The 57,671-nt window shown below is 71.9% G+C and carries 40 protein-coding genes and 8 pseudogenes (1 of these 48 only partly in view); 23 read left to right on the top strand and 25 right to left on the bottom strand.

Features of this window, described 5'->3' with window-relative positions; translation table 11 throughout:
* On the bottom strand, positions 1–462 hold the start of the coding sequence (locus tag ABZ117_RS16200; RefSeq protein ID WP_356821214.1) for a sugar ABC transporter ATP-binding protein. It extends 1,035 nt beyond the left edge of the window; 462 of the gene's 1,497 nt are visible here — the first part of the coding sequence; it begins with the start codon at positions 460–462; its stop codon lies beyond the left edge, outside the window.
* A gap of 189 nt (positions 463–651) precedes the next feature.
* Between ABZ117_RS16200 and ABZ117_RS16195 the strand changes: the two genes are divergently transcribed.
* The 7 genes and pseudogenes from ABZ117_RS16195 to ABZ117_RS16165 all read left to right on the top strand — a co-directional run bounded on the left by ABZ117_RS16195 (position 652) and on the right by ABZ117_RS16165 (position 10,395).
* A complete protein-coding gene (locus ABZ117_RS16195) occupies positions 652–3,840 on the top strand; it encodes an alpha-L-rhamnosidase (RefSeq protein WP_356821212.1) in 3,189 nt (1,062 codons plus the stop codon).
* Between the two features lie 27 nt (positions 3,841–3,867).
* Positions 3,868–5,058 carry an L-rhamnose isomerase gene (rhaI, locus tag ABZ117_RS16190; RefSeq protein WP_356821210.1) on the top strand — a complete coding sequence of 397 codons (1,191 nt, stop codon included), beginning with the start codon at positions 3,868–3,870 and terminating at the stop codon, positions 5,056–5,058.
* A complete protein-coding gene (locus tag ABZ117_RS16185) occupies positions 5,055–7,091 on the top strand; it encodes a bifunctional aldolase/short-chain dehydrogenase (RefSeq protein WP_356821209.1) in 2,037 nt (678 codons plus the stop codon). The genes rhaI and ABZ117_RS16185 overlap by 4 nt, the downstream gene beginning before the upstream one ends.
* Positions 7,092–7,144: 53 nt before the next feature.
* Positions 7,145–8,548 carry a rhamnulokinase family protein gene (locus ABZ117_RS16180; RefSeq protein WP_356821278.1) on the top strand — a complete coding sequence of 468 codons (1,404 nt, stop codon included), beginning with the start codon at positions 7,145–7,147 and terminating at the stop codon, positions 8,546–8,548.
* A gap of 210 nt (positions 8,549–8,758) precedes the next feature.
* Positions 8,759–8,950, top strand: a pseudogene (locus tag ABZ117_RS16175) (arginine repressor); the annotation flags it as partial.
* Positions 8,951–9,047: 97 nt separating this feature from the next.
* Entirely contained in the window at positions 9,048–9,635 is a 588-nt protein-coding gene (locus tag ABZ117_RS16170) for an RNA polymerase sigma factor (RefSeq protein WP_356821207.1), read from the top strand.
* Positions 9,625–10,395 carry a zf-HC2 domain-containing protein gene (locus ABZ117_RS16165; protein WP_356821205.1) on the top strand — a complete coding sequence of 257 codons (771 nt, stop codon included), beginning with the start codon at positions 9,625–9,627 and terminating at the stop codon, positions 10,393–10,395. The genes ABZ117_RS16170 and ABZ117_RS16165 overlap by 11 nt, the downstream gene beginning before the upstream one ends.
* A gap of 34 nt (positions 10,396–10,429) precedes the next feature.
* Here ABZ117_RS16165 and ABZ117_RS16160 read toward each other — a convergent pair whose 3' ends face one another.
* The 4 genes and pseudogenes from ABZ117_RS16160 to ABZ117_RS16145 all read right to left on the bottom strand — a co-directional run.
* On the bottom strand, positions 10,430–11,374 hold the full coding sequence (locus ABZ117_RS16160; RefSeq protein WP_356821204.1) for a serine/threonine-protein kinase: 945 nt from the start codon (positions 11,372–11,374) through the stop codon (positions 10,430–10,432).
* Complete coding sequence (locus ABZ117_RS16155) at positions 11,371–13,206, bottom strand: ABC transporter ATP-binding protein (RefSeq protein ID WP_356821202.1); 1,836 nt, start codon at positions 13,204–13,206, stop codon at positions 11,371–11,373. The genes ABZ117_RS16160 and ABZ117_RS16155 overlap by 4 nt, the downstream gene beginning before the upstream one ends.
* An 86-nt stretch (positions 13,207–13,292) precedes the next feature.
* Positions 13,293–13,469: a hypothetical protein gene (locus tag ABZ117_RS16150; RefSeq protein WP_356821200.1), complete on the bottom strand. Its 177-nt coding sequence runs from the start codon at positions 13,467–13,469 to the stop codon at positions 13,293–13,295.
* 93 nt (positions 13,470–13,562) lie between these two features.
* Positions 13,563–14,093: pseudogene (locus ABZ117_RS16145) on the bottom strand (FAD:protein FMN transferase); the annotation flags it as partial.
* A gap of 160 nt (positions 14,094–14,253) precedes the next feature.
* Between ABZ117_RS16145 and ABZ117_RS16140 the strand changes: the two are divergent.
* Entirely contained in the window at positions 14,254–14,556 is a 303-nt protein-coding gene (locus tag ABZ117_RS16140) for a hypothetical protein (protein ID WP_356821199.1), read from the top strand.
* Positions 14,557–14,575: 19 nt separating this feature from the next.
* Complete coding sequence (locus tag ABZ117_RS16135; RefSeq protein WP_356821197.1) at positions 14,576–15,304, top strand: NAD(P)H-binding protein; 729 nt, start codon at positions 14,576–14,578, stop codon at positions 15,302–15,304.
* A gap of 525 nt (positions 15,305–15,829) precedes the next feature.
* Here ABZ117_RS16135 and ABZ117_RS16130 read toward each other — a convergent pair.
* The gene (locus tag ABZ117_RS16130) at positions 15,830–16,369 is read right to left on the bottom strand and encodes a DUF6817 domain-containing protein (RefSeq protein WP_356821195.1); all 540 of its coding nucleotides are present in this window, start codon (positions 16,367–16,369) and stop codon (positions 15,830–15,832) included.
* A 1,172-nt stretch (positions 16,370–17,541) separates the two neighbouring features.
* On the opposite strand from ABZ117_RS16130, the gene rph reads away from it, so the two are divergent.
* The 3 genes from rph to ABZ117_RS16115 all read left to right on the top strand — a co-directional run bounded on the left by rph (position 17,542) and on the right by ABZ117_RS16115 (position 22,280).
* Positions 17,542–20,139: a rifamycin-inactivating phosphotransferase gene (gene rph / locus ABZ117_RS16125; protein WP_356821194.1), complete on the top strand. Its 2,598-nt coding sequence runs from the start codon at positions 17,542–17,544 to the stop codon at positions 20,137–20,139.
* 231 nt (positions 20,140–20,370) lie between these two features.
* Positions 20,371–21,384, top strand: a complete 1,014-nt coding sequence (locus ABZ117_RS16120; protein ID WP_356821192.1) for an SPFH domain-containing protein — start codon at positions 20,371–20,373, stop codon at positions 21,382–21,384.
* Positions 21,381–22,280, top strand: coding sequence for a hypothetical protein (locus tag ABZ117_RS16115; protein ID WP_356821190.1), 900 nt, complete (start codon positions 21,381–21,383; stop codon positions 22,278–22,280). Before ABZ117_RS16120 ends, ABZ117_RS16115 begins: the two co-directional genes overlap by 4 nt.
* 814 nt (positions 22,281–23,094) lie before the next feature.
* On the opposite strand, the gene ABZ117_RS16110 is transcribed toward ABZ117_RS16115, so the two are convergent.
* The 8 genes and pseudogenes from ABZ117_RS16110 to ABZ117_RS16075 form a co-directional block, all read right to left on the bottom strand.
* Entirely contained in the window at positions 23,095–23,700 is a 606-nt protein-coding gene (locus tag ABZ117_RS16110; protein WP_356821189.1) for a dihydrofolate reductase family protein, read from the bottom strand.
* 549 nt (positions 23,701–24,249) lie between these two features.
* Entirely contained in the window at positions 24,250–27,201 is a 2,952-nt protein-coding gene (locus ABZ117_RS16105) for a condensation domain-containing protein (RefSeq protein ID WP_356821187.1), read from the bottom strand.
* Complete coding sequence (locus tag ABZ117_RS16100; RefSeq protein WP_356821186.1) at positions 27,191–29,074, bottom strand: non-ribosomal peptide synthetase; 1,884 nt, start codon at positions 29,072–29,074, stop codon at positions 27,191–27,193. The genes ABZ117_RS16105 and ABZ117_RS16100 overlap by 11 nt, the downstream gene beginning before the upstream one ends.
* A gap of 1 nt (position 29,075) precedes the next feature.
* Positions 29,076–31,016 carry a non-ribosomal peptide synthetase gene (locus tag ABZ117_RS16095; protein WP_356821184.1) on the bottom strand — a complete coding sequence of 647 codons (1,941 nt, stop codon included), beginning with the start codon at positions 31,014–31,016 and terminating at the stop codon, positions 29,076–29,078.
* On the bottom strand, positions 31,016–34,168 hold the full coding sequence (locus tag ABZ117_RS16090; RefSeq protein WP_356821182.1) for an amino acid adenylation domain-containing protein: 3,153 nt from the start codon (positions 34,166–34,168) through the stop codon (positions 31,016–31,018). The genes ABZ117_RS16095 and ABZ117_RS16090 overlap by 1 nt, the downstream gene beginning before the upstream one ends.
* Before the next feature lie 225 nt (positions 34,169–34,393).
* Positions 34,394–35,695 carry a condensation domain-containing protein gene (locus ABZ117_RS16085; RefSeq protein WP_356821180.1) on the bottom strand — a complete coding sequence of 434 codons (1,302 nt, stop codon included), beginning with the start codon at positions 35,693–35,695 and terminating at the stop codon, positions 34,394–34,396.
* Between the two features lie 298 nt (positions 35,696–35,993).
* Entirely contained in the window at positions 35,994–37,334 is a 1,341-nt protein-coding gene (locus tag ABZ117_RS16080; protein ID WP_356821178.1) for an MFS transporter, read from the bottom strand.
* 305 nt (positions 37,335–37,639) lie between these two features.
* Positions 37,640–38,108, bottom strand: a pseudogene (locus tag ABZ117_RS16075) (TetR/AcrR family transcriptional regulator); the annotation flags it as partial.
* 73 nt (positions 38,109–38,181) lie between these two features.
* Between ABZ117_RS16075 and ABZ117_RS16070 the strand changes: the two are divergent.
* From ABZ117_RS16070 to ABZ117_RS16060, 3 genes are all read left to right on the top strand, one after another.
* The gene (locus ABZ117_RS16070; RefSeq protein ID WP_356821176.1) at positions 38,182–38,439 is read left to right on the top strand and encodes a hypothetical protein; all 258 of its coding nucleotides are present in this window, start codon (positions 38,182–38,184) and stop codon (positions 38,437–38,439) included.
* A gap of 600 nt (positions 38,440–39,039) precedes the next feature.
* Positions 39,040–39,225, top strand: a complete 186-nt coding sequence (locus tag ABZ117_RS16065) for a hypothetical protein (protein ID WP_356821175.1) — start codon at positions 39,040–39,042, stop codon at positions 39,223–39,225.
* Between the two features lie 524 nt (positions 39,226–39,749).
* Complete coding sequence (locus ABZ117_RS16060; RefSeq protein ID WP_356821173.1) at positions 39,750–40,385, top strand: PASTA domain-containing protein; 636 nt, start codon at positions 39,750–39,752, stop codon at positions 40,383–40,385.
* 716 nt (positions 40,386–41,101) lie between these two features.
* Here ABZ117_RS16060 and ABZ117_RS16055 read toward each other — a convergent pair.
* From ABZ117_RS16055 to ABZ117_RS16040, 4 genes are all read right to left on the bottom strand, one after another.
* Complete coding sequence (locus tag ABZ117_RS16055; protein WP_356821171.1) at positions 41,102–41,398, bottom strand: hypothetical protein; 297 nt, start codon at positions 41,396–41,398, stop codon at positions 41,102–41,104.
* A 19-nt stretch (positions 41,399–41,417) separates the two neighbouring features.
* Entirely contained in the window at positions 41,418–41,819 is a 402-nt protein-coding gene (locus tag ABZ117_RS16050; protein WP_356821169.1) for a hypothetical protein, read from the bottom strand.
* Positions 41,820–41,991: 172 nt separating this feature from the next.
* On the bottom strand, positions 41,992–42,195 hold the full coding sequence (locus ABZ117_RS16045; RefSeq protein ID WP_356821167.1) for a hypothetical protein: 204 nt from the start codon (positions 42,193–42,195) through the stop codon (positions 41,992–41,994).
* Positions 42,196–42,519: 324 nt separating this feature from the next.
* Positions 42,520–42,798: a hypothetical protein gene (locus ABZ117_RS16040; protein WP_356821165.1), complete on the bottom strand. Its 279-nt coding sequence runs from the start codon at positions 42,796–42,798 to the stop codon at positions 42,520–42,522.
* A gap of 157 nt (positions 42,799–42,955) precedes the next feature.
* On the opposite strand from ABZ117_RS16040, the gene ABZ117_RS16035 reads away from it, so the two are divergent.
* Positions 42,956–44,203 (top strand): Tn3 family transposase, encoded by a 1,248-nt coding sequence (locus ABZ117_RS16035; RefSeq protein ID WP_356821163.1) that lies wholly within the window; start codon positions 42,956–42,958, stop codon positions 44,201–44,203.
* A gap of 61 nt (positions 44,204–44,264) precedes the next feature.
* On the opposite strand, the gene ABZ117_RS16030 is transcribed toward ABZ117_RS16035, so the two are convergent.
* The 5 genes from ABZ117_RS16030 to ABZ117_RS16010 form a co-directional block, all read right to left on the bottom strand.
* Complete coding sequence (locus ABZ117_RS16030; protein ID WP_356821161.1) at positions 44,265–44,465, bottom strand: cold-shock protein; 201 nt, start codon at positions 44,463–44,465, stop codon at positions 44,265–44,267.
* 181 nt (positions 44,466–44,646) lie between these two features.
* The gene (locus ABZ117_RS16025) at positions 44,647–45,105 is read right to left on the bottom strand and encodes a hypothetical protein (protein ID WP_356821159.1); all 459 of its coding nucleotides are present in this window, start codon (positions 45,103–45,105) and stop codon (positions 44,647–44,649) included.
* A 604-nt stretch (positions 45,106–45,709) separates the two neighbouring features.
* Positions 45,710–46,888, bottom strand: coding sequence for a GDSL-type esterase/lipase family protein (locus ABZ117_RS16020; protein ID WP_356821157.1), 1,179 nt, complete (start codon positions 46,886–46,888; stop codon positions 45,710–45,712).
* A 68-nt stretch (positions 46,889–46,956) separates the two neighbouring features.
* Positions 46,957–47,526, bottom strand: a complete 570-nt coding sequence (locus ABZ117_RS16015; protein WP_356821155.1) for a WHG domain-containing protein — start codon at positions 47,524–47,526, stop codon at positions 46,957–46,959.
* A 377-nt stretch (positions 47,527–47,903) separates the two neighbouring features.
* Complete coding sequence (locus ABZ117_RS16010) at positions 47,904–48,530, bottom strand: RNA-binding S4 domain-containing protein (RefSeq protein WP_356821153.1); 627 nt, start codon at positions 48,528–48,530, stop codon at positions 47,904–47,906.
* 1,126 nt (positions 48,531–49,656) lie between these two features.
* On the opposite strand from ABZ117_RS16010, the pseudogene ABZ117_RS16005 reads away from it, so the two are divergent.
* Positions 49,657–49,782: pseudogene (locus tag ABZ117_RS16005) on the top strand (hypothetical protein); the annotation flags it as partial.
* Between the two features lie 137 nt (positions 49,783–49,919).
* A pseudogene (locus ABZ117_RS16000) lies at positions 49,920–50,018 on the top strand (IS5/IS1182 family transposase); the annotation flags it as partial.
* A gap of 242 nt (positions 50,019–50,260) precedes the next feature.
* On the opposite strand, the pseudogene ABZ117_RS15995 reads toward ABZ117_RS16000, so the two are convergent.
* A pseudogene (locus ABZ117_RS15995) lies at positions 50,261–51,261 on the bottom strand (IS5 family transposase).
* Between the two features lie 484 nt (positions 51,262–51,745).
* On the opposite strand from ABZ117_RS15995, the gene ABZ117_RS15990 reads away from it, so the two are divergent.
* A complete protein-coding gene (locus tag ABZ117_RS15990) occupies positions 51,746–53,494 on the top strand; it encodes a protein kinase (protein WP_356821151.1) in 1,749 nt (582 codons plus the stop codon).
* Positions 53,495–53,598: 104 nt separating this feature from the next.
* Positions 53,599–53,796: pseudogene (locus ABZ117_RS15985) on the top strand (hypothetical protein); the annotation flags it as partial.
* 333 nt (positions 53,797–54,129) lie between these two features.
* Here the strand turns inward: ABZ117_RS15985 and ABZ117_RS15980 are convergent.
* A complete protein-coding gene (locus ABZ117_RS15980) occupies positions 54,130–55,089 on the bottom strand; it encodes a helix-turn-helix transcriptional regulator (protein WP_356821149.1) in 960 nt (319 codons plus the stop codon).
* A 232-nt stretch (positions 55,090–55,321) separates the two neighbouring features.
* Between ABZ117_RS15980 and ABZ117_RS15975 the strand changes: the two genes are divergently transcribed.
* From ABZ117_RS15975 to ABZ117_RS15965, 3 genes and pseudogenes are all read left to right on the top strand, one after another.
* Positions 55,322–56,167 (top strand): SDR family oxidoreductase, encoded by an 846-nt coding sequence (locus tag ABZ117_RS15975; protein ID WP_356821147.1) that lies wholly within the window; start codon positions 55,322–55,324, stop codon positions 56,165–56,167.
* A gap of 75 nt (positions 56,168–56,242) precedes the next feature.
* Positions 56,243–56,338 (top strand): annotated as a pseudogene (locus ABZ117_RS15970) (nitroreductase family deazaflavin-dependent oxidoreductase); the annotation flags it as partial.
* 343 nt (positions 56,339–56,681) lie between these two features.
* Complete coding sequence (locus tag ABZ117_RS15965; RefSeq protein ID WP_356821145.1) at positions 56,682–57,662, top strand: aldo/keto reductase; 981 nt, start codon at positions 56,682–56,684, stop codon at positions 57,660–57,662.
* Positions 57,663–57,671: the final 9 nt, after the last annotated feature.

Raw genomic sequence — 57,671 nt, 5'->3', positions numbered from 1 at the left:
CGTCTCGACGAGTTGCTGGTCGGCGATGGAGAGGCCGCGCGCGGGCCGCTCGGGGTCGAGGTCCACGGCGAGACGGGTGAAGAGGTCACCGGCGGCCGCGTTCATGGCCCGGTGGTCGACGCGCCGTAAGAGCCGGCGGGGCTGACGGCCCATGAAGATGTTCTCGGCCACGGACAGGTCGGGGAAGAGCGTCGGCTCCTGGTGGATGACGGCCACCCCGGCGTCGCGGGCGTCGGCCGGGCCGTGCAGGACGACCGGCTCGCCGTGGAGCTTCAGGACACCGGAGTCGGGGCGGTGGACCCCGGCGAGCGTCTTGACCAGGGTGGACTTTCCGGCGCCGTTCTCGCCCGCGAGGGCATGGACCTGACCGCCGTACAGCTCCAGGGAGACGTTCCGCAGAGCGCGCACGGCGCCGAAGGACTTGCTCAGGCCCTGCGCGGCCAGGACGGGGGGCTCTGGCATGGGTCACACCGATCGGTCGTGAAAGGTTTCAGGCAATGTGCAGGGAAGCTAAACCCGCGTCAACTGCTCGGTCAATGGCCACGACTTGAGTACGCCGCAGAATGCCCGGTGCCCTTGACGGGGCCTGTCGGCACCTCTAGCTTCACCTCTCGTGAAACGATTCACTGCCGAGTCGTTACGGAGCCGAACGTGATCAGCAGAAGACGACTGTTGGGCACCACCGCCGGTACCGCCCTCGCCACCACCATGGCCACAGGGGCCACCGGCGCCCAGGCCGCACCGCGCACCGACCATCGCACCATCCGGGTCTCCCGGCCCACCGTGGAGTACGTGAGCAACCCCCTGGGTCTCGACACGTCCCGGCCAAGGCTCAGTTGGCCGCTGGCGCCCGAGGGCCACGACCAGAAGCAGAGCGCCTATCAGGTCCGGGTGGCCACCCGGCCCGGCCGTCTGACCGCGCCGGACGTGTGGGACAGCGGGAAGGTCACGTCACCGGATTCGGTCCTCGTGCCCTACTCGGGACCGGAGTTGAGGGCACGCACGCGCTACCACTGGCAGGTCCGGGTCTGGGACGGCGCGGGCCGCGTCGGCGCCTGGAGCGAGCCCGCCTGGTGGGAGACGGGCCTCACCGCCGCCTCCGACTGGACGGCACGCTGGATCGCCGCCCCGGCGGCACTGGTCGGGGCGCCTTCCCTGGAGGGCGCTTCCTGGATCTGGTTCCCCGAGGGCGACCCCGCGAGCAGCGCCCCGGCCGCGACGCGCTGGTTCCGGGCCCGCGTGGAGGTCCCCGCCGGGGTGACACGGGCCCGCCTGGTCATGACGGCCGACGACGGGTTCACCGCCTACGTGAACGGCACACCTCTCGCCCACACCGAGCCGGACGGGCCGGCGGAGAACTGGAAGCGCCCGGTCGTCGTGGAGAGCCGGCTGGAGCCCGGAGTCGTGGTGATCGCCGTCGCCGCGACCAACGCGAGCGAGGGACCGGCCGGCCTCCTCGGCCTCGTCGAGCTGACCACCCCGTCCGGTGTGCGCACCGTAGTGACCGACGCGTCCTGGAAGACGGTGGACAAGGAGCCTCCGGGCGAATGGCGTTCGGCCGGGTACGACGACGGCGCGTGGGCACCGGCCAAGGTCGTCACCCCCTGGGGCCAGGGCCCTTGGGGCAAGGTGACGGCCGCCTGGTCCCCCGCCGCTCAGTTGCGCCGCGAGTTCCGCGTCCCGGCCGGGAAGACCGTCGCGCGGGCGCGCCTGTACTCCTCGGCCCTCGGTCTCTACGACGCCCACCTCAACGGCGCCCGGGTGGGCGAGGACCGGCTCGCGCCAGGCTGGACCGACTACCGCGAGCGGGTCCAGTACCAGACGTACGACGTGACGGACCGGCTCACCTCCGGCGCCAACGCCCTCGCCGTGACTCTCGCGGCGGGCTGGTACGCGGGCAACGTCGCCTGGTTCGGTCCCCATCAGTACGGTGACCGGCCCGCCTTCATCGGCCAGTTGGAGGTGACCTACACCGACGGCTCGACGGACCGGGTGCTGTCCGGCCCCGGCTGGCGTGCGGCCACCGGGCCGGTGACCAGCGCGGATCTGATGTCGGGCGAGGACTACGACGCCCGCCTGGAGACGCCGGGCTGGACGCGGGCCGGTTTCGACGGCGCCGGGTGGGCGGCGGTGGACGTGGTCGAGAAGGTGACCGCCGAGCTGGTCGCCCAGGTCGACGGCCCGGTCCGGGTGGAACGCGAGGTGGCCGCCAAGAAGGTGACCGAGCCGAAGCCCGGTGTGTTCGTGTTCGACCTGGGCCAGAACATGGTGGGCGCGGTCCGCCTGCGTGTCCGGGGCGCGGCGGGCACCTCGGTGCGGCTGCGGCACGCGGAGGTGCTCAACCCCGACGGGACGCTGTACACCGCGAACCTGCGCACGGCGCGAGCCACGGACACCTGTGTGCTCAAGGGCGGCGGCACCGAGACCTTCGAACCGCGCTTCACTTTCCACGGCTTCCGGTACGTCGAGGTCACCGGCTTCCCCGGCAGGCCGCGGCTCGACGCGGTCACCGGCCGGGTGCTGCACACCTCGGCACCGTTCACCATGTCCTTCAAGACCGACGTGCCCATGCTCAACCAGTTGCACAGCAACATCACTTGGGGACAGCGCGGCAACTTCCTCTCCGTGCCCACCGACACCCCGGCCCGCGACGAACGGCTCGGCTGGACCGGTGACATCAACGTCTTCGCGCCGACGGCCGCCTACACCATGGAGTCGGCGCGGTTCCTCGCCAAGTGGCTGGACGACCTGCGGGACGGCCAAGCGGCGGACGGCGCCTTCCCGAACGTGGCGCCGTCCATGGACGTCGGTGTCGGCGCGGCGGGCTGGGGCGACGCCGGGGTGACCGTGCCGTGGGCGTTGTACCGGATGTACGGGGACGTGCGGGTCCTGGAGCGGGCCTGGGCGTCGATGGTGAGGTGGCTGGACTATCTGAAAGCGCACAGCACCGGCTATCTGCGGCCCGACGAGGGCTACGGGGACTGGCTGAACCTCCAGGACGAGACACCGAAGGACGTCATCGGCACCGCGTACTTCGCGCACAGCGCCGGGCTGGTCGCTGGGGCGGCCGAGGCGCTGGGCAAGGACCCCGAGCCTTACCGGAGGCTCTTCGGAGACGTCCGGGACGCCTTCCGGGCCGCGTACGTCACCGGGGGCGGCCGGGTGAAGGGGGACACGCAGACGGCGTACGTCCTGGCGCTGTCCATGGACCTGCTCGCCGAGGCCGACCGCGCCCCCGCCGCGGCCCGCCTGGTCGAGCTGATCGAGGCGCGGGACTGGCACCTGTCCACGGGCTTCCTCGGCACCCCGAGGCTGCTGCCCGTGCTCACCGACACCGGGCACACGGATGTCGCCCACCGGCTGCTGGCCCAGCGCTCGTACCCGGGCTGGGGCTACCAGATCGACCGGGGTGCCACCACGATGTGGGAGCGCTGGGACTCCATCCGGCCGGACGGCACCTTCCAGGACGCCGGGATGAACTCCTTCAACCACTACGCGTACGGCTCGGTCGGCGAGTGGATGTACGCCCACATCGCCGGGATCGCCCCCGCCGCGCCCGGCTTCCGGAAGATCCTGATCCGGCCCCGGCCGGGCGGCGGTGTGAACGAGGCCCACGGCCGTTTCGACTCGGTGTACGGCCCGGTGTCCACGGACTGGACGACGGGCGCCGAGGGCTTCCGCCTCACCGTCTCGGTACCGCCCAACACCACCGCCGAGGTGTGGATACCCGAGACCCGCGACAAGGGGCAAGTCGTCGGCGGCACCGCAGCGTTCCTCCGCCGTGAGGACAACTGCGCCGTCTTCGCCGCGGGTTCGGGCACCCACCGCTTCACCGGCTGATCACCATCCTCCAGAAGGGCTGACGTGATGACCACCAAGGAAGCCGCCGGGGGCGAGCCTCCCTCGCGGGACGCCGTGAAGGCGGCGCTGAGCACCCAGGCAGTCGAGACCCCGTCCTGGGCGTACGGCAACTCCGGCACGCGCTTCAAGGTCTTCGCGCAGCCCGGCGTACCCCGCACCCCCTTCGAGAAGCTGGACGACGCCGCCCGCGTGCACGCGCACACGGGTGTGACGCCGGCCGTCGCCCTGCACATCCCGTGGGACCGCGTGGACGACTACGGCGCACTGGCCGCCCACGCATCGAAGCTCGGCGTGCGGATCGGCGCGATCAACGCGAACGTGTTCCAGGACGACGACTACAAACTGGGCTCGGTCACCAACCCGGACCCGGCGGTGCGCCGCAAGGCGGTCCGGCATCTGCTCGACTGCGTGGAGATCATGGAGGCGACCGGGTCGCGGGACCTGAAGCTCTGGTTCTCCGACGGCACCAACTACCCCGGCCAGGACGACCTGCGCACCCGGCAGGACCGGCTCGCCGAGGCCCTCCGTACGGTCTACGAGCGGCTGGGCGACGGCCACCGGATGCTGCTGGAGTACAAGCTCTTCGAGCCCGCCTTCTACGCCACCGACGTGCCGGACTGGGGCACGGCCTATGCCCACTGTCTCAAACTCGGCCCGAAGGCACGGGTCGTGGTGGACACCGGGCACCACGCGCCCGGCACCAACATCGAGTTCATCGTCGCCACACTGCTGCGCGAGGAACGGCTCGGCGGCTTCGACTTCAACTCCCGCTTCTACGCGGACGACGACCTGATGGCGGGCGCTGCCGACCCCTTCCAGTTGTTCCGCATCATGTACGAGGTGGTGCGCGGCGGCGGCCTGAGCGCGGACGTGGCCTTCATGCTCGACCAGTGCCACAACATCGAGCCGAAGATCCCGGCGATCATCCGCTCGGTGATGAACGTCCAGGAGGCCACCGCCAAGGCCCTCCTCGTCGACACCGGGGCCCTCACCGACGCCCAGCGCGCCGGTGACGTGCTCGCGGCCAACGGCGTCCTGATGGACGCGTTCGACACGGACGTACGGCCGCTGCTGGCCGAGATGCGCGAGGAGGCGGGCCTGGACCCCGATCCGATGGCCGCGTACCGGCGCTCGGGCTGGCCGGAGCGGATCGTGAAGGAACGGGTCGGCGGCGAGCAGGCGGGGTGGGGCGCATGACGCGGCAGTCCCCCGTCGTGGGCGAACTCCTGGAGCGGGCGCACCGTCTGGGAGCCGACCCGCGCAACACCAACTACGCGGGTGGCAACGCCTCCGTGAAGGGCACGGCCGTCGACCCGGTGACCGGCGACGACGTCGGCCTGCTGTGGGTCAAGGGCTCGGGCGGCGACCTCGGCACCCTCACGGCCGAGGGCCTCGCCGTGCTGCGTCTGGACCGGCTGCGGGCCCTCGCCGACGTGTATCCGAGGGGGGCGGGTGAGGACGGGATGGTCGCGGCCTTCGACCACTGCCTGCACGGCAGGGGCGGTGCGGCGCCGTCCATCGACACCGCGATGCACGCGCTGGTGGACGCCCCCCATGTGGACCATCTGCATCCGGATTCCGGCATCGCGCTCGCCTGCGCGGCGGACGGCGAGAAGCTGACCGCCGAGTGCTTCGGCGAGCAGGTGGTGTGGGTGCCGTGGCGGCGACCCGGTTTCCAACTGGGGCTCGACGTCGCCCGGGTCAAGGAGGCCAACCCGCGGGCGATCGGGGTGATCCTGGGCGGGCACGGCATCACCGCCTGGGGTGACACCTCCGCCGAGTGCGAGCGCAACAGCCTGCACATCATCCGCACCGCCGAAGCCTTCCTGGCCGCGCGCGGAAAGGCGGAGCCCTTCGGACGCCTCCTGGCGGAGTACGCCGCGCTGGAGGAGGGTGCGCGCCGGGAGCGGGCGGCCGCGCTGGCCCCCGCCGTCCGCGCGCTCGCCTCCCAGGACCGGCCGCAGGTGGGCCACTTCGACGACTCCCCCGGGATCCTGGAATTCCTGTCCCGCGCCGGACACCCGAGGCTCGCCGCGCTCGGCACCTCCTGCCCGGACCACTTCCTGCGCACGAAGGTGCGGCCCCTCGTCCTCGACCTGCCGCCGGCCGCCCCGCTCGACGAGGTACGGGCGCGCCTGCGGGAACTGCATGCCGCGTACCGCGAGGAGTACGCGGCCTACTACGCGCGCCACGCGGGCCCCGGCTCCCCCACGATGCGCGGCGCGGACCCGGCGATCGTGCTGATTCCGGGCGTCGGCATGTTCTCCTTCGGCCGGGACAAGCAGACCGCACGGGTAGCGGGCGAGTTCTACCGCAACGCCGTGAACGTGATGCGCGGGGCCGAGGCCGTCTCGTCGTACGCGCCCATCGAGGAGCGGGAGAAGTTCCGGATCGAGTACTGGGAACTGGAGGAGGCCAAGCTGCGGCGGATGCCGAAGCCGCGCCCGCTGGCCACCCGGATCGCGCTCGTGACGGGCGCGGGCTCCGGCATCGGCCGGGCGATCGCGCACCGGCTGGCCGCCGAGGGCGCCTGCGTCGTGGTGGCGGACGTCAAGGGCGCTGAGGCGGTGGCCGAGGAACTGGGCGGCCCCGACCGGGCGGTGCCGGTCGCGGTGGACGTGACGAGCGAGGAGCAGATCGCCGACGCCTTCCGCGCCGCGGTGCTGGCCTTCGGCGGGGTGGACCTGGTCGTCAACTGCGCCGGGATCTCCTTGTCCAGGCCGCTGCTGGAGACGACGGCGCGGGACTGGGACCTCCAGCACGCCATCATGGCCCGCGGGTCCTTCCTGGTGTCCCGCGAGGCGGCACGGGTGATGACCGAGCAGGGCCTGGGCGGTGACATCGTCTACGTCGTGTCCAAGAACGCGGTGTTCGCGGGCCCGGACAACATCGCCTACTCCGCCGCCAAGGCCGACCAGGCCCATCAGGTGCGGCTGCTGGCGGCGGAGCTGGGTGAACACGGCATCCGGGTGAACGGGGTCAACCCGGACGGTGTGGTGCGCGGTTCCGGGATTTTCGCCGGCGGCTGGGGTGCGCAGCGGGCGGCGACGTACGGCATCGCGGAGGAGGAGCTGGGCGCGTTCTACGCCCGGCGCACCCTGCTGGGGCGCGAGGTGCTGCCCGAGCATGTGGCCAACGCGGTGTTCGCCCTGACGGGCGGGGACCTGACGCACACCACGGGTACGCACATCCCGGTCGACGCGGGTGTGGCGGCCGCGTTCCTGCGGTGAACGCCCCGAACGCGTACGCCGCCGTCGACCTCGGTGCCTCCAGTGGCCGTGTCATGGTCGGCCGGGTCGGGCCGGGCACGCTCCGGCTCACGGAAGCCCACCGCTTCCCGAACCGCCCGGTACGGCTGCCCGACGGGCTGCACTGGGACGTGCTCGGCCTGTACGCCGGTGTCCTCGACGGCCTGCGCGCGGCGGGACGCGAGGCCCGGCTGACCTCGGTCGGCATCGACTCCTGGGCCGTCGACCACGGCCTGCTGGACGCCGACGGTGCCCTGCTCGGCAACCCGGTGCACTACCGGGACACCCGTACCGAGGGCGTCGCCGGGCAGGTGTGGGCGAGGGTCCCGGCGCCGGAGCTCTATGCGCGCACGGGGCTCCAGTACGCCCCGTTCAACACGCTCTACCAGCTGGTCGCGGCCCGGAACAGCGCCCGATTCCAGGCCGCGAGGCAGGTGTTGCTCATCCCGGACCTGCTGACGTACTGGCTGACGGGCGAGCGGGTCACCGAGCTGACCAACGCCTCGACCACCCAGTTGATCGACCCGGGCATCCGTACCTGGTCGCAGGAAGTGGCGGACCGGCTCGGCATCGACCTGACGCTCTTCCCCCCGCTGCGCCTGCCGGGCGCCCCCGCCGGGCGGCTGCTGCCCGCCGTGCTGGAGGAGACGGGGCTGACCGGCCCGCTGCCCGTGACCACGGTCGCCTCCCACGACACGGCGTCCGCCGTCGCCGCGGTCCCGGCCGCCGCCGGGGAACGGTTCGCGTACGTCTGCACCGGCACCTGGTCCCTGGCAGGGCTGGAACTCGACGCCCCCGTGCTCACCGAGGCAAGCAGGCTGGCCAACTTCACCAATGAACTGGGCCTCGACTCCACCGTGCGCTATCTGCGCAACATCATGGGCCTGTGGCTCCTCCAGGAGTGCCTGCGCTCCTGGGGCGGACCGGACCTCGGCCCGCTCCTCGACGCGGCGGCGGCGTGCGAACCGCTCCGGTCGGTCGTGGACGCGGGTGACCCGGGGTTTCTGGCACCCGGCCGGATGCCGGAGCGCATCGCCGCTGCCTGCCTCGCCACCGGACAGCCCGCGCCCGGGGACCACGCGAGCACGGTCCGGTGCGTCCTGGACTCCCTCGCCCTGGCCCACCACCGGGCGATCGCGGACGCCCAGCGCCTGTCGGGACACTCGGTGGACGTGGTGCGCGTCGTCGGCGGCGGCGTGCGCAACTCCCTGCTGTGCCAGCTCACCGCCGACGCCTGCGGACTGCCGGTCGTGGCGGGCCCCACCGAGGCGGCGGCCCTGGGCAACGTGCTGGTCCAGGCCCGCGCACACGGCGACACCGGCGGCTCCCTGGCCGACCTGCGCGCCCTCGTGGCCCGCACCCAGCCGCTGAGACGGTACGAGCCGCGGGGCACGACGAGTGCGTGGCGGTCGGCTGGAAAGCGGCTCGGCAAGGGCTGAGGTCAGACCCCGCTCGCGGTCACGGCCGAGGAGCAGACCAAGCAATCCCACACGGCTACTGAACCGCAGGCCAAGCGCCCGACCAACCAAACCGAACACTCCCCCGAGCCACGCCCATCACGCCCGAACGCACCCGCTTCAGCCGTCCCGAGTCCCCCTTCGAAGCCGAAACACCAGACCGAAGCAGTCCAGCGCCCCGAAGATCACTGCTCCGTCACAGTGGTCCCGCGCACCCCGCCGGGTGCGGCCCAGTTCCTGGCGTCCGCGATCGACCGGGCCGAACTGCACGGCATCCTGGGCACCATCGCGGGTGACGGCACCCTGATGCTGATCAGCCGGAACCCGGACGGCGGGCAGGCGCCGGCGGACCATCTGCTGCGGCTGGCGCAGAACGGGCACTGACCCGCGTGCGGGCCCGGAGCATGCGGCGGACAATGGGGATGTGATCTTCCGCAGCCGGCGAGCAATCTCCGGTCGGCGGCCGGCCGTATACAGAGGTGTGTCGGGTTTCCGGTTCCCCGTGGGCCGCCTCCCGGACGAGGCTCTCTTGTCCGGGCTGGCCACCGGCGACCCGGAACTCGCCGTCGCCTTCGTACGGAGGTTCCAGCACAGGGTTTTCGGCGTCGCCATGACGGTCCTCGGCGACCGGCAGATCGCCGAGGACATCGCACAGCAGACATTCGAACGCGCATGGCGTCATGCGCAGATCTACGACTCGCGCCGCGGCTCGGTCACGACCTGGCTGACGACCATCGCGCACAACCTCGCCGTCGACGCCGTCCGCGCGCGGCGGACGGAGCCGGTGGCACCCGAAGATCTCGACGCGCTGGTCGGCGCCGTCACCGAGACCCCCGAGCGGTGGGCGCTGGCCGACGAGGCCTCGTCCCAGTTGCGGGCCGCCGTGGCACGGCTGCCACGGGGGCAGGCCCGTGCCCTGGTGATGGCGGGCATCTACGGAATGACGGCCCAGCAGATCGCCGACCTGGAGCAGATCCCGCTGGGCACCGCCAAGACACGGATCCGGGCGGCGATGGCAAAGCTGCGGACCACACTCGGGTCTCCGAACCGAGGCGACCATGCCCAGTGACGCGAATTGCGAGAAGCTGCGGGAACACGGCGCAGAGCTGGCCCTGGGCGTGCTCTCCGGCCGCGAGCGGGCCGAGGCGTTCGCCCATCTGGACCGGTGCGCGGACTGCCGGGAGTACGTCGAGCACCTGACATTGGTCGGCGACGGGCTGATCGGGCTGCTGCCCGACCGCGAGCCACCCCTGGGCTTCGAGACCCGGGTGGGGCGCGCGCTGATCCGGGACGCCGCGGCACAGGAGCCGCGCCCGCCCGCGCGCGCATCCGGCCACCTGCCCACCGGCCGGCGCGGCCTCGGCCACCGGGCCCGGCTGCGGCTCGCATCGATCGGGGCCGCCGCGGCGGTCGCCTGCGGGCTCGCCGGCTGGGGGATCAGCACCGCCGTGCAGGACGTCACCGCATCACCCCCCGCCTCCGTGAGCGAGCCGATACTGGTCGGAGACCTGACCTCGGCCGCGGACCGAGGGCGGCCCGTGGGCGAGGTGTACGCCCATCCCGGTACCTCCGGCTGGCTCTTCGTGTCCGTCGATCTCGACGGCCGGGGCACCCGGTACAGCGGCAGGGTCATCTGTCTCCTGGAGCACGCGGACGGCACGACCGTCCGGGTCGGTGACTTCGCCGTGCGGGACGGTCGCGGCGACTGGGGTGCGTCGGCCGCCGTCGACACCGCGGCGGTCTCCGGTGCCCGCCTGATCTCCTCCGACGGCACCGTCATCGCCACGTCCCGGCTACAGGTCGGCCACGTCGAGACGCCGGTGGACTGAGGCCCGGCGCGGTCCGCCACGGCCTCAGCATGCCTCACCAGGGCGGCGCGGGCAGTGCCGACCGCAGAGCGGCGGCCAGTTCGTCGACGGCGGGCCGGGACGAGGGATCGGCCCGAAGGCAGGCGTCGACGGCGCCGGCGACAGCGGACGGCAGGCGCCGCCGGGAGCCGATCGGCGGGGCGCTCCGCTCCAGCTGCGGATACCACTCGCCGGTGCTGCCGGTGCTCTCGCAGGCCCGGTCACCCCGCTCAGGCCGCTCGTGCCCGGTACCCGGCCCGTCGACGTTCTCGCCGTTCTCGGCGCTCGCGGCCCTCGCGTGGTCGTCGTCGCGGGCGAACGGCACGTCACCGCACGCGACCTCGAACAAGGTGATGCCGATGCCCCACACGTCGGCCGCGGCCGTGAGCGGCCCTCCCCTGGCCTGCTCCGGAGCGAGGTAGCCCCGCGTGCCCACCCCGGCGGGCGCGGGCCCGGGGGGCCGCGCGACACTCAGGTCCAGCACCTTCGCGTGACCGCAGTCCACCACCACGTTGGACGGCTTGACGTCCAGGTGCAGCAGGCCCCGGCCGTGCAGGTAGTGGATCGCGGAGCACAGCTGCACCCCGAGCAGCGCCACGTCGGCGGCACCCGGCCGGCGCCGCAACCGGTGCACGAGGTGGGACAGGGTCTCACCGGTCAGCGTCTCCAGCACGACGAGCGGTTCGGGCGACTCGAAGGTCTCGTAGGCCCGGGTCAGATGCGGATGGGTGAACTCCCGCAACCACCCGCCCTCCCGCAGCAGCCGCTCGCGCAGCCGCTCCTCGTCCCGGCGGTCGGGCCGCACGGTCTTGATCACGCACCGGCAGGCCCGTTCCTCGCTCCAGGCGTCGTAGACGTCAAGCCAGCCCGTGCGCGTCAGATGCGCCAGCACCTCGTAGCCCGGAGCCGGTCTCGCGCCCGGTGCGAGGGCGGCGGGCCGCCGCGGGACGCAGGCGCTCACGACGGCACCGACCGCATGGCCGCGGACCCGCTCGCGGCGTTCAGCCGGTGGAGCCGGGCGTACGACCCGTCCCGCCGCAGCAGGTCGTCGTGGGTGCCGTACTCGACGACCCGGCCGCGGTCGAGCACCGCGATGTTCGTGGCGTCGCGGACGGTCAGCAGGTTGTGGGAGATCACGATGGTCGTCCGCCCGGCCATGAGCCGCCGCAGCGGGTCCATGATCCGCCGCCCCGACCGGACGTCCAGCCCGCTGGTCGGTTCGTCCAGGAGGAGCACCGGCGCATCCCTGATCATCGCGCGGGCGATCGCCAGGCGCTGGCACTGTCCGCCGGAGAGCGTCCGGCCCCGCTGGCCGACCATCGTGTCGTAGCCCTGGGGCAGTTGTTCGATGAAGTCGTGCGCGTCGGCCGCGCGCGCCGCCGCGACGATCTGCGCCTCCGTCGCCTCCGGCCGGCCGTAGGCGATGTTGTCCCGTACGGTGCCCTGGAAGACGAGCGTCTCCTGTAGGACCACCGCCACGTTCTCCCGCACGTCGGACAGACGCATGTCGCGCAGGTCGGTCCCGTCGAGGCGGACCGCTCCCCGGTCGGGGTCGTAGAAGCGCAATTGCAGCTTGGCCACCGTCGACTTGCCCGCGCCGCTCGCCCCGACCAGCGCCAGCGTCTGCCCGGCCGCGACCTGCAAGGACAGGTCGGACAAGGCCCAGGACGAGGTGCCGGGATAGCGGAAACCGACGCCGTCGAACTCCACGTCGCCCCGCGCGCGGCCGATCGGCCGGGCGCCCGCGGCCTCGACGACCTGCGGCCGCTGGTCCAGCAGTTCGATGATCCGTTCGGCGGAGGCGGAGGCGGCGTAGAAGGTGGTGCCGAGGCGCGAGAGGTTGCGGACCGGGCTGTAGAGCTTGCCGATCAGCGCGAGGAAGACCAGCAGCCCGCCCAGTGTGAGCTGCCCCTGGGCGAGCTTCCAGGTGCCCAGGCCCATGACCGCCAGGCCGCCCGACACCTCGATCATCTCCACGACGGGTCGGTAGACGGCGTGGATCCGCGCCGAGGCCATCACCGCGTGGAACCGGCCGAGGTTCTCCGCACCGAACCGGCGCTGCTCCCATTCCTGCCGGTTGTACGCCTGCACCAGGGCCACGTTGCCCAGCGTCTCCTCGGCGATCGCGCTGATCGAACCGCTGCGCCGCCTGCGTTCCCGGGACGCCTTCTTGATCAGCCGCGAGAAGTGCCGGGCCGCACCCCAGAACATCGGCACGATGACGAGGGCCAGGAGGGTCAGGTCCCACTGGAGGTAGAACAGCAGGCCGAGGAAGACGCCCAGCTGGATCACGTAGTAGAGGCCGTCCGCCACGCCCGAGAGCAGGAACGTCTCGACCGAGTCGACGTCGCCCGTCACCCGGGAGAGCACGTCCCCGAGCCGCCTGCGTTCGAAGAATCCGAGCGACAGCCCCTGGACGTGTCCGAAGACGGCGGAGCGCAGGGTGAGCAGGAAGCGTTCGCTGACCCAGGTGGACGTCACGTCGTCGGCGAAGCCGAGAACGCCGGAGCCGACGACGAGGCCCAGGTAGGTCGCAGCGATCCACAGCAGCGGCCCGAGGTCACGGGGGACGAGCACGTCGTCCACCACGATCTTGAAAAGCCATATCTCCCCGGCGTCGATGGCGGGGCCGATCAGGCTGAAGAGGACCACGGGAACGAACCAGCGGCGGCCCCCGCGGGTGTACGGCCAGAACCGCCGGAACACCTCGCGCGGCGCCACCGGCGGCGGGGCCGCGACCACGGCGTCCGACGCCTCGCCCACCGTCAGCAGACGCCGAAGACCGTACGCCATGGCATGTGTTCCTCGTGGATCGACATGGATCGACGGCGAAGCGGACCAGGTTCTTGGTTCCCCGGTCCGCTCAGCCTTCGAGTGGGTCAGTACCGGTTGTTGTCGTTGTGGTCACCGTGCCCGTGGCGGCCGCCGTGGTCGCCGCGGCCCTCACGGTCACCATGTCCGTGACGGCCGCCGTTGCCGCTGCGGTCGTCATTGTCGGACGTGTCGTTCCCGTGGTTGCCGTGCCTGGCGGGCATGAGATTGCTGAAGATTGCCATGGCTTTCCTCCTGAGACTTGCAACACTTGGGATACGTCCCAGAACGGAAGTTGGATGGCTTTCCGGGATAAAAGTGAAAAAAAGTGTGCGAAGTCAGGACTGTCGTCTCAGCCGGGCCGCGCCGCCGGCCTGCCTCCCTGTGCCACGCACCTCGTCGCCCGCCGTGATCAGCAGCGCCTCCACGCCGGGCAGTGACTCCAGCCACGCCGGCCAGGCCCGCGATCCCCTCGCGAACGCCACGGTCGCCCAGCAGTCCACCCAGGTCAGCTGGGGACCACCACCGTCACCGGGACCAGGTCGGTCACCGGCGACCTGCCCGTACGCGGAGCCACGATGCGCGCGCCCCGCTCCGCCGCACCGGACGTGGCCACCGACAGTTCGTCCAGCCCCGCCGCCGAGAGCACCGCCGCCTAGCCCGCCGGGACGCGGGAGGTCGGACACGCCTGCCCACCAGGCCCGGTGCAGTTCCGGCGTGCCGAGCATCTGGACATCCCCGCCGCCGTTCAGGCTGACCCCGCTCACGCCGTCCACCGCCGCCAGCAGCTGGGCCGCAACCTCGGCCGACCAGCCCTTGACGATCCCGGTCGGGGCCAGGAACCCCTGGTACCGGGTGCTGAACCATCCAGGTGGCCCCGGCAGACGGAGTCGATGCCCACGGTTCCGGCCACCACCGCCTCCCGGTTCAGCCTGGGCACGGGCGCCCTCCTCAGCGGCCCGGGTCTCCGCTTCAAGCCGTTCTGCTGCATCTACCGCGAAATGGGCGGGCCAATGGTCCGACGTCGGTATGTCTCAGCAGACCGTCATGCTGCTGCGCGCCGAAGGGCTGCACAGCTGTGCGCAGATGGCCTGGGCGAAGTCTCAGGGGAGCGTCGCGGAGGTTCTGTCGCCCCCGGACGAGCTCATCCTCTTCCGTGGCATGTCGATCGGGCTCGAACACGCCACGGCACGTGACGGCCGTACGGGCCGGGCCCCGCCCGACGAGACGGTCACCTTCGTCGACGGTCTCTGGCGCCGCGCCCTCCTCAGTCGACCGAGGTGTATGTTGCCGCACCCCCACGGTGCCTATATGCCATATTTGCCCACATGATTTCGAGGAAGGGCTCCCTATGAAGATCGCAGTCATCGGCGGTACCGGGCTGATCGGATCGCAGGTCGTCACTGATCTGAACGCCGCCGGGCACGAGGCGGTGCCCCACTCGAAGTCCACCGGGCTCGACGTCATCAGCGGCCAGGGACTTGACGAGGCGGTGGCGGAAGCCGACGTCGTCGTCAACCTGACGAACTCCCCGACTTTCGACGAAGCCTCCCCGGCCTTCTTCCAGACCTCGATGGACAAGCTCCTGGCCGCGGCCCACAAGGGCGGCGTCGGTCACTTCGTCATCCTCTCGATCGTCGGGGCGGACCAGGTGCCGGAGCTGGACTACTACAAGGCCAAGGTGCTCCAGGAGCAGATCCTCGCGGCCGGGCCGGTCCCCTACTCGATCGTCAGGGCGACACAGTTCATGGAGTTCATGGACGCCGTCATGTCCTGGACCGCCGACGGCGACACCGTCCGGCTGCCCGCCACGCCGATCCAGCCGATCGCCGCCAAGGACGTGGCCGACGCGGTGGCCCAGGTCGCCGCAGGCGCCCCGCTGAACAGCATTCGCAACATCGCCGGCCCCGAGATCTTCCCCCTGGACGAGCTGGGCCGCATCACCCTGTCCCACCAGGGCGACAACCGCACGGTCGTCACCGACCCCACCGCCGGCATGTTCGCCGCCGTCAAGAGCGACGTCCTCACCGACGAGCACGCCCACCTCGCTCCCACCCGCTACACCGACTGGCTCTCCTGACCCGCTCGCCCTCTGAGGTGCGCAGACCGCGAAGAGCCACCCCGTCGCCCACCTCGCGGGCCGCCCGCCTCGCGGGCCGCCGGGCTCGACGCCTTCCGCATCGGCGGTGCGGCGCGGCTCTCGGGTGGGACCTGCCGGTCGACGTCGCACCATTCTCCCTGGTCTGCTGCTGTCAGCCGTCGGCACACTGCTGACGGCGCTGACGGGCAGCCCGGTGACCGTTCTCGTCTCGGTCGCCCTGTTCGGGCTCGGCTTCGGGACCGCGCAGAACGCCACGTCGACCTTGATGTAGGCGCGTGTTCCCGCCGCCGGGTACGGCACCGTCAGCGCGCTGTGGAACTGCGCCTACGACGCGGGTACGGGTGCCCGTGCCGTCGCGTGCGGTTGGCTCGCGGCCGGCGCCGGTTACCCCTGAACCGTCGCCCTGACCGCCGTCGTCGTGCTGTGCGCTCTTGAGCCCGCGCTGGCGAACCGCCGTACGGCGTTGCCGGGCGTGCTGGACGACCGTCCCTCCCGGGCGCGAAGTCAGTGGTCGGCCGGGCCCAGCACGCTGCGGCAGTGCCCCCAGGCCGACTCCGACAGCAGCGGCCGCCATCGGGTGAACAGGTCGAGCAGGTCGGCCCCGTAGCGGGCGCGGACCTCCGGGCTGACGTCGACGATGTCCAGTTCGTTGGCGGCGGTGAGTTCGGCGAAGTCCCGGCGCGCCGCGGGGCTCGGTCGCGTCCGCGTGCCGGTGAACCGGTCGACGAACGTGCCCCGACTGTCGGTCAGCCCCTGGTACGACGCCTTGCGGTCGCAGGAGGCGTAGAAGTAGACCAGTGCTTCGGCCTCGACGCCGATCGCCTCGACCAACTCCGCCCGGCGCCCCAGATCCAGCAGGGCGACGGGAAAACCGTCGGTCCCGTAGAAGGCATGGCACAGCCCGGCCGATTGCAGCGCCGGGCGGGCGCCCCACGAGGCGAGGAGGGCGCTGACGCGCCGCAGGTGGGCCAGCAGCGTTCCGCCGGGATGCTCGATGTCCTCGGCTCCGGCCGCCCGCAGGATCGACAACGCCTTGGCGGTCATCTGCCCATCACCCTTCCTGAGGATCGCCGTCCGCTCTGTGACACCCACGGCGGACGGTAACCGCACGGGCCGGCTGCGGTTCGGTGTCTCCACGTCCGCTCAACCGATCGCGCCGGAAGCGTACTTCAGCCCGGTCGCGTCACGTCGAGGAGGCGCCTGTGATCACGCCGAGCGCGAGCCCTCGGCACTACGGGGGCCTGCCCCGGTTCCCGGGTCGGTCCGCGTGCTGTGCTGCGCAGTCGGGTGAATTCCCGTCCCAGGTCGAACCACGGTGGGTGTGTGGAGGTCGTGCCGTTCCACCCCTTCGACGACGGCAAGGCCCGCTCCGCCCTCCTCGCCTGTCTCTACGTCCTGGCCCGCGAGGGGGTCGCGCTCGACGGCGTACGGCTGCTGCGCCGTGTCACCTTCCAGGCCGACGAGCCGCGCGACGCGCTGACCCTCGCCGGGTACCTCGACCTCCACCGGCGCGAGACCCGGCGGAGGGGCCCCCGGGCTCCTGGGCGGCCTCCGACCTGGTCCCGCGCCGACCGGTGCCCTGGGTGCCTCGTGCGCGGCAGACGCCTCCGGCCCGGGCGAACCCGACCGGTTCCCGCCTGGAGCAGTGTCCGCCTGGACACTCTTGCCGCGCGCGTTCAGAACGTCGGCGTGAACTCCCCCGGCGCCGCGAGCCGCCCACCGGCTTCGCTCAGGCATCCGCCCGGCTCCGGCACGCGCGTGCGCGACGACCTAGGCGGGGCGGGCCGGGTGTTCGGGCCTTGCCGACCGGGGCGGGCTCTTGCCGCGGGACCGACGAAGGCGAGGAGTGCACTCTCCTCGCCACTCTCAACTTATAGCGCGATGGAGGGCTTGCCGCAAGGCCCCGGTCACGGCGCAGAATCGTCGGCCGAGGCCGGATCCGCGGGGACGGTGCACGGCGTGCGTGCGCTGCCGTCGACCGCGGGTGGTGCCGCGAGCGCGTCCCGCAGGGGGCCGGCCTCGCGGTGCGGGCGCCCGGTACGAGGGCGCGCGGGTGCGCGCCGCCTGACGGGACCGCGCGGCCGACCGGCTCGTCGTGGGAAAGGGCGATCAGGAATGGGGATGTGCGTGACACGGGGTGTGACGGGATCGACGGCGCCGCTGGCGCGATCGGCCACCGCAGGGCAGGCAGGCCGGGCCGCTTCGGAGGTACGGCCATGACCGAGCGGTACGTGCGGGAGCTGCACGAGGTCGACGAGACGCAGATCGCGGTCGTCGGCGGCAAGGGCGCGCACCTGGGCGGGCTGTCACGGATCGACGGTGTCCGCGTGCCGGACGGCTTCTGCGTGACGACGGACGCCTTCCGGCGGATCTCGGCGCAGGCGCCGTCCCTCGAGGACCGGCTCGATGAGCTGTCCCGCTCGGGTCCGGACGACCGGGAGGCGATCCGCACGCTCAGCGCGCAGATCCGTCGGACCGTCGAAGGGATCGCCGTCCCGGACGATCTCGTGGCGGCGATCAGCCGTGCGCTCGCCCGGCTCGGCGAGGGAGCCGCGTACGCCGTCCGGTCCAGCGCGACGGCGGAGGACCTGCCGACAGCCTCCTTCGCCGGTCAGCAGGACACGTACCTGAACGTCGTGGGGACGGACGAGGTCCTCCGGCACGTCAGCCGGTGCTGGGCCTCGCTGTTCACCGAGCGGGCCGTGACCTACCGTCAGCGCAACGGCATCGACCACCGCAAGGTCCGCATGGCCGTGGTGGTGCAGCGGATGGTCGTCCCGCGCGCGTCCGGCATCCTGTTCACGGCCGACCCCGTCACGGGCAACCGGACGGTCGCCACCGTGGACGCCGGCTTCGGGCTCGGCGAGGCCCTGGTCTCCGGCCTGGTGAACCCGGACGTCTTCAAGGTGCGGCACGGCGAGGTCGTCGCCAGGACGATCGCCACGAAGCAGCGGGCCGTTCACGCCCTGCCGGCCGGCGGCACGCGGGTGGTGGAGGTCGGCTCCCCGCGGCGGGACGAGCCGTCGCTGACAGATGCACAGGTTCTACGGCTCGTGCAGCTCGGGCGGCGCATCGAGGCGCACTTCGGACGCCCTCAGGACATCGAATGGTGCCTGGTCGACGACGGCTTCCACATCGTCCAGAGCCGGCCGATCACCACGCTGTTCCCTGTCCCGGAAGCGGGCGACCGGGAGAACCACGTCTATGTGTCCGTCGGCCACCAGCAGATGATGACGGACCCCATGAGGCCCCTCGGGCTCTCCGTGTGGCAGCTGACGGCCATGGCACCGATGCACGAGGCCGGCGGGAGGCTGTTCGTCGACGTCATCCGGCGCCTGGCCTCGCCCGCGAGTCGCGCCGGCCTCCTGGACATCGTGGGGAGGGGCGATCCGCTGGTCAGGGACGCACTGGAGACCGTCCTGGACCGCGGCGACTTCATCCCGTCGCTCCCGGACCCGGCTCCCGGGCGGCCGGCGGCCGGCGGCAGACCCGTCCCCGTCGCGACCGATCCGGCCGTCGTCACCGAGCTGATCGAGCGCAGCCAGGCGTCCCTCGCCACCCTGGAGCGCGACATCCGGACGAAGACCGGGCCGGCGCTGTTCGACTTCCTGCTGGAGACGTTCGAGGAGCACCGGCGGGTCCTCGGTGATCCGCTCAGCCTGCAAGTGATCATGGCGGGGATGGAAGCCACCTGGTGGCTCAACGACAACCTGCGGGAGTGGCTGGGCGAGAAGAACGCGGCGGACACGCTCACGCTGTCCGCCCCCGGCAACATCACCTCGGAGATGGGACTGGCGCTGCTCGACGTCGCGGACGTGATCCGTCCGCTGCCGGAGGTGGTGGCGTTCCTCAAGGGCGTCGAGGACGAGGGCTTCATGGAGAAGCTGACGAGTATTCCGGGCGGGACCGAAGCCCGCAAGGCCCTCGCGGAGTACCTCGACCGGTACGGCATGCGCTGTGTCGGCGAGATCGACATCACGCGCCCGCGCTGGCGCGAGCGCCCCAGCACGCTGGTGCCGTTGATCCTCGACCACGTCAGGAACTCCGGGCCGGGTGCCGCCGGGCGGCGCTTCGCGCAAGGGCGACGAAGGGCGCAGGAGAAGGAGCAGGACGTGCTGTCGCGGCTGCGGGCCCTGCCGGACGGGGACCGGAAGGCCGACGAGACCAAGCGGATGATCGACCGGGTCCGCACCTTCATCGGTTACCGGGAGTACCCGAAGTATGACGTCGTCAGCCGCTACTTCCTCTACAAGCAGGCGCTGCTGGGGGAGGCCGAACGCCTGGTGCGGGCGGGCGTGGTCCCCGAGGAGGAGGACGTCTTCTACCTCACGTTCCAGGAGTTCCACGACGTCGTGCGCTCGCACCGGGTGGACGACGAGCTGATCCGGCGGCACAAGGACGCGTTCCGGTCGTATCACGCGCTCACCCCGCCCCGGGTGCTCACCTCGGAGGGCGAGATGGTCAGCGGGAGGTACCGGCGCGACGACGTGCCGGCCGGCGCCCTGGCCGGCCTACCGGTTTCCGCCGGGACCGTCGAAGGGCGGGCCAGGGTCGTCCTCGACATGGCGCAGGCCGACCTCGAGGCGGGCGACATCCTGGTCACGACGTTCACCGACCCGAGTTGGTCGCCGCTGTTCGTCGCGATCGCGGGCCTGGTGACGGAGGTGGGCGGTCTGATGACCCATGGGGCGGTGATCGCCCGGGAGTACGGTCTGCCGGCCGTCGTGGGTGTGGCGCAGGCCACCCGGTTGATCCGGGACGGGCAGCGGATCCGCGTGCACGGAACCGACGGGTACGTCGAGGTCCTGTCCTGACCGGCCGTACCGCGGGTTCGTCCGTGGCTCCGGCCGGGTGAGGCCGGGCCGTCGACGGCGACCCGTGCGGAGCGCGGGCGGGATGTCCCGTCCGCGTCCCGCACCCGGCCGCCTCGGTCGGGCACCGGTGTCCGTCCGTCACCTGGGCTCGGCGGCACCCCACTTCTCGTCTACTTGACGACATCGACGCCTCTGATTATCGTCGCATTGACGAAATCGAGGGGGTCCACCATGGCCGACATCACCCGGCGCTTCGGCTGGCGCCATCTGCGCTCCGCGCCCACCGCACACATCCGCCACCACCACCGCGGCCGGCTCGTCCACGACGGCCGGGGCCTCAGCTTCTGGTACCGGTCACTGTCGGCGGCGCTCTCCGAAGTACCGGTCGACGACCGGGAACTGGCCATGGCGTTCCACGCCCGTACGGCCGACTTCCAGGACGTCACCGTGCAGGCCACCGTGACCTACCGGATCAGCGACCCGGCCGAGGCGGCGAACCGGCTCGACTTCTCCGTCGACCCGGACAGCGGGAACTGGCGCGGCACACCGTTGGAGCAGATCGCCACCCTTCTCACCGAGACCGCGCAGCAGCACACGCTGGACGTACTGGCCCGGACCCCGCTGGCCCTCGCGCTGGTGGACGGCGTCGCCTCCGTGCGGGACCGGGTCGCCGCCGGTCTCGCCGCCGAGCCCCGCCTGCCGGCCACCGGCATCGACGTGGTGGCCGTGCGCGTCGTCGCGATCCGGCCCGAGGCCGAGATGGAGCGCGCCCTGCGCACCCCGGCCCGCGAGCAGATCCAGCAGGAGGCGGACCGGGCCACCTACGAGCGGCGGGCCGTCGCCGTCGAACGTGAGCGTGCCATCGCCGAGAACGAAATGGCCAGCCAGATCGAACTGGCCCGGCGCGAGGAGCAGTTGGTCGACCAGCGCGGCACCAACGCGCGGCGCGAGGCAGAGGAGGAGGCGGCGGCCGACGGCGTACGGACCGAGGCCGAGGCGGCCCGCACGGTCCGCCTGGCCCGCGCGGAGGCCGAGGCCGCGCGCGCGACGGGCGCGGCGCGCGCCGAGGCCCAGGCCGCCTGGCTGGGGGTGCACGGCGAGGTCGACCCGGTCACGCTGCACGCCCTGGCGGCGACCCGGCTGGCGGAGAACCTGCCGCGGATCGAGAGCGTCACCCTCTCCCCCGACGTGCTCACCGGCCTCCTCGCGAGGATCGGGCGCCCGGACGGCCGGGCGGACGCGTGAGCCTGGCACCGCGGGTGGTGCTCGTGCACCGCAGGACCGAGTACGAAGAACTGCTCGCCCGGCACGGCACGCACGGCCAGGCCGCGTTCTTCCTCTCCAGCCGCGGCCGCTCGATCGAGGAGGTGGCCCGCCGCCACGCCGCCACCCGGCAGGCACTGCGGGACGTGGCGGCGGCGGTACCGCTCACCTGGCGCAGTTCCCGGGTGGAGCGGGCGGATCTGGACCGCTTCCTGTTCGCCCCGGAGGACGTGGTGGTCGTGGTCGGCCAGGACGGCCTGGTCGCCAACACAGCGAAGTACCTCTCCGGACAGCCGGTGGTGGGCATCGACACCGATCCGGGGCGCAATCCGGGGGTCCTGGTCCGGCACCGCTGCGCCGACGCGGCCGGGCTGCTGCGTGCCGCGACCGCCGCCGGGGACCGGGTGGAGGAACTGACCATGGTCGAGGCCGTCGCCGACGACACCCAGCGCCTCCTCGCGCTGAACGAGGTGTACCTGGGCCCGCCGGGCCACCAGACGGCCCGCTACCGGCTGGGCACCCGCGGCGCGGCCGATCCGGGCCAGGCCCAGGCGTCCTCCGGGGTGCTCGTCGGCACGGGCACCGGCGCCACCGGCTGGCTCCGCTCCCTGTGGCTGGAGCGCGGCAGCACCGTGCCGATGCCCGCGCCGCGCGACCCGCGGCTGCTTTGGTTCGTGCGCGAGGCATGGCCGTCGCCCGCGACCGGGACGTCCAGGGTCGCGGGCGAGCTGGGGCGCGGACAGGCGCTGTGGCTGACCGTGGAGTCGGACCGGATGGTCGTCTTCGGGGACGGGATGGAGGCCGACGCCCTGGAACTGACCTGGGGGCAGAGCGTACAGGTGGGCATCGCGGCGTCGTCGCTGCGCCTGGTGACGTGAGCGCCCCGCCTCCGGCTTCGCTCATCGGGGCTCGTAGGCGGTGGCCGGTACGGAGTCCGTGCCCCGGTCGAGCAGGAAGCCGCCGCCTTCAGGACCGCAGGGCTCACGCGGCGTGCGCTCGGCGACATCCCGACCAGGTGCAGGACCTCCGGCGCGGCCAACGCCGTGGGGTGGTCGACCTGTTCGGTGACGACGGCCCTGAAGTGGGCCGCCCTCCCCATCACCGCCATGCTCATCTGGGCACGACGCTGACCGAAGAGACAGAACCTGCCCGAGCTAAAGGAACTCGCTTCGGTAGGTCGAGGCCAACTCTGCGGCGCGGCGGCGGCGCTCCGCGAGTTCGTCCTGGCGGACTTCGCGATCAGTTGACCGAACCACAGGAAGTTCTCCGTGACAACGCCGCCCCCGCACACAGGCCAGACCACTACACCGCTTCGGCGCCGGTGGGATGGCGACCGTCCGCTTCGCCTACCATCCCGCCAGCGGCGCACCCATTGCGGTGAAAGTGCTCCACCCAGACTTCGCCTCCGATGCCTCCTATCGGCCGCGGTTCGTCAGGGATGTCGCGGTCCTGCGCGCTGGTGGCTGAACCGTCTCCACTGGCGCAACAGGCCGCAGCCGCCGAGAAAGCCTCGGCAAGCGCGATGGCCGGTGAGGTGCTCGTCAATCAGCTCCCGCGGAAATGATCTCCCGTCCGACCCCTGACGCATGTACCGACTCAACGGCCCGCGTCCGACAGGTCGTCGTCGTTTCCAGGCGCTGCGCCTGGTCCTCGCTGACCCCCTCTCGGACACACGGCCCGCGGCATCCTCGACTAGTAACTGTCGTAGCTGGGCTTACCGTTCGGCCGGTAGACGCCGAGGATGGTGCCACCCTTCGTGGTCGAGACGCTGACCGGCTCCAGCCCAGTGGGGATCGCTCCGTCGGCGAACAGCCGCTTGCCGGTACCGATGATCACCGGATGGATGGTCAGCCGGTACTCGTCGACGAGGCCTTGCCGCATGAGGGTCTGGGCGAAGTCTGCGCTGCCGACGACGTTGATGTTGCCGCCCTCGGTCGCCTTCAGCTTCCGTACGGCATCGACGACGTCACCCTCCAACAACGTGGAGTTCTGCCACTCGACGGACGTCAGGGACCGAGACGCCACGTACTTGTGCATGCTGTTCATCCGATCGGTGAAGGGGTTGCCGGGATCGGCGGTCGGCCAGTACGACGCGAAGATCTCGTACGTCTTGCGGCCGAGCAGCATGGCGTCGGAGTGCTCGTACCAACCGGCGATGGCCATGCCGACCTCGTCGTCGGCCACCGGTTTCTGCCAGCCGCCGTGCTCGAAACCGCTCTCAGCGTCCTCGTCCCGGCCGCCCGGCGCCTGCATGACGCCGTCCAGCGTCAGGAACGTGCAAACGATGATCTCGCGCATGGTGCGCTCCCTTCGTCGACGGGTAGACCGCACGGCCGCCGGAAACTCATCGGCGCAACTTCCCCGGCGCCGGGCTACCGTGACCGGCGGCCGGGCAACCGCTCCCTACTGAACAGGGCTGCCAGTGGTCGACGCGGACGGCATCACGGCATGACGTGATCCTGGACCAGGCTGCACCAGGCCGGGCGGACGAAGGGCCGTTCGGAGAGCGCGCCGCACAGGACCAAGGTGGTCCGCGGTCCGCCGGTCCCTGGCCCGCGCGGACCGAGATCATTTCCGTTACCCACGGAAACCAAGAGGGCACACAGCGCGCCCATCGCGCACTCATGCACCCGATGGGGCGCCGTAACATCCTAAACCCGACCGTAGAAACACGTTTTACCCGGCCGTGTTGGTGTTGTGGGGCATCCCATGCGCTTCGGCTCATGTGGAGAGGCTGGTGCGGCCGGTGGCTGTCGCTGCCACCGGCCGGACTCCCGCCGACGTTCCGGGGTCACCCTGACGGCCGTCCGGGGCGGCGCCCTGGCGGCCGACGGACGCCAGCGGTGCTCAGCGGTCGTCGTGGGGCATGCCGTCGATCATCTGGGTCAGTACGGTCCGCCGGTCCTCGCCCGGGCGAGCCCGCAGTGGCCGGGCCAGGCGGGCGCTGTCGTAGGTCCAGCGGTGGTCGAGGTCCCGGGGGACCTCGTCGGTCTCGCGGATGACGGCCCGGGTGCCCAGCAGTTGTGCGAGTTCCTGCGCCAGGTCGTGCCAGGAGACGTGGCCGCCGCACGCGTTGGCGACGCCGTGCACGGGCCGGTCCAGGCATTCGGTCACCGCTCTGGCCAGGGCGGCGGCGTGCACCCACGCCACCCCGTACCAGCCGTTCCCCCCGGTGCCGGGACGGGGCAGGTCGATCGGCGCGCCCGTGCGGGCGGCCTGGTAGAGCCCGCCGATGGCACCCCAGCGCAGCTGTTCGCGCAGCCGGTCGTGGGCGCCCCAGACGATGGGTGACCGCACGGCGCTCGCTCCCCCGCGTCCCTCCGTCCCCGCGGCGTGCAACAGCAGGGCCTCGCAGTCGAGTTTGGTCCTCCCGTACGGGCTGACCGGTTCCTGGGCGGGTGATTCCTCGGTGACCCGGTGCGTCCCGGGGTGCCCGTAGGCGTCGACGCTGCTGACGAAGACGAAGGGGCCCCGCCGCCAGGCCCCGGCCATCGCCTCCATGGCCGCCAGGTCCACCTCGTGGCGGGTGAAGGTGCAGGCGGCGTGGACGATCGCGTCCGCGCCGGCGACGGCGTCCCGCAGGCCCGCCAGGTCCGTCAGGTCGCCCTCGACGACGTCGACGCCGTCGCCGGCGACCAGATGGGCCGACTCGGGCCGGGCCAGTGCCAGCACGGGCCGGCCCTGGGCGACGAGTTCACGCAGGACGAACGCGCCGACGCCGCCCGTCGCACCGGTGACGAGGACCGTGCCGGTGCGCGGGCCCCGGGAGCGGGCGGGCTTGCGCGCGGCCTTCGCGGTGCTCTGCTGTGCCGCGCGTTCGTCGAGGAGCGCGGTGAGCGCCCGGGGGGTGCGTGCCTGGAGGACGTCGAGGCCGGTGAGCGGCAGCGCGAGCCGTGTGCGGAGCCGTTCGGCGAGTTGCACGGCCACCAGGGAGTGGCCGCCGAGGGCGAAGAAGTCGTCGTCCGGTGCGGGCACGGGTCCGAGGAGGGCGGCGAACGTCTCCGTGACGGCCTCGGCCCGGGGGCCGGGCGACGCGGTGGGAGCGGGCGCACCGGGCAGCCGCGCGGGGTCGAGGGTGCCGGTGGCCGTGCGGGGCAGGGCGTCGAGCACGGTGACGGCGGCGGGGACGTCGCCGGGTGGCAGCGACCGGCGCAGCAGGCCCAGCAGTTCGTCGCCGCGGGGGCCGACGCTGTCGCGCAGGACGGCGTAGGCCACGGGTCGTTCCTCGTCGCGCTGGTGCACGTCGGCGTCGGTGACCTGGGGGTGGGCGAGCAGGGCCCGGGCCGCGGGGTGGCCGGCGTCGTCCCCGGTGGGTGCCGGGCGGGTGCCGGGGCCGGTGAGTTCGCTCAGCGGGGTGTCCGGGTGGGCCGCGGCCGCGGTCAGCAGGTGGGCGTGGTCGTGGACGGTGGCCCGCGCCACGGCGTCGTCCAGTGCGCGCGGGTCGTACTGGACGAGTGCCGCCGGACGTGCGGGGTCGGCCAGGTCGAGTCCGTAGGACAGGGTGAACTTCGCGTCCCCGACGCCGATGTCGACGTACTCGGCGGTCGTGCCCGGCAGGCGGAGCACGGTGGGTGCGCCGAGGACGTCGGAGGTGACGCGGACCAGGCCGGTGCCGTCGGTGCCGCGTGCCCGGGCGCCGAGGCGTTCCAGGACGAGGTCGAAGGGGAGGTGCCCGTGGCGCTGGGCCTCCAGGAGCGCGTCGCGGACCCGGTGCAGCAGCTGGGCGAAGGACGGGTCGCCGGAGGTGTCGACCCGTACGGGCAGGGTGTTGACGCAGAGGCCGACCAGTGCGCGCATGGCCGTCCCGGTGCGGTGGGTGCTCGCCACGCCGATGACGAGGTCGTCGTCGCCGGTGAGCCGGTGCAGCGTGGCGAAGGCGGCGGTCAGTGACACCGCGAACAGGGTGGCCCGGTGTCCGGCGCCGAGCGTACGCAGGGCGTCGGGCAGGCCGGGTGCGAGGGGCACCGTGTGCACGGCGGCCGATCGGGCGGCGGTGTTCCGCGCGGCCGTCGTCGGCCGGGGCAGCGCGGGTGGGGCGGCGTCGGCCAGTAGGTCGGCCCAGTGGTCGAGTTCGGCCCCCAGGCCGGGCAGCGCGTCGTGCTCGCGGTGCGCGTGGTCGGCGTACTGCGGCGGTGCGGCGAGCGGCTGCGTGCCGTCCGGGTCGCCGGCGGCTGCGTACAGTACGGCGAGTTCGGCCGCCACCGTCTCGAGCGAGCCGCCGTCGACGGCGATGTGGTGGAAGGTCAGCCCTACGGTGTGGTCCAGCGGTCCATGGCGCAGGACCCGGGCCCGGACGGCCTCGCCGGCCGTGAGGTCGAAGGGGCGGGCCGCCTCGCGGCGCAGTGCCTCGGGCGTGTCCGCCGGGTCGGTGTCGGCCACGGGCACGGGGACGGACGCCGGCGGCGGGAGCACCTCCTGGCCGGGTGCGCCGTCCTGTTCGGTGTAGCGGGTGCGCAGGATCTCGTGCCGGGCCACCAGCGCGGTGAGGGCGGTGGCGAACGCGGCCGGGTCGAACGGGCCGCGCATGCGCGTGGCGAACGGCACGTGGTAGGAGTCGCCGGCGCCGCCGAGCCGTTCCATCAGCCACATGCGGCGCTGGGCGTGGGAGAGCGGGTGGCGTCCGTGCCGGGCGGTGGCGCCCGGCCGGGTGCCGGACGGCGCGGGAGCACCGGCGTCCGCGGTCGCCGCGCCGCCGGGGGCGGTGGTGGTGCGCCGGGCGGTGCCGGCCCGGGCCCGGCGCAGCAGTTCCTGCTGGAGTTGCCGCCGGGTCGGCGCCGTGGGGTCGGCGTCAGTGGGCATCGTGGTGCTCCGGGGTCTGGGGGTGCAGATCGTGGTGGGCGGTGAGCAGGGCCTGTTCGACCAGGGCCGCCTGCGCGGCGACGGTCGGGGCGGTGAAGAAGTCGGCGAGGGTGAGTTCGACGCCGAGTTCCTCGCGCAGGTCGTCGGTGACGGCGAGGGCCAGCAGCGAGTGACCGCCGAGGGCGAGGAACTCGGCGTCCGCGCGGGTGACCTCGCTGCCCAGGGAGCGGCTCCAGACGTCGGCGACGGCCTGTTCCACGGGGCTCATGTCCACGGCTGGAGCGCCGGGGCGGCCGTTGCCGGCCGTGCGGGCCAGGTCGGCGAGGGCGCGCCGGTCCACCTTGCCGGCCGGGGTGAGGGGCAGGTGGTCCACCAGGGTGACCGTGTCGGGCACCAGGTGGGCGGGCAGGGCGGCGGTGAGGCGTTCGCGCAGCTCGGCGCCGGCTGGCACGGGTCCGGGTGCGGCGACCACGAGGGCGACGAGTCGTGCTTCGGCGGTGCCCGCGCGGTCGACGGTGACGGCGGCGTCGCCGACGTCGTCGTACCGGCGCAGGGCGTGTTCGATCTCCGCCGGTTCGATGCGGAAGCCGCGGACCTTGACCTGGTCGTCGTTGCGGCCGTGGAAGTCGAGGGTGCCGTCGGGCCGGGCGGAGACCAGGTCACCGGTGCGGTAGAGCCGGCCTGCGGCCGGGTGCTCGACGAACCGTTCGGCGGTCAGTTCGGGCAGGCTCGTGTAGCCGTGGGCGAGCCTGCTGCCGCCGACCCACAGTTCGCCGCGCTCCCCCGCCGGGACGGGCCGGCCGTCGGTGTCCAGGACGTGGGTGGTGGCCCCGGCGATGGGCCGGCCGATCGGCAGGGGGGCGTCACCGTCGCGGGCGGTGACGCGGTGGGCGGTGGCGAAGGTGGTCGTCTCGGTGGGCCCGTAGCCGTTGACCAGTTCCAGCCAGGGGAAGGCGGTCAGGACGGCGTGGGCCGGTGCGGCGGCCATCGCCTCGCCGCCCACGACGACCGAGCGGAGCTGGCCGAAGACGCGGGATCGGCGGGCGGCGAGCTGGTGGAAGAGGGCCGTGGTGAAGAAGGCGACCGTCACACCGTGGCGTTCGACGTGCCGGGCGAGCTCCTCCAGCGAGGGCCGCTGCTCGGTGCAGACGACGACCGCGGCGCCGTTGGCGAGCGCGACCCAGACCTCGAACGTGGAGGCGTCGAAGGTCATGGGCGAGTGGAACAGGACGCGGTCGCGGGCGGTGACGGTGACGTAGTCCGGTGCGGTGACCAGCTCGGCGATGGCGCCGTGCGGTACGACGACGCCCTTGGGACGGCCGGTGGAGCCGGACGTGAACATGATGAACGCCGGGCTGCCGGGGGCGCAGTGGTCCAGCGCGGGGCCGTCCATGAGCGGCTCCTCGGGCAGGGCGAGGACGGGACCGGTGAGCGCGGTCGCGTCCAGCAGCTTGGGGTCGCCCACGGTGAGCGTCACCCCGGCGTCGCTGATCATCGCCTCGGTGCGCGGCCGGGGCTGGGCGGGGTCGAGGGGTACGCAGACGGCGCCCGCGAGCCAGAGCGCGAGCTGGGCGACGACCGTGCGGGCCGACCGGGTCGTCAGCAGTGCCACCCGGTCGCCGGGGGTCACCCCGTGGTCGCGCAGGTGTGCGGCGAGGGCTCGGGCGGCCCGGAGCAGGCTGCCGTAGGTGAGGGTCGTGTCACCGTCGACGACGGCCAGGGCGTCCGGGGTGAGTTCGGCGCGCCGGGTGACGAGCGCGGGCAGGGCGGTCGCCCGTGCCGGGGGCTCGCCGGGTACGGGGGCCGAAGTGCGGGGTGGTGTCGCGGGCGCGGCGTCCGCCGTGTCTTGGGGCTGCGGGAGGGTGGGTGCCATGTCAGGCTCCTGCCGGTCGCGGGGTCAGGCGCTGGTCGAGGAGGGCGGCGAAGGCGCGCAGGTCGCTGCTGCGCAGCAGTTCGTGGGCGCGCGGCCGTACGCCGGTCGCGCTCTCGACGGCCGCGAGCAGCCGGGCGGCGACGACGGAAGTGCCGCCGGCGTCGGTGAAGTTGTCGCAGAGAGTGGTCTCGGGCCGGCCGAGGAGGTCTCTCACGGTGGTCAGGACGAGGTGTTCGGTGGGTGTGGCGTCGGCGAGGTCGTCGGTGGCGGGGGCGGGCGCCGGGCCGGGATGGTGCGCGGACAGCGCGGCCCGGTCGACCTTGCCGTTGGCGTCGAGGGGGTAGTCGTCGACGATCCGTACGACCGCGGGCGCGGCCTGCTCGGGGAGCCAGGCGCGGACCGCGGCGCGCAGGTCCGCGGCCGCCGGGTCGGCGCCGTCGGCGGGTCGTACGTGCGCGACGAGCCGGGCGTGGCCCGCCTGGTCGCGCAGCACGGTGACGACGGCGCTGCGCACCCGGGGGTCCTGCTCGAAGGCGGCCTCCACCTCGGCAGGTTCGATCCTGACGCCGCTGATCTTGACCTGGTCGTCGAGGCGGCCCAGGAAGACGAGGGTGCCGTCGGCGGTCATCCGGACCCGGTCGCCGGTGCGGTACAGGCGGTCGGCCGCGGGCGGTGCCGGCTGACGGGGCGGGGCGGTGAACCGCTCCGCGGTGAGCTCGGGGTCGAGGTAGCCGAGGGCCAGGCAGTGGCCGCCGATGCGCAGTTCGCCCTCCTGGCCGCGCGGGACGGGCCGGCCGTCGTCGTCGGTGACGGCGACGGCGACACCGGGCAGCGGGGTGCCGATGGGCGGCGGGGCGGGGTCGCCCGCCTCCGGGTCGGTGGCGCGCATGGCGTGGGTGGTGGTGACCACGGTGGCCTCGGCGGGACCGTAGGCGTTGTGGACGGTGGCGGTGACGTCGCGCCCCGGACGGCGGCGCATCCGGTCGCCGCCCACGACGAGGTGGCGCAGGCTGAGGTCGCGCGGCCACGGCCGGTCGAGCAGCGGCTCGACCATGGGGGTGGCCGCCACGGACACGGTGACGGCGGCTTCGCGCCACCACTCGGTCAGTACCCGCGCGTCCCAGCGGGTGTCGTCGGGGGCCGGGACGAGGGCGGCGCCGGAGGTCAGCGCGGCCCACAGTTCGAGCAGGTGGGGGTCGAAGGCGACCCCGATGAGCAGGGACTGGCGGTCCCCGGGGGCCAGCCCGGTCTCGTCGCGGTACCAGTCGAGGGCGACGGACAGCGAGTCCTCGGCCACGGCCACCGCCTTGGGGCGGCCGGTGGACCCGGAGGTGAGGACGGCGTAGAAGGCACCTTCGGGGGCGCGCCGCGTGCCTGCGTCGCGGGCGGTGGAGGCCGCCACCGCGGCGGTGGGGGCGTTCACGCCCTCGGTGGGCAGGGGCAGCGGGGTCCGCTCGCCGGCGCGGTAGGCGGCGGGCAGTACGCCGGGGTCGCCGACGAGGCAGGCGATGTCGAGGTCCTCCGTCACGGCCTGGGTGCGGCGTTCGCCGGGGCGGGGGCCGAGCGGCAGATAGACAGCGCCTGTCCGGGCGAGTGCCACCGCGGTCACCACGAGGGCGGCGGAGCGGTCGAGGCAGACCCCGACGAGGTCGCCGCGGCGCACGCGGTCTCCCAGAGCGGCGGCGACGGCCGTGGCGGCGGTGTCGAGGTCCTGGTACGTCCAGGTCCGGGCACCGTCGATCACGGCGGGCGCCTGCGGGGTGCGGCGCACCCAGTCCTCGAAGCGGGCGAGCACGGCGGTCGGCTCGGCGGCCGGACCGTGGGCGACGCTCGGCTCGGCGACGGGGGCGGCGGGCGCGGGTACGGCGGCGGGGGCGGACGCGGATACGGCGGCGGGGGCGGACGCGGATACGGCGGCGGGGGCGGGCGGGGACTGGGTCATCACGACTCCCTGGAGGGGGTGGCGGTGGCGGCGAGGGCGCCCGCCTGGTCGGCGAGTACGGGGTGGCGGAAGAGCGTCCTGAGCGGCGGGCGGGTGCCGAGGCGGGGCTCCAGCCAGGCCGCCAGCTCGGCGGCGAGCAGGGAGTGGCCTCCGCTGCGGAAGAAGTGCGAGCGGGTGTCGAAGCGGCTGTGCCCGAGGACCTCGCGCCAGCCCTCCGTCAGCAGGGCGGTCATCGGGTCGTCGGACCCCGGGTCCGCCGGCGCGGTCTGCGCGTCCGGTGCGGCCGGGGTGGTGCTCACCGGTTCGAGGGCCGCCGCGCGGCGGGCCAGGGCGGTCCGGTCGGGCTTGCCGCCGGCCAGGGTCGGCATGGTGTCGAGCCGTGCCCAGCGGGCGGGCACGAGGGGGCCGGGCAGACGGCGGCTCAGCTCCGTGTGGAGCGCCCTGTCGTCGACGTCCGCGCGGTCGGCGCCGCCCTCCAGGAAGCCGACCAGGCGGGGCGCGTCGGGGCCCTCGCGGTCCAGGACGACGGCGCAGGACCGGCCGCCGAGCGCCGCGGACGCCGCCGCCTCGATCTCCTCCAGTTCGATGCGGTGGCCGCGCAGCTTGACCTGGTTGTCGCGCCGGCCCAGGAAGTACAGCAGGCCGTCCAGGCCGCGGTAGCCCAGGTCGCCGGTGAGGTAGACGCGTTCTGCGCCGAGGGCGTCCACGGTGACGAACCGGGCGGCCGTCACCTCCGGGTTGCCCGCGTAGCCCTCGGCGAGGCCGGGTCCGGCGATGGCGAGTTCACCGACGGCGCCGGACGGCAGCGGCCGGTGGTGGGCGTCCAGGACGTGGACGCGCTCACCGGGGAGTTCGGTGCCCAGCGGTATCTCGGCGCCCTCGGCGAGGGCGTCGCGGGAGATCTCGTGCACGGTGGAGCTGATGGCCGCCTCGGTGACGCCGTACACGTTCAGGACGGTGGCGTCGGTGGCGGCCAGGACCTCCCGCAGTGCCTGGGCGGGAAGCCGCTCGCCGCCCAGCACCAGGAGCCTGGGCGCCCAGCCGCCGTCGCGCAGGGCGGGCCGCAGCTCCTCACGGGTCGCGAGGAAGTAACTGGTGGGCAGGTTGGCGACGGTGACCCGGGCGGACGCGAGGAGGCCGGCGAGTTCCGCGCCGGTGGGCACCTCGTGCTCGGGAAGGACCAGACAGGCACCGGCGTACAGGGTGGGCAGCACCTCCTCCAGCGCCACGTCGAAGGAGGGCTGGGCGAACATCAGGACCCGGTCGGCCGTGGTCAGGCCGAAACGGTCGGCGGTCGCGGTCAGGTGGTGCGTGAGCGCCGCGCGGCCGACCGCCACCGGCTTCGGTGTGCCGGTGGAACCCGAGGTGTGGATGACGTACGTGGTGCCGGGCAGCACGTCAGCGGCGTGGGCCGCGGGCAGTACGGGCGCGTCGACGCGGGCGGCCGGCAGTCCGTCCGGCAGCGCCGGGCCGCCCTCGCCGGTGAGGACGAGCGCGGGGGCGAGCCGCTCCAGCAGCAGGGCGAGCCGGGCCGGCGGGTCGGACGGGGACAGTGGGCAGTAGACGGCGCCGGTCCGCAGGCAGGCCAGCAGGGCGACGACCGAGTCGGCGCTCCTGGGCAGGACGACGGCCACCGGCCGGCCGGGCGTCACGCCCGCGGTGCGCAGCCGCGAGGCCAGCGCGCCGACCCGCTCGTCGAGTTCGCCGTAGGTGAGGCGGCGCGCGCCGCTCAGCAGGGCGGGCAGCGACGGGTGGTGGGCGGCCACCGGGTCGAGCGGGTCGTGGCCGGCCGGCACGGGCAGGGCCTCGGCGGCCGGCTCGGGTGCGGCGGGGGCGAGGTCGGCCAGCGGAGCCGCGGGGGTGTCGAGGTAGGAGCGCAACAGGTGCAGGAAGCGACCGCAGAGCAGCCGGGCGACGTCCTCGCCGAGGAGGTCGGCGTCGTAGTCCCAGACCAGGGTCATGCCCGGCGCGCCGTGGCGCGGGGTGACACCGCGCCGGTCGTCCGGCAGCAGCACCACGTCGAGGTCGAAGCGGGTGGTGCCGGTGTTGAAGCCCTCGAAGAGGGTGATGTCCAGACCGGGTACGTCGATCTCCGGCAGCGGTGCGTCGTGGGCGCTGAACATCACGGAGAACAGCGGGTTGTCGGCGCCGCTGGTGTGCATGCCTAGTGCCCGGGTCAGTTCCTGGACCGGGACGTCCTGGTGCGGCAGGGCGCGGATGAGGGTGTCGGTGATGTCGTCCATCGTGTCCTGGGCGGGGACGGCGGCGTCCAGGTCGAGGGGCAGCGGGATGGTGTTGACGAACATGCCGACGGCGTTCTCGTAGCCGCGCGGGCGGTTGCCTACGGCGGTGCCGACGACCATCCTGGAGCGCCCGCTGTGCCGGCGCAGTAGTTCGGCGAACAGGCCGAGGAGCGTGGCGAATGGGGTGAGGCCGCGCGACCGGGTATGGGTGCGCAGCCGTTCGGCGAGGTCGGCGCCGATCGTCTGGCGCAGCTGCCCGCCCCGGTGCCTGCGGCGGGCGCCCGGGCGGGTGAGGCCGGGCAGCGGCAGGTCGTGGGGGCGATCGAGCAGCGCGGTCCGCCAGAACTCCAGGGACTCGGCAGCGTACGCGGCCCGGGCCTGGGCCTGGACGTGGTCCGCGTACGACGGGGCGGCGGGGAGTTCGAGGGGCTCGCCTAGGACGTGGGCGCGGTAGACGCGGAAGACGTCGTCGAGCAGGATCGCGAAGGAGTGCCCGTCGTGGATCAGGTGGTGCTCCACGTGGACCAGTCGGTGGTGGCGTTCGGCGAGGCGCACGAGGGTCCAGCGGATCAGCGGGGCCTCGAAGGTGTCGAGCGGCGTCTCGGCCTCGGCGCGCAGCAGTCGCGCGAAGGCCTCCTCGGTGTCCTCCGCGTCGCTGAGATCGACGGTGCGCAGCCTCGGACCGCACTGCGGCGCGACGCGCTGTCCGGGCACGGACCCGGTGGAAGTGACGAGTTCGAGGCGCAGCCCGGGATGGCGGTCCAGGGTGGCGGTAAGTCCCCGGCGCAGCGCCTCGGTGTCGAGGGTGCCCCACAGGTCCAGCGAGGCGGTGAAGTTGTAGGCACGGCTGCCCGGCTGCATCTGCTCGTGCAGCCAGACGATCTCCTGCGAGGAGGAGAGCGGAAGCATGGTGATCCCTGAGGTCGTCGGGTCTGGTGTCCGGTGCCGGACATGGTGTGGCCGGTGCCGGTCGTGCGGGCGGCTCCGCGGGTCGCGCGGTGACGCTTCCTTGGTGGGTGACGCGTGCGGTGGGGGGGCTGGGCGGCGGCGCGGGTCCCGGGCCGGGGGGATCGCGGCCGGCGGGTGTGAAGGGTGCGGTCGCGGTCCCCCGGGAGGCACGCGTCCACGGGCGGTTCAGTGCGGCGTCCGCTCCTCCGGGCGCAGTGCCCGGGTCAGCGCGTCGAACGCCGTCAGCGCGGTGTCGTCGTCGAGGGTCGCGCGGTCCCACACCATCCGCAGCCGGATCTGTGCACCCTGGGTGACGGAGACGGCGAAGGGGCCACGCACCGGTCGGCCGTCGACGTCGGTCTCCCGTCCCTCGGCGCCGGCCAGTACGAGCGGCGGACGACGGCTGTCGTCGTCGACGGTCAGCAGTCCGTCGAGGTTCCCGGTCCAGCCCGAGCCGGCGGACCGGGCGGCGGCCACGACCGTGTCGAAGGGCGCGTCGGCCCGCTCCAGGTCGTCCCACCAGACGTCGGCCGTCTCCTCGGGGTCCGTGTCGTCGCCGGTGACGAGAGGGAAGACGACGGTGTTGAGGAAGCAGCCGATCACCGGCGCCGCTCCGCTGGGGCGGCCGCCCCACGGGTAGCCGAGCGGGACGACGTGGCCGGGGCCGTAGAGCGAGCGGGCCGCGGAGCGGCAGGCGTCGAGCAGCCCGGGGAACGGCACGCCGTCCTCGTGGGCGGGCAGCCGGGCCTGCGCCGCACCGCTCGGCAGGGTGCCGTCGGGCACGCGTTCCGGGCGGCGCCCGGGTGCCTGCGCGCGTACGGCGCGCAACCGGTGCGCCCAGTAGGCGGCCGCCTCGGGCGAGTCGGCGCGTTCCTCGGCGGCGAGCTGGAGGAGGACGGCCCGGCGGTAGGCGTCGAGTTCGGCCTCCGTCTCCTCGGGTGCGAGGGCGAGGGCGTGGGCGTCGGCGGCCTCGGTGTACGCGGTGCCCAGTTCCTCGACGATCCGGGTGAGGGAACGGCCGTCGCACACGGCGTGGTCCAGGGCGACGGCGAGGAGGTCCTCCCCCCGGTTCTCGTGGTCCCGGGCGAGGAACAGCCGCAGCGGCGGGCCCTGCGGCTCCCAGGCCGCCAGCGCGCGCCTGAGGGTGTCGGCCGGGCGCTCGCCGGGTGCGGGAGCGGGCATCGTGACCCGGACGTCGGGTTCGCCGACCCGCAGGACGGGGGTGCCGCGGACGACGGCGGGCCGCGAGCGCAGGGCGGTGTGCCGAGCGGCGAGCAGGCGGGCCGCCGAGCGCAGGCGCTCCAGGTCGACGGCTCCGTGGGGGAAGGCGAAGAACATCGGCACCACGTCGGGACGTCCCGACGGGTCCAGCGCCCGGACCAGCACGAAACGGCGCTGTGCCCCGGTGACGGGCAGTACGGTGCCCGACCGGTCGCCGACGGTGAGCTGCCGGTAGCGGGCCAGGTACTGGCTCGTGATGCTGAGCACGTGGTCCTTCCTGTCGTCGCCGCGGTCGCGCGGTCGGTGGTGACGGGCCGGCGCGACGGCCGGGCGGTGGCCGGCCGTGGCGCGGGTCCGGGCGGTGGGTGCCGGGAGCTGAGGCGGCGGGCGCGGGAATTCAGGCGGCGGGCGCGGGGATTCAGGCGGCGGGCGCCGGAGTTCGGGCGGTCGGCGCCGGGATTCAGGCGGTCGGCGCGGGGATTCAGGCGGCGGGCGCCGGAGTTCACGCGATCGGCGCGGGAATTCAGGCGGCGGGCGCCGGAGTTCACGCGATCGGTGCCGGGATTCAGGCGGCGGGCGCCGGGGCGGGTGTCTCGTCGTCGTCCGGTGTGCCGGTCCGGCTCGCGGCCCCGGCCGCGCGATCGCCGGGGGTGTCTTCGGAGCCGGGCAGGTCCCGCATCCGGCGCAGCGGGGAGAGCAGCAGGGGCAGCGGTACGACGAGGAAGCCGGCCGCGCACCAGGCGAGCGCCGTACGCGGTCCGTAGGCCCCGGCCAGGGCACCGCCGAGGAGTGCGCCGAGCGGCAGGGTGCCCCACATGAGGAAGCGCAGGGTGGCGTTCATCCGGCCGAGCAGCCGCGGCGGGCACAGTCCCTGGCGGAAGCTGACCTGGGCGACGTTGTAGACGACGGCGCCGAAGGAGACGACCGTCGACCCGGTGGCGAAGAGCACCGCGCCCGGGGCGCCGTGGCCCGACAGCGGCCACAGCACGGCGAACGGGCCGGTCACGAGGACGGACAGGACGATGACCCGGGCCTGTCCGAATCGAGCGGCGAGGCGTCCGGCGCACAGGGCGCCCAGCAGTCCGCCGACGGCCGACGCGGACAGCACCAGCCCGAGCGCGCCAGGTCGGAGGCCGACGACGCGGACGAGGTGGACGGTCTGCGTCGCCATGAGCACGGCCGCGCACAGGTTGGCGAGGGCGGTCGTGGCGGCGATGACGCGCAGGAACGGATGGCCGGTGACGAAGCGGATGCCCTCGCCGACGTCCTTGCGCAGGGAGGAACCCGCGACCGGCTCGGGCGGTTGCTCCGGCTGGTCGATGCGCAGCAGGAACAGCGCGGACAGCACGTAGCCGACGGCGTCGGCGATGACGGCGAGGTGCGCGCCGACGAGCTGGACCAGCCCGCCGCCGAGACCGGGGCCGGTGACCTGGGCGGTGGAGCGGATCGTCTCCAGCGAGCCGTTGCCTGCCACGAGCTGGTCGCGGGGCACGATCTGCGGCAGGTAGCTCTGGTGGGCGACGTCGAAGAAGACCGTCGCCATACCGGTCACCAGCGCGACGACGTAGAGCTGAACCAGTGTCAGCGCGTGGGCGGCCGCCGCGGCGGGGACGCTGGCCATGGCCAGGGCGCGCGCCAGGTCCGCGCGGATCATCAGGGGCCGCTTGCGCATCCGGTCGGTGAGTGCGCCGGCGGGGAGGCCGACGAGCAGGAAGGCGGCGGTCTCCGCGGCGGTGAGCAGGCCGACCTGGAAGGCGGAGGCGTGGAGTTCCAGGACGGCTACCAGGGGCAGGGCCACCAGGGTGACCTGCGCACCGAGTTGTCCGGTGGCCGCTCCGGCGAGCAGCAGGCGGAAGTCGCGCAGGCGCATCGGACCACCGGTGGCGGCTCGGTTTGTTACGGGCATATGACGGACACTCACCGAACGACCGTTCCAGAGTCAAAAGATCCACATCAGTTTCGGTCGATCCTTGCGTCTGTTCGTACCGGCGCAGGAAAATTTTCGGCGGACCTTCGGTACCTCCGCATGAATGTCCGTCACCGCACCATCACTCGCGTGACAGGCACGTGCGGGCGGGCACGGGCGCGCCGGGCGAGCGTCGTCGGCGCCCTGCGCGGAGAGTGATCCTTACATTCTTGGCCGAAAACGATCACTGTCGATCACCTTCGTGCGGAATAGATCATTCCGCCAGCTATAGGACGTACGGGCCGTCAGGCGGGAGCGGCGGGAGCCGCCTCGCCCATCACCTCCGCCCGCGCCCTTGCCACCATCTCCGCGGGGTCGGCGCCCTGCTGAAGGGAGAGCAGGGTCAGGTGTCACCAGTCGGTGAGACGGTGCGTGACGGTCTGGGGCCTTCAGCGCCTCGGTGGACGTGCACAGGCAGAAGAAGGCGCTGACCAGTGTGCGGGCGGTGGGCGCGGGGCGGACCCGGTGCGCGAGGCGGCCGGCGGCCCGGGTCTGGGCGAGGAGCGGTCGCGGCGGTCGTTCGCAGGGCGAACGGACCGGGCAGGGCGACGTCGATGGCGTCGCGCTCCGCCCACAGACGCGCGCCCGCCCGTGTGAAGGTGTCCTCGGCCGGGGCCCGCGCGATCCCCTAGCTCGGGTCGAGAGGCGCTCCAGCGGCGCTACGGCCGGATTCACGTACCGCGCGGCGAGGCCGGGCCAGGTGGCGAAGCGGTGCCAGTAGACGGAACCGCTGGTCCCTCGCACGGCGGTGGACCTTTCCTGTCAACCGAGATGCACCAGGGGGACCATGGATCTGTTCGGGCCGGTGCTGTCGCTGACGGCCGGCAACGCCGGGCGGTCTGGGCTGCTCAGTCACATCAATGGGCTGAGGTTCATCCGGAGTGAGGTCTTCGACGCGGACGCCGCGGTCACCTCCACCGAACTGCTGCGTTTCGGGCACTTCTGGGCCGCCGTCCACGCCACCCGCCCCTCCCCCGCCCACTCCACCGGCCGGTCGAAGGCGTACGCGGGCACTGGCGTCCAGGCCGTCCACCCCCGCCAGTAGCCTGCCAGCCCCGCGCCCTCCGCTGCGGTCGCCGCTCGGACGGTGGCGGCAACGAGGTTCCTGAGGCCCCTCTTGCCACTTCAGGCGCGCATCCCGCGGACGAACCACGTGCTGAAGGGTTGAAGCCGGGCGAGAGGGTGCTCGGCGTGCGCAGCCTCCAGCAGCAGGACGCGATCGCCGGTGCCACCGCTCAAGCGGCGCTGCGTGTACTACGAACGCCGAGACCGGTCGATATCGTGCACAGCAGGGGCAGTCGTCGCCGATCGGCTACCCCGCCCCGCGGGGAGAGGGGGATGAGCAGCGAAAGGCCCCGCCTGCCGCGTCGAGGCTCAGAAGGACACACTGCGCGACGTGCTCAGCCGGCTCCAAGAGAACCCGAGTTGGGAACTCAACACCTGCCCGGTGACCACGACCAGGTCAAAAGGTGGTTGGCAGCGCTCGATCTCACCTCCGGCGGCACACTCCCGGACCCGACAGCAGCCAAGGAGGAGACGGGTGTCTCCAGGAGCGAACGAGGCTCAAGATCGGCTCAACTCGCTGGCATCCGTCCGGCCGCCGGTGCATCCTCTTCGCCAGGACCACTTACACCAGGGGGAACCGATGAAGGCCCTGCTCGGCCGAGTCGTGATGCGCGTTCGGGACGTCGTTTCCGGTCGCCAGGATCTCAAGCAGTACGGCGACCCGGAAGCCCACCGCCACGGGCCCCACAACCGCGACGCCAACCTCGCCCACCACTACATCCCGACACCGGCGCCGGCCCCCGGCAACTTCCCCAGCAGCCTGTAGGTCCGCGCGCACCTCAACATCGGTGCGTCGTTCAACGCCTACGCGGATGGCCAGGAACTGGTAGCGGTGGGCGGCCGGGGCGAGTGCGGCGTCGCTTCACCCGGCCCTGCGCACCGGCGCCGCCCATGTCCCGCACGTGGTGTGCACCATGCCCGGCACCCACCTGGCCTGGCTGAACGAATCCGGCCGCTACCGCGGGCATGCCGCCAGCCTCTGATGCTGATGCCTGCCGAAGACCACCTGGCCGGCCCGGTCGATGCCGCCCCTGTGGGTGATAGCGGGCAAGAGCCTGGACCAAGTCCGAACACTCCCGATGATCCACACGTATCACGGGTGGCGAGAGACGACCGTCTACGAACGTGCGCCAAGTACCCCCGCTTCAGCAGGACGAAATCGACGCTCGCACGCAACACGGCCTGCATCAGCCCCCTTCGCGCGCGTCACAGCATGGTCACAGCGTTCATCTCGCTACCTCATGCGGCCTACCGTGTTTCGCCTGTACCAGCATCACCCAGGGGGAAACCGTGCGAACCCACATCATCAGCGTCTTCCTCCTCTGCGCTGCGAGCGCGGGGGTCGTCGCCTGCCAGCCGACCGACACAGCCAAGCCGAGCGGCAGCGTCCCTCCTGCCGCAGGCGCTGGCGTTGCACCGACGAAGGACAGCAAGTCGGCCGCGGAGAAGAAGTCGGTACCGAACTTCGTCGGCATGGGCCTCCAATCCGCCCAGGACACTGCCCAAGCGGCCGGCTTCTACAATCTCAAGTCCCACGACGTCCTCGGCCGGGCCCGCATGCAGATCCTCGATCGCGACTGGAAGGTCTGCACCCAGAACGTCAAAACCGGCACCGTCGCGGCCACGAACACGAAGCTCGATTTCGGTGCGGTCAAACTCGCCGAGACCTGCCCCGCCAAGGACCAGTCCGCCGCATCGGCCGCTGATGGGACGATGCCCGACTTCCACGGCAAGAGCGTGAAGGCCGCACGTCAGACCTTGGACTCCAGCACGTCGATCAACGTGAACGACGTCACTGGCGCAAGCCGGTTCGTTCTGATGGAGTCCAACTGGGAGGTGTGCTCTCAGACGCCAGCCGCCGGGGTGAAGCTGAACGGGCAGCCGATCACGCTGAACGCTGTGAAGTTCGGGGAGCACTGCCCGTAGATACGAAGAAGCGCCCTCGCCCCCGGTTCGGCAAGGGGGGCGGGGGTGTCTGTCATGCGGGGTCGGCGGCGTCGGTCCATGCGCCGCCCGGGTAGGCCGGCTCTCGCACGCGCATGTCGGCGGCGCCGGGATCCTCCCGGGGCCTGCCACGGTCGAGACTCCGGCATGGCTCACACTCCAGTTCGGTAGTACGTCTCCACGTCATCCGGCCGTCGCGATGGTCACGTCGGACCGCCACCCAGAACGGCCGGCCCGAGCAGGGCCCGGACGAGCTACGAGCGGTAGCCCGGGGCAGGCATCACCGGCCTGGGCATCTCGGCCGCGGCCGCCTGCCGGGCAGTGATGCGCCGGAACGTGGGCGACGACCTCGTCCTCGGCCGGTTCGAGCTACTGCTCCGTGGTGGAGAGGTGGAGTTGACCAAGGGCCTATTGGACATCGGTGAGCGAGAGTGCGGGGTCGCGCACCATCCGTTCGGCCGCGCTGTGCCGCGGTCGTGCAGGGTGCAGTTCGCCCCCAGCGTCTCGTTGACCCGGGTTGACACCATGCACACGGCGTCATAACTTTGCCGGCTGTCCAGGGGCCTGCGGCCGGATCTGCTGCTGGTAGAGCCGCAGCCAGACGAAAGCGTCACTGGACGCCGGGATCCACTGCAAGGTCCGCGAGCCTTTTCGGATGACGCCGATCCTCTGGTCGCCGGGGCCGACCCGATCCCGGGTCACGCCGGGCAGTTCGGAGGCCCGCGGGCCGACCGCGATGCAGAACGCGACCAAGGCCCGGTCACGTCCGAGGGCAGGGCCGTGAACAGCCCGTCGAACTCTTGATCAGTGATGCCGCGCGGGGCTCGCCGGGCCTCCTTCAGCTGGTCGGGGGCCCGGCGGGTGGGGCGCTGGAAAGGGTGCATCGGGCTGAGCTCGTACGCGTACGGGCGGAGGGACGCCGGGTTGTCGTCGTCGGCGAGCATGTCGAGCAGCCTGCTCGCCACCCGGGCTCTCGCCGACACCGGTCGCTTCATGGAGCAGGACGTCAGCGGCTCACTTGACCTTGACCGTCAGGGTAGGCGAGTAGACCTTCCCGGAGGCGCCCACGCTCGCGATCCGCAAGTGCTCGGCGCCCTTGGTGTTGAGCTTGGCGATCAGAGCGTACGAGCTGCCCTTCTTGACCTTGCCGGTCGCCCTGAGCGAGGTCCACTTGCCGGACTTCTCGTGTTGCAGCACGAGCGGAGAGCCGATCTTCAGACCCTTGGTGCGGCCGGTGAACGTGACCTTGTCCCCTGCCTTGACCTCGGTCTTGTTGGCCTCCGCGGTGATCGAGGCCATGGCGCTGGGACTCGGGCTCGCTGCCAGGGCTCCGGCCGTCCCACCGGAGAGCAACACCACGGAGAGGGCACCGGCGCCGAGCGTACGAAGGCCGTGGTGACGGAGTACGGAGGTCATGTGCGTCTCCCATCCTGTCGCTCGATGGATCCTGTCGCTCGATGGACCCTCCCAGCCTGGAGCCGGGTCGCGGCTGCCGCCACTCAAGCCACTCGGGGTAGCCCTTTGCACACGGTTCGCACTGGTCACAGGCGTCCAGTGCCGTCGCTCGGAAGTCGGCCGGGGCGGGCAGTCACGTGGCCTGGACGGTTTCCCGGGCGCGGGCCAGCCGGCGCAGTTCGCAACGCGCCGCCGGCGCCGAGGGGACCGTCTGCCAGCAGGGGTGCCACCAGAGTCGTACGGACAGGCCCAGCAGGCGGCGGCGCAGGGTGGTGGTGTCGCCGGGGCGGGCTGCGGCGAGCGCGTAACCGTCCGGTCCTGGCCCCGCTGACCACACCCGGGACCCACCGACTGGCACTGGCCTGGCGCGCTTCTCGGGTGCGTCGGGCCTGGCGGATGACCGCTTCCGCCCATACCCGTACGAAGTGCCGGGCGGTCTCCTCGGCTTCCGTCGGCTGGTCCGGCTGAAACCACTGCTTGTCCATCCGGGATGGCTAGCCAAACGCCTGCGGCCGGCCTCTCGCCCCGCCGTGGACGTCGGTCGGCTGGCGGTCGGCAGCGTGGCCACCAGCGCCGGTGCTGGTCGAAGGCGGCCATCATGGCCGCGAGGCTCTGGTCCCTGTGGACGCTCACGTAATGGCTCGGACGCGCGGGCGGACTGTTATGCCGGAACGAAGCGGCAGCGGTCCGGTTGGAGTTCCAGCTCAATGGCGCGTCTCGGCGCGGGGCCGGTGAGCCGGCGCAAGGTGGCCGCGGTCGAGGGGGTGTGGGTCCAGTAGGCGCCGGGCCGGTCGAGGACGAGGACGTGGTCGCTGTGGTTGGCCATCCCGGCCGGCAGGTGCGCGGCGGTGACGGGCTCGTCCGGGTGCTGGGTGATCACCCTGGAGGTGACCAGGACGGCCAGGCTGTACTCGGCTGCCAAGGCGTGAAGCTCGGCCATCGTCGTCGCGGTGTCGGGACCGTGGTTGGGGCATGGCCCAGATACGCCAGAAACCCGCCACAGGATGATCTTGGATTGACGGGCGCCTCGCACCGTCACCCGTTCGGCCCAGCGTCGTTGGTGGTGATGTTGGATTTCGTCTGGGGCGGGGTGGGTTGTGACCTCGATCGAGAGGACCGCGTATCCGCGGTTCAAGCGGCTGATCACCGCGAACGAGCTGCATCTGTTCTTCGCGCCGAGCCGTGACGAGGTCGAGTGGGCCGCGGCCCGTACCGACTGCGACGAGCACCTGCTGGCCCAGCTTCTCGCGCTGAAGTCGTACCAGCGCATGGGATGCTTCCCGAAGCTGGACGAGACCCCGGACACGGTCATCGACTTCGTGCGCCGCGCGGTGGACCTGCCGGAGGGCACGGTGCCAAGGGCCGCGAACCGTACGGCGGAACGGCAGCGGACCGCCGTACGCCAGCGCACGGGCCTGTCGTATGACAAGGCGAAGGCCCGCAAGATCGCCGAGGCGGTGATGCGGAGCGAGGCCGTCTCGAAGAACCGCCCGGCGGACCTGATCAACATCGCGCTGGAGAAGGTGGTCGAGGCCGGTCTTGAGCTGCCGGGCTTCACCACGCTGGACGCGCTCGCGGCGAAGGTCCGCACCGAGGTGAACGCCTCGATCTGCATCGGCATCTACGACCAGCTCAGCGAGGCCCACCGCGAGCGGCTGCTGGCCCTGCTGTCGGACAATGACGCCTCCGGCACCACGAAGTACAACAAGCTCAAGCAGTCGGCCAAGGCCCCGACCTGGTCGCACTTCCGTGCGCAGGCCGAGCACCTGGGGTGGGTGGACGAGCTGGGCAAGACCGGGGGGTGGCTGACCGGCGTCGCCTCGCTGCTACTGCGGCGCCTGCGCTCCGGTTCGCGCAAGAACGCCACATACACCGCCTTCCGCGAGGTCGGCCGCGTCATCCGTACCGTCCAGCTGCTGCGTTACCTCTCGGATGCCCCGCTGCGCCGGCGGGTGACCGCGGCGACGAACACGGTCGAGGCGTTCAACGGCTTCTCCCAGTGGATCGGCTTCGGCAACGGCGGCGTCATCACCGACAACGACTCCGTCGAACAGGAGAAGACCGCGAAGCTCAATGCCCTGCTCACCAACGCGGTGATCTTCCACAACGCCCTGGACATCGCGGAGATCGTCCGCCAGCTCCAGGAGGAAGGCTGGGAGATCGCCCCGGAGGACCTGGCCCACATCTCGCCGTACCTGACCGAGCACATCCGCCGCTTCGGCGAGTACTCCACCCACGAACTCGGCCTCGTACCCGAGGCGTACGACCCGCACCCGGACGTCGACTTCAGCCCACTGCGCGGTGACGACCCGCCCACCAGCGACGGCTACGGCCAGGCGGCTTGACCACCCATGTAAGGAGCCTTCAGAGGGCGTAAGAGGCATCTCGCCTAGATCAAACGCCCTCTCAGACCACCTTGATGTCGATCGCCTGCGGTCCCTTCGTCCCCACGGAGACCTCGAATTCGACGCGTTGTCCTTCTACAAGGGTCTTCGGATCCGTCGCGATGTCGTTGGACGCTGCGAAGTAGTCATTCCCCCCGCCGTCCGGAGTGATGAAGCCGAACCCCTTCTCGGCCCAGAAATTCTTCACTGTGCCTGTCGCCATGACGACTCTCCTGTCTGTCGGTTTTCGGGAGCCGCAGGGGGCGGTGATCCCGTGGTGAATGTGCACCGGCCGGAGCGGACTCGTTCCCGCCGTACACGGCACGTCAGCTGATACCGGGGCCCCGAGAACGATCCCTCACATCAGGTCCCGTGCGTAGACCGCTGGGGAGCTCTGGGGTTGATTACTCGTAGTAGCGCACGTTGGGCTTGGGAACTTCGGTGACGGCGTAGTCGTCCCCGATCGGGGAGCCGTTCGGCGGGGCGAGTTCCGCAAGGTGGACCCGGCCTGCTGTTTGCGCACGTGCCGGAGCGGCTGAGCGGTTGGCGGCCACCAGGACGTAAGCGCGGGCGAGCTGTTCCAGTGCCGCTGAGGCCTGTCCGGCGGACTTGTCCGCGACGTGTTGGGCTTCCTGGCCGATGGCCTTGAGGAGCGCGTCACGGGTGTCCGTGACGGCGGGGTTCTCGGTCACGGTGATGGTGGCGGGGATACTGCCCAAGTCGACCGCCTGCGGGATCGCCTGCCCGTGTGAGACTTCCTCCACGTCGGATGCGGCCTGGCCCTGAGCCGACGGCTTCGCCTCTTCGGCCGGGGGTTCGAGTTCCGGGCCAGTGGTTGGAGTGATGTCGTTGTTGTCCGGCATTCCGTTGTCTCCTCGCTGGTCAGCCCACTACCGACCTGGGCAGAGCGTCGCAGGACGCAGGGTCACCGGACCATGACTCACAGTAAAACGGCCGGTAATCGGCCCGATGGCGCAAAGACGCCGCCCCGAACACCGTCTTAAGGGGTTCCGGGTTGTGCATCGTCAGCCATCGGCATTCCCCTCGCCGTCGTGCACGGCACTGCGCCGACCGGCCCGGCACTGCGGGCCGGCCCTTCACCCACCCTGAGTTGGGCTTCAGCACGCTCGGGGCTCGACGATGGCCAGAACGATGTGTCGGTGCCGGTCGGGCGTACTGTCGTCGCACCCCGACCGAACCGGTGCCTTCCTCAGGAGACGCTGCCGTCCACGGCCAGGACCGCACCAGGATCGCTGACAACGTACTCACGTCCATCGTCCAAGACCCCATCAGCGTCCCATTCGATCCGAAGCTGAGCTGCCCAGGCCAGGACTACGGCCCTTCCGTGGCCCAGATGCGCCTGAGGACGGTGACAGGAGGGGGTAGGCCGAATCCTCTTCGCCTACGCAGTGGCACGGTGCGGGGAGCCAGCCGTGTGGCTCGCCCCACCGCGGACGGGTATCCGGATCAGCCAGTCGCGATGGCGAAGGGCCCGTTGTTCGCGAAGACGAGCTTGGCGAAGTTCTCGCCGATACGGCGGTGGCCTTCGGGGCTCGGGTGGATCGCGTCCGGCAAGGGGAACTGGTCGTGGTCGCTCTCACCGTAGAGGCTGAGCCCGTCGAGGTAGTGGAGGTTGGGGTCCCCGGCGGACCGCTGTTCGACGATGTCGGCAAGCACATCGCGGACGATCGCGAGTGTCAGCCGCCCGGCGGCGGTCTCCGCCGGATCACCGGTGGCCTTGAACTTCAGGGTTCCGCTGGAAAGGTCCGGCATCAGAGGTCCGGGGGTGTTCTCGTGAGTCGGACACAGGACGGGGGAGACCAGAAGAAGTGGGGTTGTGGGGTGGCCCTCGCGGATGGTGTCGAGGAAGCCGTGGACGGCAGGAACGAAGGCACGCAGGCGCATGGCGTCGCTGTTGACGACGTTGATGCCGAGCTTGAGGCTGATCAGGTCAGCGGGTGTGTCACGCATCGCTCGGGCGGTGAACGGGTCGACCAGTGCGCTCCCGCCGAATCCGAGGTTGATCAGCTCTACACCGCCTGCGAAGGCGGCCAGGGCAGGCCAGATGGTGCTCGGGAAAACCGCGTTGGATCCCTGGCTGATGGAGCTGCCGTGGTGCAGCCACACCCGGCGCCCGGTCTTCGGGGCCGGCTCGACTGGGGCGTCGGTGCGCAGCGAGATGACCTCGGTGATCTCCGCGTGCGGGAGCCAGACCTCGATGTCCTTCTCGCCTGCGGGCAGGTCGGTGAAGTGAGCGGTTCCGGAGGGGCCCGGGGTGAATTCCGCGACCTGGCTCTGCATGTCGGTGATCGTGCGCAGGTTCCCGCCGTCCACGGTGGCCTGGGCGGTGAGGAGGCCGTCGACCAGGAGGTCGTAGACACCGTCCGGCGGGGGCGGGAAGCCGGCATAGACACGCTTGGTGGGCCGGGTTTCCAGGTCGATGGTGGTGGCGCTGGTACGGAACGCCAGCCGAACACCTGAGGGCTGGGCCTCGGCCACAGCCAGCACGTCGTCGGGAATCTGGCGGCGTGCCCAGGCCGGCAGTCGGTGCGGCAGCAGGCCGTCAGCAGTCTCTTCGACGTCGAGGTGTCCCCGCAGGAAGTCCTCGGTGACGGGGGTGATGATCTGGTCCTGTTCGGCGCTCATTGCCTCAAGCCTTCTGATCCGGGGTGGAGCGTCGGTATGGCAAGGCCGTCGCGAAAGGCGTAGCCCGGTCAGAGGGCGGACCGGCTCCGCAATGCGGTGTCGAGGCAGTCCAGCGTCCAGGCCCAGGACTGCTGCGCGGCGATGTCCGTGTGGTCGAAAGCGCCGGCTGCCTCCAGAGAGGCATAGCCATGGAAGACGCTGCCCAGCATACGGACCGCGTGCGTCTGGTCCGGCTCAGCCAGCTCATAGCCGCGAAGAATCGCCCGTGTCATCTGAGCGTGGCGGATACCTGCGCTGGCCGCGGCGGTCTGCGGGTCGAGCCGGTACCGGGCTGCTTCGTAGCGCCCGGGGTGCGCCCGGGCGTAGTCCCGGTAGGCATTCGCGAACGCCGTCAGGGCGTCCTTGCCCGCACGCCCGGCCACGGCGTCGGCGACCCGGTCAGCGAGTTCCTCCAACGCGAAAAGCGCAATCCGAGTCTTCAGGTCGCGGGAGCTCTTCACGTGCGCGTACAGACTTGCCTGCTTCACGTCGAAACGCCGGGCCAGCGCGGACAGGGTCACTTGGTCAAAACCGGCCTCATCGGCGAGTTCCGCACCAGCGAGCGTCAGCCGCTCTGGGCTCAGTCCTGTCCGGACCATGAACCTCTACCACCTCTCCGCATACCTATATGGCCTTGAGATTTAACTATAACCTATAGGTAGAAGCCTAGGGGTGTTGTGAAAGTGCTGGTCACAGCCATCTCCAAGCACGCCTCCGACCGGCACCGCAAGACTGCCCGTTGCCGGAGTGGTGACGCATGCCTGTGGGGTCACGTGCAGCTGTTCTTCACCGACCAGCGGGAGGTCTGGAAGGACGGCCAGGTCGCTGGATCGAGTCAGGCAGAGCTGTCAGCTCTGTTCACCCGGCGTCCGGTGCCTATGGGTACGCCGATCCTGCTGGACGGAGCGATGCGCCCACCGTCGAGTCGCCCATCACGGTCACCGACATCGCCGGCACGCCCCCGCCGAGTTGTCCGTCACCGTCGACGCCCGTTCGGGTCGCTGGTGCGACGGCGCCCATCGGAGCCCTTCGCGCCCCCGGCACCGTCGGGACCGCTCGGTCCGGTGGAGAAGGCGAAGAGAGTGGGGCTGCCCGCCGCAAGACCGCGGAGGCGGTCCAGCTCGCGCCGGTCCCGCTTGGTGGGGCGGCCGGTGCCCCGGTCACGCAGGCCGGCGGGGGCGACGGTGTCCCGGGCCGGAGGCGGTGGGGACTTGTCGATGTAGCACTGGGCGGCCACGGTCGCTCCGACCCGCTTGCGGATCAGGTGCTTGACGATCACGACGAGTTCCCGGTCCTCATGTCGCAGCCGTACCTTGTCACCCACGCGCAGGCAGCGGGCGGGCTTCACCCGCTTTCCGTTCACGTGGACGTGCCCGGCCCGGCAGGCGGCGGCGCCGAGGGACCGGGTCTTGACGAGGCGGACGGCCCAGATCCAGATGTCGACGCGGACGGCCTCGCCGTCCGCGGACCCGGCGGCGACGGCAGCAGCGAGTTGGGGATCCAGCGGCTGTGCCGCGCAGGCTGAGCCAGTGCCGGCCGGCTCGCCGGCTCGCCCTTCGCCCGTTCCGCGGCCTACCTTCTCGTCCCCAACTCCGGAAGCCATGTCCCGAGCCTAACGCGCCGGGGCCGCCCGGATGCCCGGTCCACTCCCGCCATCCGTAGCGGGGATCAGCGGACTCGTCAGCCGGTGCCAGGCCCCTTCTGGAGCGGTCCACACCCCGTCCCCCAGCGAGACGATCACGTGGTGCGGAAGGAGGAGAAACGACAGCCAGGGCGCCGCCCTGTGCTAGACCGAAGGCGCTCCTCCTCGCCGGCCGCCTCGGGGAGGAGCACCTGCGCTGTGTGAAACGGGAGCTGTCCATGCTGGTCCACCAAGTAGAGTTCACCGTCGGCCTCGGTGAGAGCGGATACCTCATCGGCTTCACCGAGCACGACGACTACCCGGACGAGATGCCCTACGGCTGGCGCTGCGGCCCGGCAGCCCCCTCCAGCGCCATCGTCCTGCCCACCACCGACACCGGCCCCCTCCGGCTCACCATCCAGGTCCACGACAGCCAGCCCGCCCCAGGCGAGCAGCACCTGGGAGCCCGCGGAGGAGCTCAGCCTGCCGGCCGAGACGGACAGCATTCACCTCGCCACGCTCGACCCCGGCGACGTCATGGACGCATGGCCGGAAGAGGAAACGCCCCTCCGCGTCCGACTCCCGCTCGACCAGGACCAGGACCAGGACCAGCGTATGCGCCTGTACTGCCACGCTGACGACCCCGAACCCGGCATCGGTGATCACGGCGAACGGCACCTGATCCAGCTCTGGCCCGCGCCGGCCACGACACTCCTCCACCCCGCTCTCCGTGAGGAAGACCGCCAGGCGCGCGGAGTACGCCGCGAACCGGTCCGACACCTTTGCGGACTACACCACCGAGCTTCCCTTGCAGGACTGACCCTCGCCCGCCACACCAGCTGGACACCGTCGCTGGTGATCGTGACAGTCCGACTGCCGGAGTGAGCGCACCACCACCGGCTTCTGTGCGTTCCCTACGCGCCCTGAGTCAGCGGCTAGTGCTGAGACCGCATAGGTTGGCCTGGTTGGGGCGGACGGACACGGGCAACCGCAGCCTGACGACCCCGGCGAACCTATGCGGTCACAGCGCTCAAGAGCCCGTAACCGGATCTTGCCGAGGCACCCTGGCCGGGCGTGACCGATGTGATGATTCGACCGTTCGCGTCGCGTGACGACTTGGCTGTGGATCGTGTACGACGACTTGTGGGCGCGGATCAAACCGCTGCTGCTGCCCTGGCCGGAACGGTCGCCAGGGCCGAAATCGGTGCCGGACCGGCTGTGGCTGCAGGGCATCCTGTACGTCATGCACCAGGACATAGCCTGGCAACTCCTGCCTCTGGAGCTGGGGTTCGGCGCACTCCGGGACCCGCGCGTGCGTGGACGGCTCCCATGTCCGCGTCAAAAGGGGGGTCCCGCAACCGGTCCGTCGCCGGACGGCCCGGCCGACCGCGACGGCGCCCCGAGTGCGTCCTGGGTGATAAGGCGTACGGCTCCCGGGCGGTGCGGCGTGAGCTGCGCCGCCGCCGGATCATGCCGGTGATCTCCTGTAAGGCGCCTCGGACATCAAGGGCCTGGGCAAGTTCCGCTATGTCGTCGAGCGGACCTTCGCCCTCCTTCACCAGTCCAAACGCCTCGCGGTGCGATGGGAGCGACGCCTCGAACTCCACGACGCCTTCGTCTCGTTGGGCTGCCCAGTCTCATCTGCTGGCGGCGCCTCAAGAACGCCGCATCATGATCAGGCTACGACCCCTACGGCCTGTGTGATGTCGTGATCAATCGGCTGCTCGCAGGAGGTCCTCGAGCCAGATCATCGAGGCGCGGAGTTCGAGACCGGCGAGGTAGCTCCCGGGCGTCTTGTCGAAGCGGGTGGCGATGCCGCGCCAGTCCTTCAGCCGGTTGATCAGGCGCTCGACGGTGTTGCGTTCCTTGTAGAGGCCGGTGTCGTGGCTGACGGGCCGCACGCCTCTGCTGCCTCTCTTCTTGCGGTTGGCGGCCTGGCCCTTCTCCGGGATGACTGCCTTGATGTGGAGTTTGCGCAGGTGGGCGCGGTTGGCGCGGGACGAGTATGCCTTGTCCGCGGCGACCGCGCCCGGCCGGGTGCGGGGACGGCCGACCGGCAGGCGAACGCGGACCTTGTCAGTACGGGGATGAACTGCGGGCTGTCCGCGGCCTGCCCGGCGGTCAGGACGAACGCCAGCGGCCGGCGCCTGCGGTCGGCGGCGAGATGGTTTTTGCTGGTCAACCCGCCACGGGATCGGCCGAGCAGGGCCTCCTTCAGGCGGAGCCGGTGTCGCCGGCGGACACGTCGGCGTTCTTCCCGCTCCGGCTCGTTTCCGCCGTGCTGCCCGTTGTGTCCCGCCTTGCCGCCCCTTTTTTGCCGGGCCTGCTCCTGCTCGGCGGCGGCTTCTTCCAGAGCTTCCATGACGTCCTTGCCGACGAGCATCCCGGCGGCGTCGTGATGGGCGCGGACGGTCGTGGAGTCCACGCTGACCAGAGACAAGTCCGTCCTACCCCGGCGGGCGGCCTCAGCGATCACGCCCTCCAGCAGAGCGGTGAAGACGCCGGCATTCCGCCAGACCCGGAAGCGGCCGTAGACGGTCGGCCACGGCCCGAACTCGGCCGGCATCTCACGCCACTGCGCGCTGGTCCCGAACCGCCAGATCACCCCCTCCAACTGATCCCGCAGCCGCTCGGGGTACGGGCCGTACTCGCCTATCGGCAGGAACGGCTCAATCAACTTGCATTGTCCGTCGGTGAGTTGCCTGCGCGTCACGACCATCTTCCTACCGGATCCGCCATCCGGACGGACCCGGACCGGCGAGATGATCACGACATCACACAGGTCCTGGTTCCGCGCTGGCCGGCTTGCACCGCGGGGTATGGGAGGCGGTGGTCTCGGACAGCCCGCCCGGGACCGCGCCCCCTCCACACACCTGGGTGTTGGAGCCCGCACGTCACCCTGGGCCGTACCCGGCGGGCTGGTTCCTTCGCTGACCGGCGGGTCCTCGAGCTGCTGACGGCGCCGCCCCTGTCGGTCCAGCTCACCACCCTGCGCAGCTATGACACCCGGACCGGCGAGCTGGAGGTGTTGGAGCCCCGTTCCTGAGACGGGCCCCGCCCCTTCGTACGTGGAACTGGACGCTGCCGTTGACCGGCAGTCGCGGTCACCCCGTGCGGCATCTCCCGCCGAGTCCTGACGGTCAAGAAGCCCGTATTCTGTTGCGGTTACGGGGTGCGGTGACCAGGGGGAGGCGTACGTGCAGCCGTTGAGTTCCACGGATCCGTCCGCGATCGGCGGCTACCCGCTGCTGGCGCGGCTCGGCGCGGGCGGCATGGGCCAGGTCTATCTGTCGCGCACACCGGCGGGCCGCCCGCTGGCGCTCAAGACGGTTCGCCCCGACCTTACCGCCACCCCGGACTTCGAGACGCGCTTCTCCAGGGAGATCCGCACCAGCGACAGGGTCCGGTCTCCGTGGACCGTCTCGGTGGTGGACTTCAGCCCGCCCGGCCACCGCCCGCAGTGGCTGGCCACCGAGTACGTCGCCGCACCCGCCCTCGCCCAGTGGGTCACCGCCCACGGTCCGCTGCCGCCTGCCACCCTGCGTGTCCTGGCCGGCGAACTTGCTGCCGCGCTGGCCGCTGTGCACGCCTGCGGCCTCACCCACCGGGACGTCAAACCGTCCAACGTCCTCCTCGGCCGTGCCCGGCCCATGCTCATCGACTTCGGTATCGCCCGTGCCGCCGACGACTCCCGCCACACGGGTGCCGGGGGTGTCATCGGCTCTCCCGGTTATCTGGCCCCCGAACAGGCCGTGCAGGGGACCGTGACCGAAGCGGGTGACGTCTTCTCCCTGGGAGCGGTCCTAGTCTTCGCCGCGACCGGCACCGGCCCGTTCGAACTACCGGGCGAGCAACCCTCGGCGCCCTTGCTCCTCTACCGCATCGTCCACGAGGACGCCCGCCTCGACGGCGTACCGGCCGGCCTGGCACAACTCGTCGCCCGCTGCCTGGCGAAGAATCCGCAGGACCGGCCACGAAGCGCAGAGTTGGCAGCATCACTGCGGGGGGAGGGGGACGTCGGTGATCCCCGGGCGGGGGCGTACGGAGCCGGGACTGCGCCAGGGGCCGGTGTCTGGGAGCGGGCTCTTCCGCCCGGACTCGGCGCCGACCTCCTGGCACGGGAGGCGGAGGTCGCCCACCGGTGCGCAGTGCCGCCGGACCACCCGGCCTCGACGGCCCGGACGGCGCCCGGGCCCGGGACACCGGGCGTGCCGGCGACCGCCGAGGCGGTGGTCCCGCCCTCCGCCGGTCGTCCGGCCCCTTACACGGCCGCGCCGTATCCCCTCGCCGCCATCGCGGGGTCGTACCCGCCCGGGCCTCCGGACTCCTCCACCGGACCGTCCCCTTCGCCGTCGTACGGCGCCCACCACCCCGCGTACATCCGCGCGCGCCGCCGCGTTCGCTGGACGGCCGCCGCTTGTGCCCTCACCGTCGCCACCGTCGCGACCGGCATCCTGCTGCTGCACCCGTTCGATACGGCCGCCCGCGGCGACGGCACCCCGTCCTCCCGGCCTCTCCCCAGCGCCTCCGCTCCTGCCCTCTCCGCCAAGTGGGCCGGCGTGTGGACCGGCACGGGCCCGGGCACCCCCCACGCCGACGGCCAACTGCATCCGCGCACCAACTCTTTCAAGGTGACCCTCACCTTGCACACCGCCGCCGTAGGCGAACTGGCCGGTAAGCAGGTCAGCAACATCACCGAGGTCGGCACTGGCCGGGAGGTCGGGTGCACGGAGGCCCTCGCACTACGGGCCGTGCGCGGCACGACAGCCACCTTCGAAGCGGTCACCAGTCACCCCACCGACCGCTCGGACACCTCACTGCAGTGCGAGACCGGCCACCTGTACGTTGTCCAGTTCACCGACGCCGACACCATCACTCTCGGCGAGGAGGGCGCCCAGTCCGCGGGTGCGCCCGAGGCCGTGCACCGCAGTCGCCGCACCTCCTGAGCCGCGGCGAGTCCACGGGCCGGCGATGGGCCGGGGAGTCCGGGTGCCGAGGTCCTACCCGACAGTGGAGAGGGAGGACGGCGGCAGGCGACCCGGATTGCGTCGGCTTCAGCGCCCGCAGTGGCGCAGCGGCGACCGCAGTCGGTCTGCGGCACCGGCCTCGGGCAGAACTCCTGGCACAGACCCTGCGCTGGGAGCGGGAGCAGGGTCTGAACCGGCCCCGCCGGGCCGGCCTCAGCAGCCGGCGCGAGCGCGAACTGCTTGAAACGTGGGTAGAGCGGTGCGAGGGTAGGCGCCCCTGAGCGAGGAGAAGTGGGAGAAGCGGCTCACCGACGCCGACCGGCGGGCCCTGTCCCCGCTGTTCTGGAGCCACATGAACCCCTACGGCCGGTTCGAGCTGGAGATGAACAGCCGCCTCGATCTGGACCTGTCCATCCGGCCCGCTCATCCCACAGGAAGAGACAGCCGCAGCCCCGGCATGACACCTCGGGCCCTGGGCCTGGCCGGATTCCGAGGGGCCTCGGCCGCGTCCATGTGAACCAAGCGCCACCCTCGCCCACCCGATGCATTTCGGGTGGTGCCGTCCAGGTCGTCGATTGTCGCGGGCGGGCATGTTGCCTCGCGTGGCCCGTCGTTCAGTCCGGTGTCTCGCGCGAGTCGGCGGGCTGGGAGTCGTTGGCCGGCGCGAACCGCTCGATGCCATCGTCGGTCGCGGCCCAGCTGGCCAGCAGGTTCAGGGCGTCCTGCGAGGGTGAGCGGGGCTCGGCGGTGTAGGTGAGGAGGAACCGGCTGGGGCCGTCGGGGAGCGGGAAGGTTTCGAAGGGCAGGTCGAGGTCGCCGACGACCGGGTGGTGGAGGAGCTTCACGCCGGTGGTGTGCATCCGGACGTTGTGGGCCGCCCAGCGGCGACGGAATTCCTCGCTGCGGGTGGACAGCTCCCCGATCAGGTCCGTCAGCCGTCGGTCGTAGAGGTCGCGGCCGGCCTCGGCGCGCAGCATGGCGACCGTGTCGTTGGCGACTTCGTCCCAGTGACGGAAGAACTCGGTCGCGTGCGGGCTGAGAAAGACGAACCGGGCGTTGTTCGGCGGCCGTACCGGGTCGGCGTAGACGGGGGAGAACAGGGCGCGCCCGAGGTGGTTGGCGGCCAGGATGTCCCCGCGTCCGCTGAGGATGAACGCGGGTGTGCCGGCCATTGAGTCGAGGACGCGCTGCACCGTGGGCCGTACACGCTGCTGGGCCGGGCGGCGGCGTGGCGGACGGGTCGTGCCGGCGCCACGCAGGAGGTCGAGCAGGTGGATTCGTTCGGCCTCGTCGAGCTGCAGGGCTTGTGCGATGCCCTCGATGACGCTCTCGGAGACGCCGGTGGCATTGCCGCGCTCCAGCCGGGTGTAGTACTCGCTGGAGATGCCCGCGAGGAGGGCGACCTCCTCGCGGCGCAGCCCGGTGACCCGTCGGCGCTCTCCGCCGTACACGGGCAGCCCAGCCTGCTCGGGAGTGACCTTGGCCCGCCTCGTGCCGAGGAATTCCCGGATCTCCGCACGGAAATCATCGCGGATGTCGCGGCTTGTGCCGTTGGGGTCGTTTCTGCCTGCCATGCACTTCACTCTACGAGCGCATCCGCCGGGTTGGGGGTCCCTGTCAGTGACCCCCTCATCAGGGACTCCCACCCTCGCGTGACAGCCGGTTTTGTTGGTGGTGCACCGCCCACGGCGGTGTGAACCGTCAAGACAGACGGCTCTCGTGCCGCGGTCCCAGCCCCCTCTGCGCTGCATGCATCACCCCCGCACACAGTGGGTGCCGGAGCACGGCGCCTGAAAGGAAACCCCTATGAGCAAGGTCATTCTCGTCACCGGTGCCGGACGCGGTCTGGGCACGGACATCGCCCGCGAGGCCCTCGCCGCCGGCCACCAGATCGTCGCCACCGGCCGCCGCCCCGAAGAGGTCGAAAAGACCCTGGGCGGGCCGCAGGACAAGCTGCTGGTCACCAGGCTCGATGTCACCAGCCTGGAGGACGCCGAGGCCGCCGCGCAGGCAGCTGTCGACCGCTTCGGCCGCATCGACGTCCTGATCAACAACGCCGGGAACCTCTTCACCGGCTACTTCGAGGAGATCTCGCCCGTGCAGATGCGCAAGCAGTTCGAGACCAACCTCTTCGGCCCGATGAACGTCACCCGCGCCGTCCTGCCGATCATGCGCAAGCGGCGCGCTGGCCACGTCATCACCATCACCTCGACCGCCGGGCTGGTCGGCATGGAGTTCACCTCCGCCTACGCCGCCTCCAAGTTCGCGGAAGAGGGCTGGATGGAGTCTCTGCGCTACGACGTCGAGCCGTACAACATCCACACCACGATCGTGGAGCCCGGCTACTTCCGCACCGAGCTCCTCGTGGACGGCTCCACCACCTGGCCCGAGCTGTCCATCGACGACTACGCCCCGCGCACCGCACCCCGGATCGAGGGCCTGAAGAGCATGAACGGCAAACAGCCCGGCGACCCCGCCAAGCTCGCCCGCGCCCTGCTCACCATCGCCCAGCAGGAGAAGCCGCTGCTGCGTTTCGTCGCCGGTGCGGACGCCATCGAGGCCGCCGAGGCCAAGGCGAAGGAGCTCCTCGCCCAGGCCCAGGCATCCCGCGAACTGGGCGGCGCCCTGGCCTACGACAACGCCCACGCCTGAGCACCACGCCCCGCACCCCGGCCAGGACGGAGGAGCACGCCGGGTACGCGTTGCGACAGCACGGAGAGAGTCGACATGCCCCTCAAAGGCGAGTACGAGCCGAGCAAGGCGCAGTTCGTACGGGACCAGGTGGAGCTGTACGAAAGCTCCGGCGGTACGCAGGGAACGACGCTGAGTGTCCTGGTCGCACGGGAGGAAGCGGACCACCCCACCTGACAGCGGCCAGCTCCAAATCCCCATGCTCGGCCGCCCGGCCGCCTGGACGAAGCACATCACAGACGACCGCGGCATCGATGTCCTCGGCAGCCTGACCTATGACGACACCCACGCCTAAGCACCATGCCCGGCCGAGGCCGGAGGCTGCCGGGTGCACCTACGGCTCTGACCCGCTACCCGGGCAACGGCGCCCGGGCCGGCAGCGCGCGGATCACCCCAGCACGGTCCGCCAACGGGTGGCGCCCCACTACTCACGACCACCGACCGGCCTGACGGCCGTCACGACAAGGAGTACCTGATGAAGCACGTATCACTGGGCGGGCTCGATGTCTCCCGCATCGGCCTGGGAGCCATGACCATGGCCGGCACCTACACCACGGGCGGAGGGCTCGACGACGCCGAGTCGATCCGCACCATCCACCGGGCCCTGGACCTCGGGGTCACCCACATCGACACCGCCGAGATCTACGGCCCCTTCCACAGCGAGGAACTCGTCGGCAAGGCCATCAAAGGCCGCCGCGACGACGTCGTCGTGGCGACGAAGTTCGGCCTCGTCTCCCACGCCGGCGACGGCCCCGGCGTCATCGACGGCAGCGCCAGCAACGTGAAGACCGCGGTCGAAGGCTCGCTCAAGCGGCTCGGCACCCACCACATCGACCTCTACTACCAGCACCGCGTCGACCCGAACACGCCCATCGAGGAGACCGTCGGCGCGCTGGCCGAACTGGTCACCGAAGGCAAGGTGCGCCACATCGGACTCTCGGAAGCCGGCCCCGAGACGATCCGCCGGGCGCACGCCGTGCATCCGGTGTCCGCGCTGCAGACCGAATACTCCCTGTGGACCCGCGACGTCGAGGCCGAGATCCTCCCGCTGCTGCGGGAGCTCGGTATCGGATTCGTGCCCTACTCGCCGCTCGGCCATGGCCTGCTGACCGGGCAGATCCGCACCGTCGACGACTTCGCCGACGACGACTGGCGCAAGACCAACCCGCGTTTCACCGGCGAGAACTTCCAGCGCAACCTGCGCATCGTCGACGAAGTACAGGTCATCGGCGCCGAGATCGGAGCCACCCCGGCACAGACCGCGCTGGCATGGCTGCTGACCCGCGGCGACGACATCGCCCCCATCCCCGGAACCCGCCGGGTCGCACGCGTCGAAGAGAACACCGCCGCCGACGGCATCGAACTCAGCGCCGCGCAGCTCGACCGCCTGAACAACCTCACACCGGCCGCGGGCGAACGCCACGACGAGGCGAACATGGCGACCATCGACCGGTGATCTGGCGCC

Source organism: Streptomyces sp. NPDC006309 (assembly GCF_040613095.1).
GTDB lineage: Bacteria > Actinomycetota > Actinomycetes > Streptomycetales > Streptomycetaceae > Streptomyces.
Note: the sequence above shows the minus strand (reverse complement) of the source record. Positions and strands in the feature narration are given on the sequence as shown.

Excerpts from the sequence above, each read along its gene's own strand:
- ABZ117_RS16130 (WP_356821195.1), bottom strand. The coding sequence starts at position 16,369 with ATGACCGCCAAGGCGTTGTCGATCCTGCGGGCGGCCGGAGCCGAGGAC.
- ABZ117_RS15965 (WP_356821145.1), top strand. The coding sequence starts at position 56,682 with ATGAAGCACGTATCACTGGGCGGGCTCGATGTCTCCCGCATCGGCCTG.
- rhaI (WP_356821210.1), top strand. The coding sequence starts at position 3,868 with ATGACCACCAAGGAAGCCGCCGGGGGCGAGCCTCCCTCGCGGGACGCC.
- ABZ117_RS16010 (WP_356821153.1), bottom strand. The coding sequence starts at position 48,530 with ATGGCTTCCGGAGTTGGGGACGAGAAGGTAGGCCGCGGAACGGGCGAA.
- ABZ117_RS16050 (WP_356821169.1), bottom strand. The coding sequence starts at position 41,819 with ATGACCTCCGTACTCCGTCACCACGGCCTTCGTACGCTCGGCGCCGGT.
- ABZ117_RS16025 (WP_356821159.1), bottom strand. The coding sequence starts at position 45,105 with ATGCCGGACAACAACGACATCACTCCAACCACTGGCCCGGAACTCGAA.
- ABZ117_RS15980 (WP_356821149.1), bottom strand. The coding sequence starts at position 55,089 with ATGGCAGGCAGAAACGACCCCAACGGCACAAGCCGCGACATCCGCGAT.
- ABZ117_RS16095 (WP_356821184.1), bottom strand. The coding sequence starts at position 31,016 with ATGACCCAGTCCCCGCCCGCCCCCGCCGCCGTATCCGCGTCCGCCCCC.
- ABZ117_RS16180 (WP_356821278.1), top strand. The coding sequence starts at position 7,145 with ATGGTCGGCCGGGTCGGGCCGGGCACGCTCCGGCTCACGGAAGCCCAC.
- ABZ117_RS15975 (WP_356821147.1), top strand. The coding sequence starts at position 55,322 with ATGAGCAAGGTCATTCTCGTCACCGGTGCCGGACGCGGTCTGGGCACG.
- ABZ117_RS16165 (WP_356821205.1), top strand. The coding sequence starts at position 9,625 with ATGCCCAGTGACGCGAATTGCGAGAAGCTGCGGGAACACGGCGCAGAG.
- ABZ117_RS16030 (WP_356821161.1), bottom strand. The coding sequence starts at position 44,465 with ATGGCGACAGGCACAGTGAAGAATTTCTGGGCCGAGAAGGGGTTCGGC.
- ABZ117_RS16185 (WP_356821209.1), top strand. The coding sequence starts at position 5,055 with ATGACGCGGCAGTCCCCCGTCGTGGGCGAACTCCTGGAGCGGGCGCAC.
- ABZ117_RS16090 (WP_356821182.1), bottom strand. The coding sequence starts at position 34,168 with ATGCTTCCGCTCTCCTCCTCGCAGGAGATCGTCTGGCTGCACGAGCAG.
- rph (WP_356821194.1), top strand. The coding sequence starts at position 17,542 with ATGACCGAGCGGTACGTGCGGGAGCTGCACGAGGTCGACGAGACGCAG.
- ABZ117_RS16110 (WP_356821189.1), bottom strand. The coding sequence starts at position 23,700 with ATGCGCGAGATCATCGTTTGCACGTTCCTGACGCTGGACGGCGTCATG.
- ABZ117_RS16135 (WP_356821197.1), top strand. The coding sequence starts at position 14,576 with ATGAAGATCGCAGTCATCGGCGGTACCGGGCTGATCGGATCGCAGGTC.
- ABZ117_RS16105 (WP_356821187.1), bottom strand. The coding sequence starts at position 27,201 with ATGCCCACTGACGCCGACCCCACGGCGCCGACCCGGCGGCAACTCCAG.
- ABZ117_RS16015 (WP_356821155.1), bottom strand. The coding sequence starts at position 47,526 with ATGGTCCGGACAGGACTGAGCCCAGAGCGGCTGACGCTCGCTGGTGCG.
- ABZ117_RS16055 (WP_356821171.1), bottom strand. The coding sequence starts at position 41,398 with ATGAAGCGACCGGTGTCGGCGAGAGCCCGGGTGGCGAGCAGGCTGCTC.
- ABZ117_RS16080 (WP_356821178.1), bottom strand. The coding sequence starts at position 37,334 with ATGCCCGTAACAAACCGAGCCGCCACCGGTGGTCCGATGCGCCTGCGC.
- ABZ117_RS16065 (WP_356821175.1), top strand. The coding sequence starts at position 39,040 with ATGAAGGCCCTGCTCGGCCGAGTCGTGATGCGCGTTCGGGACGTCGTT.
- ABZ117_RS16140 (WP_356821199.1), top strand. The coding sequence starts at position 14,254 with ATGTCTCAGCAGACCGTCATGCTGCTGCGCGCCGAAGGGCTGCACAGC.
- ABZ117_RS16040 (WP_356821165.1), bottom strand. The coding sequence starts at position 42,798 with ATGGCCGAGCTTCACGCCTTGGCAGCCGAGTACAGCCTGGCCGTCCTG.
- ABZ117_RS16020 (WP_356821157.1), bottom strand. The coding sequence starts at position 46,888 with ATGAGCGCCGAACAGGACCAGATCATCACCCCCGTCACCGAGGACTTC.
- ABZ117_RS16070 (WP_356821176.1), top strand. The coding sequence starts at position 38,182 with ATGGATCTGTTCGGGCCGGTGCTGTCGCTGACGGCCGGCAACGCCGGG.
- ABZ117_RS16155 (WP_356821202.1), bottom strand. The coding sequence starts at position 13,206 with ATGGCGTACGGTCTTCGGCGTCTGCTGACGGTGGGCGAGGCGTCGGAC.
- ABZ117_RS16100 (WP_356821186.1), bottom strand. The coding sequence starts at position 29,074 with ATGGCACCCACCCTCCCGCAGCCCCAAGACACGGCGGACGCCGCGCCC.
- ABZ117_RS16120 (WP_356821192.1), top strand. The coding sequence starts at position 20,371 with ATGGCCGACATCACCCGGCGCTTCGGCTGGCGCCATCTGCGCTCCGCG.
- ABZ117_RS16150 (WP_356821200.1), bottom strand. The coding sequence starts at position 13,469 with ATGGCAATCTTCAGCAATCTCATGCCCGCCAGGCACGGCAACCACGGG.